The sequence below is a fragment of the Chloroflexota bacterium genome, assembly GCA_018648225.1.
In the GTDB taxonomy this organism is placed as follows: Bacteria; Chloroflexota; Anaerolineae; order Anaerolineales; family UBA11858; genus NIOZ-UU35.
The window spans coordinates 1-42,588 of sequence record JABGRQ010000087.1; the positions used below are offsets into that span (position 1 = coordinate 1).

The following is a 42,588-nucleotide window of genomic DNA, read 5'->3' on the forward strand; positions in this document are numbered from 1 at the left end:
CATCAATTTCGAGTACAATTGTTCTAATAGTCAGGTGAGAGTAATTTGGCACTGCACCGAGCGGCAAACGCCCGGAAACAAAAAGACAGGCCACTCACCCATATCGCAAAGGAGAAACTCATGTTCCAAAAAATCATTATCGTGGGCAATTTGGGCGGCGATCCCGAAATGCGCTACACCCCCAGTGGTCAGGCCGTGACCAATTTTTCCGTAGCCACAAATCGGAAATACACCGGTCAGGATGGACAGCGCGTCGACGAAACGGTTTGGTTCCGCGTATCGGCATGGGGTCGTCAGGCTGAAACCTGCAACCAGTATCTGAAACGCGGCAGCAAAGTGCTCATTGAGGGGCGCCTGACTGCTGACCGCCAAACCGGGGCGCCGCGCGTTTTCCAACGCAGTGACGGTTCTTATGGCGCATCTTTTGAAATTACAGCTCAATCGGTTCAGTTTATGTCAACCCGTGGAGAAGATGAAACCTTCCAATCGAGTGGGGTGTCAGCAGCGCCCGAAGCCGATGACGATATTCCATTCTAACGACCCAACGCTACCAGGGGCGTCTGCACAAGCAGATGCCCTTTTTCGAAACAGGAGTCTTTCCATGACAGTCAAATCTGAACAACCGGATAAGAGAATTCTCTCGCTAAAAATCGCCGAAAATGTAGAACCGGCTTATGTAAATTTAGCGCGCATCACGCACTCCCCCTCTGAAATCGTATTGGATTTTGCCCTGGTGGTGCCCGGCGGCCCACCGGCAGAGATTCAAACGCGTGTTTTAATGAGTCCCTTGAGTGCTAAACTTTTTCACAATGCTCTGGGCGAGAATCTAGCCAAATATGAGGCTAAATTCGGGCAGATCAACCTCCCCGGCGGAACTTCGCTGGCTGAGCATCTCTTTCGTCCGCCACAGAAATAGCCATGCACAATTTTGATTCCATCATCGAACAAGTTCACGAGTCTTTTGAAACACGCACCAAAGTGCGGGATGAAATGCTGAAACAAGCCCGTTTTCTGACGCGGCATTGCGCTAATGCCATCCGGGCTGTACACCGCATGGAACACGAAACCGCACAACAGCATATCGCTGAGGCGCGTGCACTAGCCACATCGCTTTCACAAAATCAAGATGAGCATCCTGATTTCTTCTATGCAGGCTATACACAAGATGCCCTCAAAGAGTATGCAGAAGCTCATCTCACCTATGCCTTTGTCAACCACCAACCTATTCCAACGCCCGAAGCGATCAACCTTCAGCCAGTAGCCTACTTAAAAGGTATGGCAGAAGCCGCGGGAGAATTGCGCCGACGCAGTCTGGATGTACTCCGCCAGGGCGATTCAGATGAAGCCATTTATCTATTGGACACGATGGATGAAATCTACACCGCGCTAGTGACGATGGATTACCCCGATGCGATCACCGGCGGGCTGCGCCGCATGACGGATATTCTGCGCAGTATCGTAGAGCGCACCCGCGGCGACCTGACCATGAGTCTGCGCCAGGAACGGCTCGAAGCGCGTTTGCGCGTCTTCGAGGAAAAACTGGCTGAACGAGAATAAATCATGCGAAAAATACGCGCTTCGGACATTAGTTCCTTTCTTTATTGTCAACGGGCCTGGTGGTACCGGCAGCAAGGTATCTCTTCTGAAAATGTGGAGCAACTTGCTGGAGGGCGCGATCTGCATGAACGTCACGGACGCGCTGTCCTCGCCAGCGGGATCATCCGTTCTCTGGCATATTTGTTATTGCTCGCCGGGTTGATTATGCTCGCAATCACCTTTACACTCAAGGCCATTTAACCGTCACTGGTATAGTTTTCCGGCCTCAATAAATTCTACCTATGTCTCTTCTTGCGATTCTTTTATTCATCTTTGGGTTGATATTGCTCTGGTGGGCAAATAGCCAGCGAAAAGTCAGCGGACTCCCTGGAGGGGAAGTCATCTACAGCGATACCCATAGCTGGGTTCCCGTTGAAGAAGCGCTCTATGATAACGCCCTGGGGCTGACTGGCCGGCCCGATTATTTAATTCAGCAAGGCAAGCAGATCATTCCTGTCGAAGTCAAATCTACCCGCGTGGCCGAAGCGCCTTATGATTCACATATCTTCCAATTGGCTGCGTACTGCTATCTGGTTGGGAAGCACTATCGCGTGCGTCCAGCCTATGGCGTTTTGCATTATCCTAACCGCACCTATCGCATTGATTACACCCCAGAGCTAGAAACCCAATTGATTGAACTGATTACTGAAATCCGCACCAAAGGCCATTTGCGTAAAATCAATCGCTCGCACCAATCCCCGCCGCGCTGCCAGCGTTGTGGCTATCGTTCAATGTGCGATCAAAGATTATAATCGGCTTCTCGGATACAGTTCACTGAATGCCAACTTACCGCTATAATTGACCTCATGAGCAGCCATACAGCACCTTTTCAACATATTGTCGTCGCCGCGCACCCGGATATTCCCACCGCATTTGAGGAAGCCGAGGAAATTTCATTATTTCTTCAAGCTCAAGGGCGGAGCGCCTGCCACGATTATCTGTATGATGAAAATTTACAGGCACAGGTCGCCGCTGGAGATGTTGATCTACTCATCGCTCTCGGCGGTGATGGCACCATGTTGCGCGCCGGGCGTTTGTGCGCCCCTTATGGCGTCCCTATTCTTGGTATTAATATGGGGAAATTCGGCTTCCTGATGGAAGTTAAACACCCCGAGTGGCAAAATATACTTTCCCAGGTATTGACAGGTGCATCCTGGCTGGAACGGCGTATGCTGCTCCGCGCTGAACAATGGCGCGGCAACGAAAATATTGCCCAATGGCAAGCGTTAAACGAAATCGTCGTCAGCCGGGGAGAAACCGTGCGCCCGGTACATCTGGATACCAGCGTTGATGAGCGGTTTTTAACCACCTACGTTGCCGATGGCCTGATTGCAGCCACATCCACCGGCTCCACTGCGTACGCGCTTGCGGCAGGCGGCCCGATTTTACCCCCGGAGTTGCGCAATATCCTCCTGGTTCCCGTCGCCCCACACCTTTCCATTGACCGGGCTATCGTCCTCGCTGAGGGATCAACCGTCGCAATTACTGTACATACCGATCATCAGGCAGTCATCAGCATTGATGGGCAAAAACCAATTCAACTGCAAGATGGCGACAGCATCCACGCCCGCGCCAGTGAACATAGTGTTCAATTTGTGCGCATTCAGGACCCTGGTTATTTCTACCGCAACCTGACTCCACACATGTACAATAATCCTGCCATCAAAAAAACACCATGACCGAAACTGCGACCGAAACTGCGCTTTACTGCGCTAACCACCCCAAGAAAGAAACCAGCCTGCGCTGCAATCGTTGCGAGAAGTTGATCTGCGGCAAGTGTGCCATACACACCCCCACCGGCTATCGCTGCCGAGATTGCATCCGCGGCCATCAAAAAATATTCGAGACCGCGCTCTGGTACGACTATCTCAGCGGATTCATCCTCACAGGCTTGCTATCCTTTCTGGGTAGCTGGATCATCCCCAATTTGGGATTTTTCGTCATCTTCCTGGCGCCACTGGCCGGAGCAGGAATCGCCGAAGCTGTGCGCCTTGTCACCCAGAAGCGTCGCTCGAAATATCTCTTCCGCACAATTACCGCCGCCGCCCTTTTGGGAAGCCTCCCAATTGCACTTTTTGAACTCGTATTGATACTCATCGCAATCCCTGAATACGGGCTGGATTTGAGCCTCTTATACAGCTTGATCTGGCAAGGCGCGTACGCCATTATGATTACCAGTACAATCTACTATCGGGTTAGCGGCCTGGTTTTTAATCGTTAAATCATCACCACGGAGACGGAAAGTGCTTTTTCGTGTCTTTGTGGTGAAATAGGCTATAAAACGCAAGTTATATATTATGCTAACAGAACTTCACATCGAAAATTTCGCCATTATCGACCAGCTACAACTGCGCTTTCAGGCCGGGCTGATCACCTTTACTGGAGAAACCGGCGCGGGCAAATCGATCATCATGGATGCGCTGAACACACTCCTGGGCAGCCGCGCCGACAGTTCGTTCATCCGCAGCGGCGCCGAAGGGGCACTGGTCGAAGCCACCTTTAAGATTCCCGAACGCACTCGTAGCAGCATTCACGCCACGTTGGACCGCGAAGCGCTGCTCGACCATCCCGATTTCGTCACCCTGGGGCGCGAAATCCGCCGCGACAGCCGCAATGTCGTGCGCATCAATGGACGCATGAGCAATGTAAGTGTGTTGCGCGAATTGGGCGAACAACTTGTGGATATTCATGGGCAGTCGGAACACCTTTCGTTGTTGCGCGTGCGCGAACACTTGCACCTGCTCGACCGCTATATCGATTTGCAGGCCGTCTTTGACCACTACAAAACCACCTATCGCGAGCTGACCAAAATCCGCCAGGAACTCAAAGAGTTGCAACAAAACGAGCGCCAGGCTGCGCAACGCGCCGATATGCTCACCTACCAGATCGACGAAATCGAAACTGCCAAACTTAAATCGGGCGAAGAAACTGACCTCATCGAAGAACGCAACCGCCTGGCAAATGCCGAAAAACTCTCCGCGCAAGGGCAAAAAGCCTTATTACTGCTTGATGAGAGCACCCCTGAAGACCCCTCCATCAGCGACCGTTTCGGGGAAGCCCTGCAAGCATTGGCTGCCCTGGCCCAGGCCGATGCCTCTCAAAGTACGCTTCACGAACAGGCCAGCGGCATCTTCGAAGAACTCACCGACCTCAGCCACACTCTGCGCGACTACCTGGAAAATATCGAATTTAATCCCCGCCGCCTCGATCAAGTTGAAGACCGACTCGATATGATCAACGCGCTCAAACGCAAATACGGCGACAGCATTGCAGAGATTATCGCCTTTGGTAAAAACGCGCAAATGGAGCTGGATGCCATCACCCATGCCAGCGAACGCATCAGCGAATTGCAGAGCGAAGAAACTGCCCAATTGACTGAACTTGGCAAACGCGCCGCGGCTTTATCTGAAAAACGCCATGCTGCAGCAGATTTATTGCAAAGTTCGATTGAAGGCGAATTGGTCGATCTGCGCATGTCTGGGGCGCGCTTCGCCGTGGATTTTCAGGTTGATCCGGACCCCAATGGCATTCCAATGCCCGATGGCAAGCGTGTGGTCTTCACCCCCGATGGACATGAGCGCGTCGAATTCCTGATCGAAACCAACCCCGGTGAGGGACTGAAACCCCTGGCAAAAGTAGCCTCCGGTGGTGAAACCTCGCGCTTGATGCTGGCGATGAAGAACGTCCTCGCACGCGCCGACCACATCCCCACCCTAATTTTCGACGAAATTGATCAGGGCATTGGCGGGCGCGTCGGCATGATTGTGGGCGAAAAACTCTGGCTGTTGGCCCAGGAGCATCAGGTTTTATGTATTACGCACCTGCCACAACTGGCTGCATTTGGTCATCAGCACTTTCGCGTACAGAAACATCTTGAAGAAGGTCGCACCACCACGCAGGCTGAAGCCATCGACGGGGACAAGCGCCTGCAAGAACTTGCCCAAATGCTTGGCGAAGTCAGCGAGAGTACCCTCCGCTCGGCATTCGAGATTTTGCAAATCGCGCAGCAAAAACAGGTAATAAGGGATTAGGTAATTGGGTATTCAGGGGGCGGGGGCACCTAACCCTCAAGTCCTAATCACCTGCATTCATTTCTGTTGTACAATGTTCCCATGTCGAACATCCCAGGGATATTACGCTCACGTCATCGCCGCAATAAAAAATACGATAACACGCCCCTGCGCCGCACCGGTTTAGGTGTTGCGATTCTGGTCAGTATGGCGATCGCGCTATTCGCCATTCTCGGCACGGCGCTTTACGCTTCGCTAACTCGCGACCTGCCCCCACTGGCAACCCTGCCTCTGTTGCTGGAACCCCCCAACGGCTTGCTCTTGCAGCCTACCCGTTTTTATGATCGCAGCGGCGAACACATCTTGCTCGAGATGGACAACCCCGCGCTCTCAGCGCGAAACTACACCCCCATCGACAAATTCCCCGAAGAACTCATCACAGCTACGCTTGCCACCCGCGACCCTGATTTCTGGCAACATCCTGGCTTCACCGTGCTGGACCCGCGTATCAAAGCAGAAAAAACCATCACCCAACAACTCGTTTCTGACTTATTGCTCTGGGACGAACCCGACAGCGTCTGGCGGGGCGCGCGCGAACGCCTGCTAGCTTCCCAAATCACCGCCAACTTTGGACGCACCAAAATACTCGAGTGGTATCTCAACAGCGCCTATTATGGCAATCGCATCTACGGCGCGGCTGCGGCCGCCGAAGTATACCTGGGCAAAGAGATCGCCGAACTCGAACTCAGCGATGCCGCCATCCTGGCCGCGATCGCGCAATCACCCAGCCTCAACCCCTTTAATGCACCCGATACGATTCTCGAAGCCGGGCATACGGTACTCGAAACCATGCAGGTACAGGGTTATCTCTCCGCGGCAGAAGTGACCGAGGCACAAACCATTTCGCCGCGATTTCAAACTGCACCGGCGCAAAAAACGCAACTCGCCCCGGCGTTCGTCAATCTGGTTTGGGAACAACTCACCCCCAACATCCCCGCGCAACGTCTGGAACGCGGTGGCTTTAATATCATCACCACCATCGATTACGACTTGCAGCAACAGGCCGTTTGCGCAACACAGAATCATTTACAGCAGCTGGCTGGCGCAGTTATCGCCACCGAAAATTGCGCCGCAGCCCGCCTGTTGCCTGCGCTGGCTTTGGAAAACACCTTCCCTGCCGGAGCGCTGGATGCCAATATCGTTGCGCTCGATCCGCTCACGGGGCAGGTGCTTGCGATGGTCGGTGAAACCACCCCCGGGCGCGACCCCGCCCACCTCCCCGGCCACGCGCCTGGCTCACTGCTAACGCCCTTTGTCTATCTCACTGCGTTCACGCGCGGCTTCACTCCCGCCAGTCTGCTGTGGGATATTCCTACCGTCTTCGGAAGCGAAATCAACCAGCTCGTCCAACCCGATAACGCCTATCAGGGGCCGGTGCGCCTGCGCCTGGCAATGGTCAACGACTATCTCACCCCCGCTCTGGCAACCATGAATCAGATCGGCGCCGAAAATGTATGGCGCACAATCGGTCAATTTGGAATTTCGGCTCAATTTGAAACCAGCGCCAACAACCTGCCCGAATGCCCGGGCTGCGCGTATCTGCTGGGCGAAGGCGAAGTAACCCTGCTCGAAATGACGCAAGCCTACGGTATCTTGGCGCACGAGGGCAATTTTGCGGGGCAGATTCAACCCGGCGATGACGGCCCTGAACTTTCCGCGCTCACTTTCACGCAGGTGACCGATACGCACGGGCAAATCTGGTTCAGCAATTCGCAGGCCGATACCCAGCCAGTGACCGGCGCGCAACTGGCCTACCTGATAAACCACATGCTCAGCGATGAAGCCGCGCGCTGGCCGAGCCTGGGGCATCCCAATTCGCTGGAAATCGGGCGACCCACGGCAACAAAAATGGGGATGACGGCGCAAGGAACCGATAGCTGGACCGTTGGCTATACACCACAATTGGTGGTGGGCGTCTGGTTGGGAACGGATGCAGCGGACTCCCCCCATGGTGGCGCGCCAACCCCGCAGATGAGCGCGGCTCTGTGGCGCGCCATCATGCAATATGCTACCCGCGACCTTCCCAGTGAAAGCTGGCAAGCGCCCCTGGGAATCAACACCCTGACGGTCTGCGACCCTTCGGGGATGCTGCCCACCGCGGAGTGTCCCAGCCTGGTTAGCGAAGTTTTTCTCAGCGGGCACGAACCCACCCAGGCCGACACCCTTTTTCGCGTCTACGAAGTCAATCGCGAAACCGGACGGCTGGCAACGGTGTTCACTCCCCCGGAGCTTATCGAAGCGCGTGTTTATATGCTGGTGCCGCCTGAGGCCAACAGTTGGGCCGCTCAAAGCGCAATCCTTGCCCCGCCCAGCGCTTATGATGTCATCCACATGCCTGACCCATCAACAGAGGCAGAAATTATTGCGCCGCAAATTTTCACCACCATCACCGGCAATGTGGAAATTCAGGGCAGCGCAACTGGAACAGATTTCACATCCTATCGTTTACAGGTTGGGCAGGGACTCAACCCCCAAAGCTGGCTGGCGATCACTGATGATATCACCACTCCGGTTCGCAACCAGTGGCTCGGCAGTTGGGATACCCGCGATTTAAACGGGCTATACGCCATCCAGCTAATCGTCCTGCGCAGCGGACAACGCGTGGATACGCACACCATCCAGGTTACGGTGGATAATTTACCGCCCGATGCGGCGATTATCTACCCTGAAGAAGGGCAGGTTTTCGAGTATCAGCCTGCCACGCCCATCACCTTCCAGGTACAGGCCAGCGATAATTTGGGCTTGCTGCAAATTGAATATCTGCTTGATGATCAGGCGCTCGATATACAAATTCAACCCCCCTTCGCACTACCCTGGCTCCCCCGGATTGGCGAACACACTCTGACCATCCGGGCCATTGATCTTGCCGGGAATGAATACAACCAAAGTGTTGCATTCAGCGTGCAGCGCTCCGGCGAATAAAATACTTTTACCCGTAAAGGAATCACGCAATGGCAAGCTATTCTGAAGCTATGCAAATGCTCGAACTCACCAGTCGCACGTTTTATCTACCCATTGTTAAATTACCCGCCGGGCTGCGTGATGCTGTCGCCGCGGGGTATCTTTGTTTGCGAGCAATTGATGAGATTGAAGACCATGCCACGCTGGATGGGCAGGTTAAGGCTGTACTGCTGCATGGCATTAGCCGTATCTTGCAGGCGCAAACATCGGTCGAAAGATTTGCCCATGCCGAGTTTGCCCAACTCTTCAGTGAATACCGCGACGAACTGCCCGAAGTCACACTGCGGATTGGCGAATGGGCCTGTTATGCGCCCACATTCATCGCCCCGCGCGTATGGGAAGCAACTGCCACCATGTCTGACCGCATGGCACAGTGGGCAGTGGATAACTGGCGGGTAGATAATCAATCGGACCTGGACCGCTACACCTATGGTGTGGCTGGCGCGGTTGGCCTGCTGCTGTGTGATATTTGGGCCTGGTTTGAAAAGGTACAAATCCACCGCACGCACGCCATCCAGTTTGGGCGCGGGCTGCAAACGGTGAATATTCTCCGCAACCGGGTTGATGACCTGGCCCGCGGCGTCGATTATTTTCCCGATGGCTGGAGTTTTGAGCAGATGTTTACCTATGCGCGCGAAAACCTGGATGGGTTCAGTAGCTACGCTAAAACATTGCCGCTCACAACTTTCATGCACTTCGTTGAGATTCCGCGCTCCCTTGCGTATGCCACCCTTGAAGCGTTAGAACGCGGCGAGGAAAAACTCTCGCGCCAGGCAGTACTCAATATTGTGGGCGCGTTTGAGCAAGGTTAGTGATTTGGCGGCTACCCTATCATCTCCAAAACACGACATCGCCATCATCGGCGCGGGTCCGGGCGGATCTTCCGCGGCTTATTTTTTGACAAAACAGGGCTATAATGTATTATTGCTCGATAAAGCTGAATTCCCACGGCATAAAACTTGCGGCGACGGACTTACTCCGCGCGCGCTGGATATACTCAGCGAAATGGGTCTTCTGGAGGATGTCCACCGGGAGGGTTTCCGGATTGATGGCATCCATCTCTTTGCACCGCGGCAGCAACACCTGCACATGCCCATCCCCCAAAAGGAGAACCTGCCCAATTATTTGGTGACCATCCCGCGGTTTAAACTGGATCAACTCATTTTTGAGCGAGCCATCCAGGCCGGGGCAATCTTCAAGGGGAAGACCAATATCCACAATATCGAGAAAACCGCCCGTGGAATTCTCATCTCAGGCAAGCATAATCAACAAAATATCGAAATTGAAGCCCGGATGGGGATTATCGCGACCGGCGCAAATTTAAAACTGCTCAAAAATACAAGAATTATCAAAAGACAGCCCACGATGATTATGGCGGCGCGCCAGTATCTGGATGGCGTCAGCGGGTTGAGCCGAAATGTGGCCGCCTATTTCGACGGGATTCCCTTACCGGGCTATGGCTGGGTATTTCCCATCTCGGATACTATGGCCAATATTGGCGTTGGCTACTGGCCGCACGGGATTGCTCGCCACTGGAAACCGAAAAACGCCAATCAGGTTTTCAATGATTTCATTGCGCAAGAAACAGTGCGCGAAATGTTGAAGAACGCGATTGCCCTGGAGCCGGTAAAAGGCTTCCCGATCCGGATGGATTTCCCCACCGCGGCAACATTTGGGCAGGGTTGCCTGCTCGTTGGCGAAGCTGCCGGATTAGTTAACCCCCTCACCGGAGAGGGAATTGACTTTGCCCTGGAAAGCGGGAGGCTGGCCGCCGAGCATATTCAAGGTATGTTCAGGCGTGGCGATTTCTCGTCGGATGATTTTGTGGCTTATAATGCCTTATTGCGCCGTCATTTTCAACGCCTTTTTGTGATGTTGGCGCGCATTCGCAAGCTCTATATCAACCCCTTGTTGATTTCTCGTTTTATTGAGTCGGCTCAGAATATTCCTGATTTACAATTGATGTTAGCCAACATTATCTTGGGCCATGAAGATGCCGCCGCCGGAGTTGCGCCAAAAACGATCCGGCAGGTGCTATTGGGCAAATAAGAACTGGTTTTACTTTTTAGGAGAAAAAGATGAATACTTTCCTACGCCCCAAGCGAATATATCCCCTGCTATTTTTCGCGTTACCCGTTCTCTTTGTCCTAGCGGTTGGCCTGGCCTGCAATACACCGACAACAGAAAGCAGCAACCAAACCCAGGTAGCGATCAATGTGCAAGCGACGCAATTTGCGCAAAATCAAACCCTGACGGCTCAAGCCGAAGATGACCAGGCGGCAGCAGACGAAGTCGATGAGGAACAGTCGGCGCGTCAAGTTCAAGAAACGCAAACTGCCCAAAATGCAACGCAAATGGCATTGGATGTGCAGGCAACGGTGAATGCACAGCCCTCGAACACGCCGCAACCCACAAACACCCTTTCACCCACAAATACACCACAAACGGTAGATACTCAAGACACGCAAAATCAACCGCCACAACAACCGCCGACGGGCGCACAACCAACGATCAATCAGGCTGATTTTGAAGCCTGGATGCGGACTGCCAATATTTTGCTTTTTGAAGATATGGCAATTTTCGGGTTTGTTCAACCTGCGTTGGACGCAATGAGCATGAGCTATGTGGATGTGAACGATGCAATGGGGCATTTTAAGACTCAGTTACTTTCGGGTGGTCCTGGAGGCCAGGGGTGGGATTTGATTATCTCAGCCAAGGAGGCCAGAGAAAATATCTCGGGGGAATTCTATGTTTATCTCAACGATTCGTTGAATGCCGGTAGTTCGATCATCATTGAAGAGTGGGATATTGATGATATTGCATCTGGAAAGATTGCCGTAATATTAGGACGGTGCGGGGTGAAATTCCAACAAGACTGGATCAATGTGCCCGTTGACAAACAACTACTCTTCCCGATCAACGGCGAACATCCCATTCATCACTTCCCCAACGAGGGGATTGCCCTGACCAACCCGTCGAATTTTTGGGTATGGGATATCTTTGACCTGGGCGATCTAATGAAATTGCAACCCGGAAGTGACGCCCAATTATTGTGGGGGGCGCGTTCAGCCATCAAGGATAGCTACGCAACGGCGGTAGTCTGCGTTGATGGACGGCTGATTATTCAAACGTATGGCAGTCACAGCTATGGGCAAAATCGAGTGATTATGATGTGGCAGAATTATATCTATAACGCGCTGCAAGCCCGCTATGTGTACCTGCAATCGCATTAACACCCCCACATAGGTGTAATAACAACCATCAAAGTAGAGAGCGTCAGCAAAAGAAAACTGGCGCTCTCTTTAAAACCACAGAGGGGACACAAACACTGAACTATGGGAGTGTATTCACGACATCAAAAGTTTCGCTAATGCGATCTTCGATTGTGCCATCCGAATCGCCCCAATCTTCACCCAACTGAATTTGAAGCAATACCAGATAGGCAAATTTATCGGCAATCGGGCGCGCACCCAAAACAATGACATCCGCATCAATCCCGCAATCCCAAACATCAAAGCGGCCTTCAAACTTCGGGTCTTCGTAAGAATAACGTCCGGTTTTCTCACACGAATCTACATACCAAGTATATCCTGCATCATCCAGTATCTGGACATAACCGCCAATTTTGCCCCAATCAGCCGAAGCAGAAAAGTTTACGCCCGGCGCGTTCCAGTAGGAATTGAAATCATCAAGGCTTGGTGCAGCAACAATACGCGCAGCCTGAAACGGAATATCACCCGAAGATGTACCCCAGTTGGCTTCCCATATGCCTCCATTAATTTCGCTCCACCAGGAAGGAATTTCGATATACAGAATATCCAGGTCGTCTACCACAGCCATGAAATCGCCAGAAACATTACTTGTATTACCGCTGGAAGTGGAACCCGATGATGTGCCACTCGATGTTCCGCTAGAACCCGTAGAAGTAACGGTTAAGGCGCTGCCATTAAGCTGGCCTGCCAGAGTTTCATCGGTACCATAACGATAAACTTCAATATCCATTACATCGCTGGCATTATGCGTGCGAATAATATCGCAATAATCTGCCATGACCGCATTTGCACCAACAGGATGACCTTCCAAACCCATAACGATATCGCCACCTGTAATGCCAGCGCGATCTGCCGGTGAACCTGAGGCAACCGATGAAACCCAAATACCTGAAATGGTGCCATCGTCCGAGACAATTGCCTGACCATTGATACCAAGAGAATCTACGTCGCGGCCAGCTTTCAATTCATCGATAATGGGAACCGCTTTCTCGCGGCCAATCGCAAAGTATTGATTCACATCAGCTGCAGCCGCGTAATTCACACCAACAATTTTGCCATCGCCGGTAACTAACGGGCCACCAGAGTTGCCCGGATTAATCGTGGCATCGTGCATAATAACGGAATCAACCGATGCCCAGTCTGATTCGCCGCTGGTATTCTCTTTAGAGACAATACCTTTGGTCAAGGTATATTCCGTTTCGCCGAGGGGGAAGCCTACGGAATAGACTTCAAGCCCAACAGCGATCGGATCGGAATACCACTCCAAATAAGGGAAACCATCGCCATCAATGTCAATCACGGCCAAGTCAGAACATTCGGAAACAGCTACGACGCGGGCATTATACGATTTCGTGGTGTCGCCACCAATCCATACTTTTAGTAACGCTGCACCGGTAACTACGTGGTTATTGGTTACAGCCAGACCAGACGGATCGATAATGAAACCAGACCCGCGACCCGCGCCAACATACGCGCCCTCAAAATCAACAAAAGTACCTTCTGCCTGAATTTGAATCGCGGCGTTACGCACGTCAGTCAGGCTGGAAATCGCGCCCGACGCAACAGCTTGGGCCGGTTGGGCGGGTTCTACTGGTTGGGCCGGTTCAACTGCTTTGGTTTGCACAGGTTCCGCTGGCGCTTGTACAGGAGCTTCTGTCGGGGCAGGGCTAGGAGTGCTGCAAGCCAGCGTAACCAACAAAAATAATGCGCCAATCAGCATCAGTGGTTTGATAAACGGGTATTTCATTTCATCCTCCTTGATTAGAACAACGGTAAGGTTACGTGTAGGTAAAGAACTTCCATAAGTTTTGAAATTCTATCACAAATGCATAACGACAAAATACAGTCCTATGGAGCTATTTGGGTAGTTTTTGCCGCCAAAGACACCCAAAGCGCGATGAGTTTTCGCGTAGCTTCAAAAGCCAACGGCGGTAAATCATCGCGAGCAAAAAACTCGGCCTGGTCAGCATCATCGCTAGCCTGCAAATGGCCTGAAACCACAGCAGCACGGTATGCAATCACCATATCGGCGCCACGGGCATGTTCTTGACCAGGAATCACATCGAGCAAAGCTGTTACGCTCACAACCAGGCCGGTCTCTTCCAGGCATTCGCGTTCAGCGGCGCGCGCCACGTCTTCACCGGCATCGACAAATCCAGCAGGCAGTGTCCATAAGCCGCGTTGGGGTTGATGCACGCGCCGCACCAGCAAGACCTTGCCATCCTGCTCAACCAAAACAGCCGCGGCGACTTTCGGGTCGGGAAAGAAAATCCAATTGCAGGCCGGGCACACCGGGCGCAAACGCCCGCGTCGATGGGCCTCGCCCAACGCAGTGCCACAACGTAGGCAAAATTTTACATCCACAGGGTTCATCGCCGCGACCGCCAGCGCAAATACAGCGCCACCACGCCAGTGGTCAGCGCCAGGGATGCCAAAATGATTTCAAGAAGCGCGAAACCGCTCAGATGTGTAGCAACTGTGCGGGGGATTTCAGAATCCGCGGCGAGCGAGTCGGGGATAACCTGTGCGGGGGCAGGTGTAGCTGTGGGGATAGCTGTCATCATCGGGGCGGATTCTTCTTCAGCCATGACTCCTGCGGGGGTGGTCGTCGCCAATAAAGCAGGTTCTGCTTCCGCGGCGGATTCAGCTTCCACAGACTCCGGCAGCGCTTCGCCTGTATTCTCCGCGACAGCCATATCGGCCGCGGCTTCTTCTGCGGGTGCAGCAGGGGCTTCAGCCATCATTTCGACTTCTTCGGCAGCTTTCTGAGCGGCAGGTGCGGCCAGTTCTTGCGCCGGAGCCATCGCCATGCGGCTGGATACGAAGAAATTCCCCAAAAATACGATAATGAAAAGTAAACTCGAAAGCACGGAGGCCAGCCTGAAAGTAGGATAAAGTCGTGCCGCGCGCGGCGAACGTAAAGCAACCATCTGCGGCGTGAGGGTGAAATTGCGCGGGGCGCGCATTTGCGGCAGGCTGTGCAGCGCGCCACGCAGCGCGGTTAAATCATCCAGGGCAGATTGAAGTGCCGGGTTTTGTTTCAGGCGAGCCGCGAGAAGGTCGCGCTCTTTTTCAGCAAGCTGCCCATCCAGGTAAGCGGATAAGCGTTCCCAATCGCGGCGAGAAATTTGGTCGGTCATAATGCGGCCTCCTCTCTCAGACGATGGGCGTGCGGCAGAAGTTCCCGAAATTTTTGGAGGCAATTTTGCATACGCTGGCGAGCACGCGCCAAACGGCTTTTGATCGTACCGAGCGGCTTTTCAATAACTGTGGCCGCTTCGCTATAGTCGAGGCCCTGAATATCGATCAGCACAATTGCCATGCGAAAATTGATAGGCAACTCGTTGAGGCAGCGCTGAATGGCAGCAGCTAACTCGCCGCGCTGCAGGGAAGTTTCCGGCGAATCGCCAGGATCAATCAGCCATTGGGGCGAATCGAAAATCTCGCCGTCATTGGTTTCGGGTTCCAGGGGTGTTGTGGGGCGGCGTTTTTGGCGGCGTAGTTCGTCGTAGCAAGCATTGGTGACAATGCGCAGCAGCCATGCGGTAAATGATCCGCCGCGGTAGGTATGAAGTTTGCGATAGGCCGAAATAAAGGCTTCCTGAGCAGCATCTTCAGCCGCACTGCGCTCGCCCATCACGCGGTAGGCCTGATTGTAGACGCGGTCTTGATAAGCCAAAACCAGTTGATTGAAAGCTTCTAAATCGCCCTTTTGAGCGGCCTGGATGAGTGCAGATTCATTCACGTTATAGTTTTCCTCGCCAAACCAACATCCAATACACAACTCGCCAGAACAAAATTCCCAGCGCGCTGAAGCCGCCCAAAACTACAACGAAAAGTGGCGCGATGCCGCGCCCAAGCCAAAATGCCCGGATGAGGGCGGCCATGGGACTGACGATAATCATGGCATAAAATGGACGCCATAATTGACGAAAGTTTTTCATCCGTTCGAGATCGTAAACACCCAAAAGGGGTGCGATCATCAACCAGGCCACCAATACCGGGACAAATGTCGTTAACATATACAAGCCAGCCGTATCCAGCGTGTCATGGCTAGCAAAGCCCCATAACGTTATGATAATCGCGATGATTACGTCACCGCTTATCAAAATCCATTGTTGTTGAGTCAATTTTTTTTGCATAATCTTTCAACTTTATTTAGAACAAAATCAGGGTTCTTTGGCAACGGCCGTGAGAAAACCCACGGTGATTCCCAAAAATCTAAAATCTATACAACATCCTTACGCTTTTGGAAGACGAGCATAATACCCATCAGCACCAGCATAATCACCGCGAGCACCATCCAGCGAGAGAAAATAGAACCTTCAAAGACATAGCCATAATCATCGTATATGGTACCAAGCAAAGACTCGGCGCTGTTGATCGCTTTCTCGCGGCTCTTGACCCAATCGGCGCGCTCATCGCCATAATCTTGCATGGCATCGGTGTACTCATCGGCCTGTTCCTGTCGCAGATCGGCGTATTCATCACCTTGGGCATCCATCTGATCGGCATATACCTGACCCTGATCCTGACTATCGAGGCGATATTGTTCAAATTGATCCATAGCCGCATCCTGCTGTTCTTTGCCCTGAGTACGCGAATCATCCATATAGGCTTCCATATTGCGCGGATCGGCGGGCGTGGGGTATGGCGTCGGGGAGGGTAACGGTGTAGGGGTAAACATCGGAGTCAGCGAAGGCAGCGCGGTGGGGTATAGATACGCAGTAGGCTGCGGAGGCTCTGCCGGTTCGAGCATCGCCAGTTTCTCCCTGGCAACATCATCATAGAAATCAGGCGATAAAATGCCCGGAAAATCCGCACAATCGGTAAAAATACTCTCGCCCATACAGGAGCAATTGGCCTTTACCTCATCCGGCAAATGCTGGCGATCGCTCTTTGGAAACCCGGTTAAGCAGGGGTCCTCCATAAGCTTATCGCCCATGTGCGAAGCCTGGATAAAGCCCTCCCAAACCCAGCGCGAGGACATCACCACACTGATCGGCCTCCCACCGGGGATGACATCAATGGGCAAAAGCGCGCCCGCAAAAAGAAATTGCGGAACAAGAATCGTGATTAACAAGAGCATGGCCGAATTTTGGTTCGGGGCAATCGCCGAAATTGCCAGGCCAATCAGGTAGCCTGATAAACTCCCCAAAAACAGGGTGATAAAGAAAGCCACATAATCCAAAGTGCTTGGGATCAGCGGTTTTACAAACGCTATTCGAAAGGCCATCAGCACGGCGGCCTGATAGATCGCCAACACCACGCCTACCCAAGCCTTCGACATCAGGTAAGGGAATATCTTCAAATTGACAGCCCGTTCGCGCTTGTAAATATCGGCTTCTTTAACAATTTCGCGCACACTGCTCAAGGATCCGGCCAAGATAGCCACAATCGCCAGCATATACCATTGTGAGATCACCAATTCTACATCGCCGGTAACAGGATTAAACAGATCATTACCCCAGATGAAATCCATCAGGCCCAGTATTGGCGCCAATGCCAGCATCATAATCAGTGAAATCTTGTCCTGTAGGATGATCTTCAAATTGCGCGCTGAGAGGATGGTAAACTGGCGCATCCCTGAAATTCGACGCTTGTTGGAAGGTGGACGCTGAGCCTCAGCTGCAACCTGAGAAACTGCGAGCGAACGGGCACCGGTATCCCAGCCCATTGCCTGGGCATAAATCGATGAGCCAAGATAACGTTCGCGCCATTCTTCGGGCTTGCCACGCGCATCATCGTTCAGGATGCGGTAAATATCATCGAATTCCATATCTTTTTCGCGGCGCTCGCGCTCGTTACGATATTTGTCAAAATACTCGAGCGCGTCTTCGGGAGCACCATAGAAAGCCAGATTTCCACCACGGGCCAAGAAAACCGCTTTATCGCAGAGCATCACGTTTTTGGTGGCATGGGTAATTAAAATCACCGTGCGCCCCTGATCGGCCAGACGGCGCATCAACTTCATCATGTCATATTCGGTGCCAGGGTCCAGCCCGCTGGTCGGTTCATCCAAAAAGAACAAGCGCGGCTTGGTCAGCAATTCCACACCAATCGAAACGCGTTTCAACTGCCCGCCTGAGAGCCGCGCAATGGGAATATCGCGGCGCTCGGTGAGATCGAGCACATCCAGCACTTCGCGCACCGTGGCCTGACGCTCCGCCGGGCTGGTATCCGGCGGCATGCGCAATTTCGCCACAAAATCCAGCGCCATCTCCGGGGTCAGTTCCTGATGCACAATATCTTTCTGCGGCACATAGCCAATATCGTTGCGGAAAAGATCGTAATGGGCATACAGATCGATTCCGTTCACGGTTACGCTGCCGTGGCTGGCAGGCCAATATCCGCTGATGGCGTTCATAAAGGTAGTTTTGCCCGCGCCGCTCATCCCCACCAGCGCCACAAATTCGTTCGGCTCGATGTTGAGATTAATATCTTTGAGTAGATTCAACGAGGGGGTAACTTGCTGATTAATATTGCGCACCTCGATGCGGATGCCCTGCTCAACTTGCCCCTGGAGTTGCTGGCCGGAAAGAACGAAAACATACGGCCCGATGCGAATCTGGTCCCAATCTTTCAGGTAGGCTTCGCGATCGATGCGCTCTTCATTAACATAAATTCCATTACTGCTGCGCAAGTCTTTGATACTAAACCGCTTCCCCATGCGCTCGATCACGGCGTGATAGCGGCTCACCAGGGGATGATTGAGCACCACCTGATTATCCACCGCCCGCCCTACCGTAACCTTTTCATGCGCAGACAAATTCATCGTGCGCACGGCAGTCGGCGCAGCAGAAAGATCAACATCCAACGCGGTATGCGAAGCGCCACTTCCAGCCAGCGCGCCAATTTGACCAGGCATCATCATCGTTCCACTGGCCGAAGGCGCAAAACCGCCCGGCTGTTCTATCTGTTCAAGATACAATGTAAACTGACCAATTGTGATAAATTGCCCCGCCTGAACAGGATACTTCCGTTGGGGTGTCAGCATAACACCCCCCACTTGCGTGCCATTGGTGGAGCCTAAATCTGTCAACCCGAGTTCATTCCCAACAACGCTGATGCGAGCATGTTGGCGCGAGGCTTCGTCATCGTTCAGCACAAGATCACTCTCTGCGCCACGCCCCAGAATCATATCACCGGTTCTCAGAAGGTGTGTTTGCCATTCTCCATTCCCATATCGGTAACGCAGCTGAAATGGCGAGTTTTCTTCAGACATACCACCAGCCACATAAGTTGCCGCGCCGCCGCTCAACGCCAACCCCAACTCAAAACCCCCGATTGTTAAAACCTGGCCTGCAGAAAGCTGTACGGGCGTACGCGCCGCAATGGGCTGGCCGTTGAGCAGGGTGCCATTGCTGGAACCTAAATCTGTCACCGTCCATTGCGTGCCCATACGCTCCAGGCGAACATGATGCCGCGAGACTTCACGATGTTCCAGTTGAAAATCGCAATCTTCGCCGCGTCCAATCAGGATCGTTTCGCTCGTAAAAATATTTTCTTGCCAATCCTGATCTCCCAGGCGATAACGCACAACCAAGCTTGTATCCATGAACACGCCTCCGTAAATATTCGGGAATATCAACAACTTCAATATAACAAACTTACCCCTCCCCCGCAATAGTTCTCCGGGCCATACTTGCTGACACTATCAAAGACGATTACAATCAAAGATAAATGACGAAAAAGTATGGCTCTTTGGGAATGTCTCGCCAGTTCCGAATGAACCAAACAAATACCAGGAGTTACTATGCCGTCAAAAGCTATCCAGGATCACTACCCTGAACAATGGAGCCACTGTTACGGATGTGGCAGCCTCAACGAACACGGCCACCCGATCAAGAGCTATTGGGATGAAAAAGTTGGCGAAGCTTACGCGACTTTTCAGCCGCAACCCTACCATACCGCCATCCCCGGTTATGTTTACGGCGGGCTCATTGCATCACTGATCGACTGCCACGGCACCGGATCTGCCGCAGCGGCAGCCTACCGCGCAGCCGGACGCGCTATGGATGATAACGGGAAGCCGCTGCGCTTTGTTACCGCGTCCTTGCATGTAGATTATTTAAAACCTACCCCCCTCGGCCCTCCCCTGGAACTGCGCGGCCAGATCAAAGCAGTCAAAGGGCGCAAAGTGATCGTCAGCATCACCCTGGCCGCCAACGGCACAATCACCGCCCGCGGCGAAGTTGTGGCCGTACAAGTTCCTGAACACTGGACCCCCATTGACGGTTAGTCCGTCTGAAAGGCATTCTCCATGACCCTCGATCTTTCCCGAATTCGCGCCTTGTGCTTCGATGTTGACGGCACCCTCAGCGACACCGATGACCAATTTGTACACAAAGTTGCCAAAAACTTACAACCCCTGAAATTTCTTTTCCCCAACAACGACCCGCTTTCCTTTGCACGGCGCTTTGTAATGACTGTTGAAAGCCCGGGGAATTTTCTCTTTGGGATTCCCGATCAATTGGGTTTCGACTCGGTCCTGGCAAAAATGGGCGACACGCTCTACTCTCTGGGGTTGGGCAAAGACCCTAAACCCTTTCTACTCATCCAGGGAGTCCAGCAAATGCTCGCTCAATTGGGGGAGGTATATCCCCTGGCCGTAGTCAGCGCCCGCGGGGAGCGCAGCACGGGCTGGTTCCTCGATCAATTTGAATTGCGAGATCATTTCCGCTGCATCGCCACCGCGCAAACCTGCCGCTACACCAAACCCCACCCCGACCCGATCGAATGGGCTGCTGAGCAAATCGGCGTAGCTCCGCATGAATGCCTGATGATCGGCGATACCACTGTGGATATTCTGGCCGCGAAAGCTGCCGGAGCGCAATCTGTAGGCGTGTTATGCGGCTTCGGCGAAAAAGATGAACTCCTTGAAGCAGGCGCAGATCTCATCTTGGAACAAACCGCTGAACTCGTTGGGAAATTGATCGCTCAATAATATTCCCAAGGAGAAACCCCAGTACTATTGTCCATCACATAGCGAATTTGTATAATCTGCTATGTGATTAAACGAGTATTTTTGCTTCCACTCAGCATCCTAATATTTACTTTTCTATCATCTGCGTGTACTGCGACTTCACAGGCACCTACTAAACCCAATTATACTCACCACGAACTTGCTCCACATTTTATAAGTCTATATGAAGCGTTAGGGGGTAACGATGTATTTGGCATCCCGATCTCACCGCCATTTTTTGATGGGGAAATTACCTATCAGTACACAGCTGCCGGTCTGTTTTCCTTTGACCCCACAGCCCCACTAATCGATCAAGTAAGGCTAGAACCTATTGGGAATGAACTGGATACTGTATTTTCACTCTCAACTAGCGTTTCCCCTTCTGAAATATTATCTGTTTATCCGGGTTTTGAAACTTTTTATCAGAGATTAGGTGGAGAAAGTATCGTAGGAAGACCAATCACCGCGATTCAACATAATGATAACCAGGGACGAATAGAACAACACTTCGAAAATCTGGGGATCTACCAATTAGATTCAGACCCTCAAGATAAAATTCAATTGCTTCATTATGGCGAATGGTTGTGCTCTGAAGTATGCGAGTTCACTTCACCCAATGACAGTATCGTCACAAATATATCTACCGTAGAACAACCTTTCAGCGATGCAATACTACAATTTACTCCGCAGTTATTAGGCCGCCCGCTCTCAAACCCATATGTCACATCCACTCAACAGCTTGAACAGATTTTCTTCAATGTAATTCTAACTGCACCCCTTGATGATCCAAAAACAGTCCGATTACTTCCGATTACAGAAGCGCTTGGAATTTCCGCCAACCTCAACATGGAAATTCAGATTGCTGAAGAATTAAGTTCTTATCTGATGAATCACGGCGGTACGGCAATTGCCGGAAACCCGATTACGCCATTTGTAGCGCTAAGCCCATCAATTTTTCGGCAGTGCTTTTCCAACTTGTGCCTTGAATATTTGCCAAACGCTGTTGGAGATCAACAAATACGGCCAACTCCTTTGGGCTATCTTTATCGTCAGTACATTTTGACAAATGAAATTATTCCTGGGGTAAATAAGCCGAAATCAAATCAGCAATCTATATTAATTTGGGAAGAATCTCCATTTGTTGCACCCAACCAACCACAAACCATTGGTGTAAATATTCTTGAAAATGGGGAGCCAGCACCAGGAGCAAAGCCTGTTTTAATCCTCAATTTACCTGGTGATATTCACATCACATATCATTTTTCAGACACTGATGATAAAGGTAGCGCTTCGCTCACGCTAAACCCGATTGATGCTCCGCTTGGAAGAGTGATTGGCTACCAGGTATGCACCACAAATCAAGGTGAAATAAGCACCAATTGTAAAAGTGAGAGTTTTATCATTTGGAGTAGTCCCTAACGTTACTCATCATTGCTGTAGATTATCCATATCCCTGCCCAAAAGCCTCTTTGAGAACTGCCGCGAGAAACCCCACGTTTAGGGATGTAGGGAACTACCACAGGGATTCCCAGAAACCCGCCCAAAAATCTGAATTAATATCAAATTTATTTGTTATAATGCATTGCGTGTAACTGCATACTGTTTGTAGTTCAAAAACTACTTTTAATATGGCTAAAAAAACCTTGGTCTCCAAAAATAGTGCTGTTTTTTTACTTGTCATTGTTTTTTCAATGATTGGTACGATTACTTACGCTCAAACTACCAATTCAAGTCGCTATTTTCCTGAAACCGGGCATTGGGTCAGCGGGGACTTTTTAATCAAATATGATAGTACTGCCAACGGACAAGAAATTTACGGTAATCCAATTACCAGCGCATTTACCGATATGGATAGCAATCGGCTCGTGCAATATTTTGAGAAGGTACGCTTTGAACTTCACCCCGAAGCCGTAAGTGATTTGCGCGTAGAAATAACCCCCCTGGGCAGTTTCTTATATACATCTGGCGAGGGGGAAGTAGTCACGATCCCTGAAAATTCATCATCCTGCCAGTTTTATCCCGAAAGCGGGTTTTCAGTTTGTCACGCATTTCTTGAATATTTCCAGGAAAATGGCGGGGTCAGTCAATTCGGGTATCCAATTTCGGGGGTTGAAATCCATGGCGGCTGGACCACGCAATATTTCCAGCGCGCCCGCTTCGAGCTACATCCTGAACTTCCTGTCGGTGAGCGAGTTGTGCTCACCAATTTAGGCACGCGGTATTTCTACTCCCACGGCGAGAATCCAATCTACTTGCAACCGCAATTAGTAGTAGTAGATGATACGATCCTTAAACAACCCGCTACAGCACTACGAGTGCATGCTTTTGTTAGCCGCCCTATACTGCCACAATATGAAACCGAGCAAAAACTATATGTGGTCGTCTACGATCAAAATTTCAAACCCGTTGAGGGTGTTTTTGTATCTTTCACTATTCTTCAGACCGGTCAAGATGATGAAGATATTTCTGGCAGAATGCAAAATACCAATCAGGATGGCGTGAGTGTGGGAATAATGGATTTGCCACTGCTGGCACCGGGAACCATTGAAGTTAAGATCTACGCCGTGCTCAATACAATTGGCCAACAAACGATCACATCGTTCCAGGTGTGGTAGTAAATAAGTAAGGGTTTCGCCGCGCCACAAGAAATTACCCAGAGAAAGTTCATAATCTTCAAAGCTTTGGTTAAAAAAAGAAGGCCACAGCAAAATTGCTGCGGCCTTCTTTTTGCATTTACAACGCGGCCAGTAATTTTTGGTATTTTTCCTTTTCTGGAGGGTCTAGTTTGATCAGTTTGCTGATCATTTCAGCCGCTCCGGCCTTATCACCGGCATCCAATAGCAGTTCGCCAGCCGTATCATAGTGCTGAATGGACAATTCGGTTTGATGCGATATTTGGTATTGCGCCGCCAAACGGTAATGCAACATGGCATGAGCAGGTTGTTCTTCCAAAACATGATTCAGGAAAGTAATCACATCATCGGCGTGTTCGGTGTTCGACATCGTTTCAATATATCGATCAATGGACACCAGCGCCTGTTCCGATTCTTGAAGTTTGAATAATAAGCTTACCAGGCCATAATATGCTTTACCGTCATCTGGGTGCAATTCACAGATCTGTTTGTACAGTTGAACAGCCTGACGCCAATTTAAACTCTGGGTTTCAAGATCAGCAATGCGATGCCAGATACGCACCCGCCACTGATCGGGATTGGAAGATTGTGTTGCGAGATGTAAGGCTTCAGCGTAAGCTTTTCGGGTCTCATTGATTTCGGCCAAACTATAACGTACATCGGCCAGATTCAAGTACTCTATAATCGCATCATCATGTTGCCCCCAGGCAACGAGATGCTCGATCAATTGCACCCGCGAACCTACATCCATCGGCAACATTTCGACAACTCGCCGTAACATGGCAATCGTACGCTGTGATTCGCCACGCACACTATATGCACGCGCAACCACCATAAATTTTTGCGCCGCTTCGGCTAATAAATCTCTGGAAAGCAATAAATCACCCAATACAACGTGCAACGGCAAATAGGTTGGCGCTTGCTCAAGCGCAAATAAAACTTCTTCTAACGCCGCACCAATATGTCCGGCGCGGGCCATACTGCGCACTGTGCTCATAGCAACCACCACATTACTGGAACTCGACTCCAGCAACATTTCTGCCAGGGGAATGGGCGGAGCGCTGCTATCCTGTTCACCGATTTGGCGGCGTGCGCTATTCAAATGCTCACGCCAATTTGGACGCACCAATAGTTCAGCTACATTTTCACATAGCTTTTTCTGGCGTTGTTCATCCTTTTCGCTGGCGAAAATCTCAACAATGGGTTCATAAAGCTCGTGGAGTTCATCGGCCTGTGCCGGAGCAACAACTTCCGCATCTGCATAGCGCAAGGCTTCTAGGTAGCGCATAGCAGCCCGTTTATATTTTTCGCGTTCATACCATATTCCACCCAAAATCAAGCGCGCACCTAACGAATAATCAATATTCGATACGGTTCTTTCCAAATAGCGCACGGCGCTCTCATGACGCCCCGTTTTGGCTAACATACTCCCTAAACCAAAAAAGGCTGCCGGCGCATCCAACCCCGCTGAAATCGCCCCCTTCAACTCTTCAATTGCCTGTTCCGTATCACCCTGAGATTGTAAATTAACCACCTGACCAAGATGCAGCATAATTTTAGACTGATCGGCATTGTTCGAGAAAAGCGGCCCGGTACCCTTCATGATCGCTTGCAATCCTTGCCGCTCAACTGGAGATGGGGCATCTTTTTTAGCCTGCTCAAAGAATAAACGCGCCAAATCGCTTAACGCCGTCTGGCGGGCTTCTTCGATGGGATCATCACTTTTTCGAATCGTATCAACTGGGGCGGACTCTTCGGCCCTGATCGGGGTGGGGAGTTTCCCAAAGAGGCCTGTTCCCCCCTTAGGGCGCGCCGGTTTAGGGAGCATAGTGCCCGCCCGTAACAACTCCAATGCCTGCTGTACCTCTTTACTCGCTGGATCCAGCTTCAAGGCACGATTTGCCGCGTCAAAGGCTTTTTCTCGCTGACCGGCATGTTGCAACAAACTGGCAACATGCAAAAACTCGCGGATAGCTTGCGGTTTTCGCCCCAATCGCTCATAAACCAACGCCAGGCGGGAATGAGCCTGCAAATTCTGGGGGAATAATGCCACCGCGCGCGACCAGTTCTCGATGGCTTTTTCAGGGTTTTTCTCTTTCAGGTATAACTCGGCCCCTCTCTCTGATAGCCGAGAAGCTTTTTCCAATTGCCCCAGACTTTCATACAGTGTCGCTGCTTTCTCCAAGGGCACTGGATCATCCTGCGCAATTTCGGCTGCCCGCAAGTAATATTTTAGCGCTTTGTCGTATTCCGACATATTCAGAAAGGCCAAAGCTAGATTCATTAGCGCTTTTGGATCTTCGTGTCTAGAATCCAACGCCTGGCTATAGAATGAAGCTGCGCGCTCCCATTCCTGATCCCAGGCTGCTGAGTGCCCTAAATTCATAGCTTGTTTATAGCGTTGATCGTCTGCGCTCATAAAATTCTCATTATTTGACTGCACAGGCTTGCGCCCGCAATAGGCTAAGGAGTTATCGAATTCGTTTCAAGAGGCTGCAACGTGCCCCAGTTCTTACCCACGCGTGCATCTGTTTTTAATGGAATATCGAGGGAGTAAGCGGCTTCCATGGCTTCACGCGCCATCGCGAAAACAACTTCAACATCATCTTGCGAACATTCTAACACTAATTCATCATGAACCTGAAGCAACATGCGTGCTGAAAGATTCGCTCGTTTTAAAACGGCTGCCATCCGCAGCATGGCAATTTTCATAATATCGGCAGCAGTTCCCTGAATGGGAGCGTTAACCGCTTCACGTTCCTCGCGGTTGCGCGTCTGCTGGTTACGCACATTTTGTAAGCCCGGAAAATAACGCCGCCGCCCCAGCAGGGTTTCAACATAACCAGTTTGCGCAGCGGATGTGCGAATCGTATCCAGATAGCGCTTTACTCCCGGGAATTTCTCAAAATAGGCGCTGACAAAATTCTCAGCTTCCGCCAGAGTCAAATCGGTGGTGCGCGTCAACCCGAAGGGACTCATCCCGTAGATCAGGCCAAAGTTTATCGCCTTGGCGTGGCGCCGCTGCGTAGAGGAAACTTCTGATAGGGGAACAGCATAGATCGCCGCGGCTGTAATCGCATGAATATCTTGCCCATTGCGGAACGCAGCCAGCATGGCTTCATCCTGGGCCATGTGCGCCGCAATACGCAATTCCACTTGCGAATAATCAATCGCCAGCAGCACATTCCCCGGCGCTGCAATAAAAGCCTCACGCACGCGGCGGCCCAACTCGGTACGAATGGGGATATTTTGCAAATTGGGGTCGGATGAGGCAATGCGTCCGGTGCGCGCGCCAGTCTGATTATAGGATGTATGCACGCGCCCGGTATGTGGATTCACCTGCTGAGGCAGGGCCTCCAAATAGGTTGAACGCAGCTTTGACAACTCGCGATATTCCAGGATCAAAGCCATCACCGGATGCCGATCGCGCAGGTATTCAAGCACCCCAGCCGCGGTGGAATAGTATCCGCTGGAAATGCGCCGCGAGCCTTCGGGAGGCGCAATACCCAATCGATCAAACAAAGCCTCCGAAAGTTGCTTGGGAGAATTCAAGTTAAACGGTTGTCCCACCATCTGATAAATCTGTTCTGAAATTGTACTCAGACGATTGTGCAACTCGCCAGACATAGCTTCTAAAAACGGAACATCCAACCCGATACCGGCCATCTCCATGCCTGCCAACACTTCTACCAGCGGCATTTCGATCTCTGCAAATAAGTTTTCGGCCTGCGCGGCTTGGAGTCCTTCCTGAAGTTGAGGCATCAAGCGCAACACAACCACTGCATCATCGGCGGCATATTGAGCAGCATCTACAATCGACACTTCAGCCATGCTGCGTTGATTCTTTCCCTTGCCAATCAGGGTTTCAATCTCGGTCATCTGGTGGCCAAGGCGCACCCAGGCCAGCCGTTTCAAACCCAAATTACGCGAATCCGGATTGATCAGCCATTCAGCGATCATGCTATCGAAACTGAGCGGAGTCACGCGCAAACCATAGCGGGCCAACATCACATAATCGTATTTGATATTGTGTCCAATTTTCGCAATCTGTGGATTCGTCAACGCAGGCGTTAGCGCCGCGATCACATCGCCCAGCGCGAGCTGCCGCCCCTGAAGATGCCCCACCGGAATATAGTAGCCGTGGTTTTCATCCACCGCCAAAGAGATGCCCACCAAATCAGCCTGCATCTGGTCGGTTGAAGTCGTCTCCGTATCAAAGGCAATCACGGCAGCTTTTTCAAGCGCAGCCGCCAGCGATTGCAATAATTCGGGCGTATCTACTATTGTCATTTGCGAGAGCGCAGGACCGCTCTGCTGTGCGGTTGTCGGATGAACAGCATCGCCAAACAACGTCATTTGCTGTCCGGCGACGGGTACCGCATCGCCATAGCGCGCTTGCAGCGCATCGACACGATTGAGCAATGAACGGAACTCCAACTCGCGAAAAGCAGCGTGTACGGCTTGGGGGTTAAAATTCGCCGGGCGTGCTTTCTCCAGATTCAGGGCAATATCCAGATCCAGCACAATCGCGGCCAGTTTCTGGCTCAGATAGGCGTTTTCACGATCCAGCTCGAGCTTATTCCGCACCCCGGCTTTAAGTTCATCGAGATGCGCGTAAATAGTATCGAGCGTATCATACTCGCTTAGGAGAACCGCGGCCGTTTTTGCGCCAATCCCTTTAACGCCAGGAATATTATCGGATGAATCGCCCATCAGGGCTTTCAAATCCATCACCTGGTCGGGGCGCACACCTAACTTTTCTACCACATCCGCGGCGAGATAATCTTTCGCGTCCGATAAAGAACGCCCAGGCAAGTTGACAATTATGCGTTCATCCACCAATTGCAATAAATCACGATCGCCGGTAAAAATCTTCACCCCCAAACCTTGCGCTACGGCAATTTGAGCAACGCTGCCCAACACATCATCGGCTTCGTAGCCGGGCATTTCCAGGCGCGGAATATTGAAAGCGTCGACCAATTGGCGGATGCGCTCGATCTGAATACGCAAATCATCGGGCATTTTCTCGCGCGTGGCTTTATAGTCGGGGTACAACTCATCACGGAAAGTTTTACCGGTGTCAAAAACCACCGCCAGATAATCGGGGTCTTCCTGCTCCAGAATGCGCAGCAGCACACTGGTAAATCCGTAAACGCCAGCCGTCGGCTCGCCAGAACTGGTGATCCAGCGGCTGTCGGCCTGTCCGCGCGTCAATGCAAAGTAGGCCCGATACGCCAGGGCATGACCATCAATGAGATATAAAATAGGGGGCATGGGGATTGTATAAGAAACTATTGCGCGCCCTGACGAGTGCGCACATTATTAATAAACTCTTGTACCATCTGGCGGGAAAATGGATCACGGCCATTGACGATCAAATAATCGGCCACCCAAAATTCGCCGGAGGGATTATCGCGTTCCAGACGCGGAATTTCTTTAAAGATACGTTGCGATATTTCCACGCGCAAATTATGCACCATCATCCCTGGGGATGCGTCCGGGGGCACAACCGCAATCCAATGCAAATAATCAGGTCGCACCGATAAATGCTCCAGCCGCCAGCCAAAGGCCATGCTCAATTGCCGCGTCCACTGGTTCAGATACTCGGCCAAATCGCCCACCAAATGATGCTGCGGCAAACGCGGCACCAAAACACAGGCATAGGTGAGGTTATGCAGCGTAGCCGTTGGCGATTCAGGCGTAAATAGTATTCGGGCTGCTTCTCTTTCCATGACATCCACGGCAACATGGGCATCAGCTTCTGTTTTTGTGGGACGTGTATCTGCCAGCGAGAGCGGCGGAGGCGTCTCCAACGCTGCTTCCAGGCCCGAGGCTGGCGCGCCAACCCCAGGAGGCGGCACAACGGATTCCCCTGAAGGCGGGGGGGGCGAACTCGGAAGATTGGCTTCGTTACCAGGCGTCCACTCATACGCCGCGCCGCTCGGGGGCGTAGCGCTCAGGCTTTGTGCCGCAGCACCCACAGGGGTTGCGCCATCGGCAATGGGAATATCCATGCTCTTGAGCAGGTCTTCAAAGAAATTATGCCGCCCTTCGGCAATGTGACTCTCATCGGGCCGCCAATCAGAGGGGATACGCGGGAAATCTTCGGCAGAATCAACCCCCGTGGTAAGAATATCTTCGAGGGCTGTATCCACTTCGGGCGCGTTCGCTTCATCCTGTGGGGGTTTAGATAATTGCCGGGCAAGGCTCCCCGCCTGAGTACGCATTTCCGTAAATGGAGTTTCAGCCTCGAAAACCAACGCCAGCACATAATCATCCCCCAGGCTGGTGGCATAGATCATATATTCGCTATTAGTGGCTTCGAGGCGCGTAAAACGAGCCAGATCGCTGCCGCCATCGTGCGCCCAATAATGACCCACAAGGCGAGCCAGTTCTTCGGCTGCCGGTTGTGGCAACTGACCGGCATAGGCCCATAACAGGTCGCCGCGTGTGATAAGCGCCGCCTGCGCCGCCGATTGCAACGACAAGCGGGTTAGGTGCTGGGCCACCCGGTTGACATCTTGCAGCCATTCGGGGGCCGGGGCAGGATTTTTCTCACGATGGATGATAGCCGAAGTAAAAATGGCTTGGGGTTTGCCCTGATGAGGTATATCGGTTGAGGCGCTATTCTCAACCAGGCTGGCCAGTGTGTCGAGTAAATTCGGCAAGTAAAACGGCATCGCCAGCCAGGCATCAACAACCGATTCGTGGAGATCGTTCTGCGGGTCATTCGGCCCGGCGGGCATTCCCAGAATACGGATTTGGTTGCTTTCACCGCGCATATTGGCAATAAAGTCTACTGGATCGGGCATGGCGCCAAAATCGACAATCGCCAGATGGTATTCTTCAGCGCGCGTATGCTCCATCCCTGCTTCGGCGCTCTCCACTAAATCAGCGCGATAGAGGCCTGTTTCACCCAGCGCCCGTTGCATTAACTCGCCGAGACTACGAATGGAGGTGACGATAAGAATTCGAACAGCCATAGTTAGAGTGTATCATAAAGGATATGCCGGGAATAGAGGGAGGGATTCCCTTCTCGGATGGCATTTATTTTTTCGATACCAGCCCGCGCACCAATTCGGTAAATTCTTGCCACTCTTCTTCAAAGAAGTGGATGGTAACATTATTCAGTTCAAGCTGATATGTGGTTTCGCCATCGGGTTCTTCGGCAGCCCAAACGCTATAATTTTGGGTTTCGGCCAGGGTTGTGATTTTGGGTTCAGGGGTTTCAGAGGTCATTTTTTTATCCTTTTTGATTGCACTGCTCAGGCGAATGCCTGCGCAGAAAATTCTTTAGGGTGCAGGAAGCACATACCAGGGATTGACAAAACCGCCATTAAGCCGAACTTCGAAATGAAGGTGCGGCCCGGTGGAATTGCCCGAACTGCCGCCAGAGCCAATGCGCTGGCCTTGTTGTACGCTCTGACCGCAGCTTACATCCACACTGTTCAGGTGAGCATACAAGGTTTGATAGCCATTGCCATGATCTACAGCGATGGTGTAGCCATAGCCCCCGGCGGCCCAGCCTGCAAACATAATCACTCCGGCATCGGAGGCCATAATGCGCTCACCAAGAATGGCGGCAATATCTATTGCCAGATGCCCAGACCAATAATCATTCCCGGTAAGTGTGTGGTTACTCGTCGGCCAGATGAATGCGCCGCTGCCATAGAGACCGTCGTATCCGCCGGAGCAAGTTCCGGCGCCATACATTCCGGTAGAAACGCCTGCCGCGCCGCGCGCCGGAACCGGTACAATCCATTGCTGAAATTCGCGCCTTCCGCCGGGGATCATAACCCACTGCTCCGAAGTGAGTTCCGGTGCGGTTAAATCCAGGCGATTCGCTGTCCAGGTGATGATCGCATCGGCGTAAACTTCAAATGTATTGGCAACCGATGCGAGGGTATCACCAGCTTGCACCTGATAAAACACCCCGTCGACGGGGGGGATTTTTAATACCATGCCTTCCGTAAGCGAGTGGGGGTCATCCTTAAGCACATCATAGTTAGACCATAAGATTGTTTCGGGGGTGAGGTCATTAGCGGCGGCAATTGCAAATACTGAATCGCCCGCGCTAACGACATACTCCACAATTTCGGTGCGCGATCGGTTGGGGATGGTGGTTTTTAATGCCGCAATGCGCCGTAAAACGGGCGGCGCAACCGATTCCTCGAACGCAGGCAACGCGGCAACCCCGCTTGATTTTGGCAGATCAACTATCGTTGGCTGTGGAAGCGCCCGCGCGCGGGGAACCGTAAAACGCTGCCAGCTCAGCAATATTGCAACGCCTACCACGGCGAAGGCAATAGCCCAAGTCAACCAATCGAGCCAGCCGCGCGGTTGTTTTTTCATCTTTTGTAAAAATAGGGAAATGTCAGCCCGAACTATTCGTTCAGCGACATCAGGAATTCTTGATTGTCGCTGGTATTCTTGAAGCGATCCAAAATAGCTTCTGTGGCTGTACCCGTATCCATCCCGGCTCCGTGCGGCGGCGAAGCAATCATCTGATCGTACATACGGCGCATCAGCCAGACGCGGGGGGTAATATCTGGCCCCAACAGCAGTTCTTCACGGCGAGTCGACGAGCGATTAATATCAATCGCCGGGAAAATACGCCGTTCTTGCAACTGCCGCGAGAGATGCAATTCCATATTGCCAGTGCCCTTGAATTCCTCATAGACCACATCGTCCATGCGAGAGCCAGTATCGATCAAACAAGTTGCCACAATCGTCAGCGAACCGCCTTCTTCAATATTACGCGCCGCCCCAAAGAATCGCTTGGGCGGATACAACGCCGAAGGATCAATACCACCCGAGAGCGTGCGTCCCGAAGGCTGCACCACCAGGTTATACGCCCGCGAAAGCCGCGTAATCGAATCCATGGCAATGAATACATCTCGCCCCACTTCAACCAGGCGTTTAGCGCGCTCAATCACCATCTCGGCCACGCGCACATGTGAAGAGACCGGCTCATCAAATGTAGACGAAATCACTTCGGCATCGACAGAACGATCCATATCGGTGACTTCTTCGGGGCGCTCACCGATCAGGGCAACAATCAAATAAACTTCGGGATATTGATTCGAAATCGCATTGATCACATTTTTCAGGATGGTAGTCTTCCCCGCTTTGGGTGGAGAGACGATCAAACCGCGCTGCCCGCGTCCCACAGGTGTAATCAGGTTAATCAAGCGCGTCGCCAAAAGGTTACGGTCGGTTTCAAGGTTGTAGCGTTGGTCGGGGAAAATCGGCGTCAGACGCTCAAAACGGGGTCGGCGCGCGGCTTCATCGGGATCCAGGCCGTTCACGCTTTCTACCTTGAGCAACCCGTAATGGCGCTCCGATTCACGCGGCGGGCGTACATGCCCCAAAATCATATCGCCGTTGCGTAATTTATAACGCCGAATCTGCGATTGGGAAACATAAACATCGTGCATACTGGGCTGATAATTATCCCAACGCAAAAAACCAATCCCCTCGCTCATAATCTCAAGGATACCGCCGCGCACTTCCAGACCTTCGCGCTCGGCTTCCGCCTGACGGATGAGCATAATCAGTTTTTCTTTTTTTAGTTGGGCAGCTCGGGGGATATCGAGTGAAATTGCAACTTTACGCAATTCGATAAGGGGTTGTTGTTCCAGTTCCTTTACATCCATGTATTTTTCTCAACTTATAGGGGGAATAATCCGCGCAATGGATAGCCATACACCACTGCGCAACGGGCAAAGCCAGATGCGCTTGCAACAAGGCAACGATTAACGCGGTTGAATTTCAATTGAATTCCATTTGGGGGGAAATCCGTATGAAAAATTATAGCATGTCCAAATTCAGGACGCAAGCATCTGTAAGGTCAAAGCCAGTGCTTTCTTGAAGACGAAACGCAAAAGCCATTTCCGTTGAGAACGCTAAAATCGCAGAGAAAATCGCTAAAAACTCGGCGAACTCCGCGCACTCTGCGGTAAGTTTTTAATCTCTCGCGATATATAGAAGACCCTGCAGACAAAGCAAAGGTTTCCAAGGCCATGTTGCATTTCCTGGAGAACCCGAATACAACGCCGGGTGGTATAATCTGCGCCATGTTACTCGAAAAATTATCTGGAATTACCGATCGTTACGAAGAAATTACCCAAGAATTTATGCAAGTTGGCAATGATTATGAACGCGCAGCCGAATTAGGTAAAGAACGTTCCGATCTAGAACCACTGATCAAAAAATCGGACGAATACCGTCAGGCGCTCATAAATCTGGATGAAGCCAGAGCATTGGTAGATAGCGATGACCCCGATTTAGCCGAATTGGCCGAGTTGGAAATCAGCGAACTGGAAGAAAGCATCCCCAAACTTGAGCTGCAAATCAAATCGATGCTACTGCCGAAAGACCCGCGCGATGCCCGTAGTGTGATCGTCGAAGTTCGCGCCGGTACTGGCGGCGATGAAGCTGGCTTGTTTGCTGCCGACCTTTACCGCATGTACAGCCGTTATGCCGACAAACGGAATTGGAAAGTAGAAATGCTCTCATCCAATGAAACCGGGGTTGGCGGTTTCAAGGAAATTTCTTTTCTTATTAAAGGCAAAGAAGTCTATTCGCGCCTCAAATTTGAGTCCGGCGTGCATCGCGTGCAGCGCGTGCCCACCACCGAATCGCAAGGCCGCATCCACACATCCACAGCAACTGTAGCCGTTTTAGCCGAAGTCGATGATGTTGAAATTGATATTCCTGCCAGCGATATAAAGATGGATGTTTATAAATCTGCGGGGGCGGGCGGACAGAGCGTGCAAAAAAACTCCACTGCCGTGCGGCTCACACACCTGCCCTCGGGTATGGTTGTCCAATGCCAGGACGAACGCTCGCAACTGCAAAACCGGCTGCGCGCCATGAGTATTCTCAAAGCCCGACTCTACGAACTCGAAGAAGCCAAACGCATGGCTGAAATTGACGAAAGTCGCCGTTCTCAAGTTGGCACCGGCGAGCGCTCTGAAAAAATTCGCACCTACAACTTTCCTCAATCGCGCGTCACCGACCACCGCATCAATATTTCTTCTTACCATTTAGCAGGCGTGCTGGATGGCAACATCGAAGAATTTATTGAAGAACTTATCATGCGTGATGAAGCCGACCGCCTTGCCGAAGCGGGGCTGGTAGAGTGAACAAGTGGGCAAGCAAACCATCCGCCAGGCGCTTCATCAACTAACACACAACGCGGCACATAGCAATACTCCCGTCCTCGACGCCCAGGTGCTGCTGGCTCATATCGTCCAAAAGCCGCGCGCTTGGGTGTTAGCTTATCCCGAAACCACACTCGCCCCCCAACAGCAAAAATCACTCCGCGAGGCCGCCGCGCGCCTGCAAACAGGCACGCCCCTGCCCTATATTCTTGGACATTGGGAATTCTACGGGCTGGATTTTACCCTCAGCCCCGATGTACTCATCCCGCGCCCCGAAACCGAATTGCTCATCGAAGAAGCCCTCCAATGGCTGCAAGCACACCCGCAAAAACGCCGCGCTGCCGATAGTGGCACCGGTTCTGGCTGCATTGCCATCACACTGGCAAAACACATCTCCGATTTGCACATCGCAGCCAGCGATATTTCCCCCGCGGCGCTAAAAATTGCCCGCGCCAACGCCGAAAAGCACCACGTCGCCGAGCGCATTGAATTTACCCATGCAAATCTTTTAGCCAATAACCTTCAATCGACAACCCTGGATTTAATCGCCGCCAATCTACCCTATATTCCCACCCAAACTTTGCACATGCTGGATGTGTACGAATGCGAACCAACCCTGGCATTGGATGGGGGGGAAAACGGCCTGAAGCTGATTGGCCGCGCCCTGGAGCAGGCCCAGCGGAACCTGGCTCGGGGTTGGCTCATGCTCTTCGAAATTGACTCATCCCACGGGGAGCGCGCCGCCGAACTCGCCCAACATTACTATCCCCACGCCAAAATTCGCATCCTGCCCGATTTGACGGGCCGAGACCGACTATTACGCATTGAAGATATCCTATGCAAACCCGACTAATTTCTACACAAGACTCCCAGGCATTTTCGCTTGCCATCAAAATTCTCGAACAAGGCGGGCTGGTTGCATTCCCAACCGATACGGTTTACGGCCTGGCCGCTCATATCCAGAACACAAGCGGCATTGAGTTGCTTTACGAAGCCAAACAACGCGCCCCCTCCAAAGCAATCGCCGTGCTGATGAGTTCGTCCGATGATCTCTCTCAAGTAGCCAGCGAAATACCCACGCAGGCACGACGGCTGGCCGAGCATTTTTGGCCTGGCCCGCTGACGCTGATCGTGCCGCGGCACCCGGCGTTGCCCGAAGCCCTCGGACCGCTGCCTACCATTGGGGTGCGCGTGCCCGATCACCCCGACGCGCTGGCGTTAATGGACATCACCGGGCCGCTGGCGGTTACTTCGGCAAATCTCTCCGGGGAGGCGAATGCCTGTTCGGCACAAGAAGTTTTGCAGCAGCTTGATGGATGCGTAGACCTGATTCTGGATGGCGGGATTACGCCCGGAGGCACACCCTCCACCGTGGTGGACTGTACCAGCCCCAAATTACAGATTTTGCGCAGCGGGCCAATCTCATCCAACGAACTATTCACAATCTGGAAATCGGCAAATATTTAATATCCCTTTATCTGGTTTTCATCTTCTACTTAACTGAAAGCGTGATAATTATCATCACATTCTCCTCATATCACCAAGCCGCCCCACCGGGAACCGGGAGCCTTCCCAACGGGGCGGTTGGGTTTTAAGAGAAAGTAAGATACGGGCGGGTGAACTCATCTTTTGTATATCGAACCCACTGGAGGCCATCATGCCTAATTTAACCATCGAACGTGCCGAAAAAGACGAATTTTTTGCAGACCATCCGCAAAGCCCGCTAACCCGCGAACAACAGGTAGATTTCAACGGCCTGGATTATTTTCCGGAAAATGCGGCGCTACGCTTTGAAGCGGATATTGAAATTTTTGATCCCCAGGAAGAAATTACGATTCAAACATCCACGGGCGATACGCAGCAATACACTCGCTATGGGAAGGTTCGGTTCAGCGTGGGAGGTGAGCAAGCTGCCCTGACGGTGTACGAGAGCGAACACGGATTTTTCATCCCCTTTGTGGACACACTGGCCGGAAGCGAAACCTACCCCGCGGGGCGTTATCTGGACCCTGAACGGCTACCCAATGGAAAATTAGCCGTGGATTTCAACCAAGCCTATAACCCCTACTGTGCTTATAATGCTCGCTGGTCGTGTCCGCTGACGCCGTTCGAAAATCGGCTCAAACTTCCCATTCGCGCGGGAGAGAAGATTTTTCAGGATCACGTGGTTCGTTGAAAAACCACCGCAGCATGGAACAAAAAATCTCCGCACCAAATTGATGCGGAGATTTTTTTATTGTGTGACCTACTCGCTGATCGCAGGCAGGTAGAGTTGCTCGGTATATTCCTTGACCATGCGCCGCATACTGAATTGCGGGGACAGAGTCCGGATGGCGATTTTCATGCGGGAGATCCACTCACGCGGCAGGTTATTTTCCGCGCGGTCATAATACAGTGGGATGATTTCTTTTTCGAGTACGTCATAGAGGTGGGCGATGTCCAATTGGTCTTGATAGTTATGATCTTCATAATCATTATCATCACCAATCGCCCAGCCATTTAGTCCGTTGTATCCTTCACGCCACCAACCATCGAGTACCGAGAAATTCAGCACGCCATTGATGGCGGCTTTTTCGCCGGAGGTGCCGGAGGCCTCATTGGGACGGCGCGGGGTATTCAGCCACACATCAACACCCTGAACGAGATAGCGGGCCACATTCATATCGTAATCTTCCAGGAAAACCAAACGGCCGCCGTTTTCGGCTTTTTTGACAGCCCGGTAAACTTCCTGAATGAGCATCTTGCCGGGGTGATCATCGGGGTGGGCTTTGCCTGCGAAGATGATCTGCACTGGACGATTAGGACGATTGATTAAATCTAGCAGGCGCTCAAGATCACTGAGGATCAGGCTGGCGCGCTTATAGGTGGCAAAACGCCGCGCAAAGCCAATCGTCAGGGCATAGGGGTCGAGTAACACGCCAGACGCGATCACCTGCACGGGGTGCACACTGGTGGAAAGCCATTGCTCACGGGCGCGGTCGCGCATGTAAAAAACCAGTTTGCGCTTGAGGTGGCGGCGCACAGCCCAAAGTTCTTCATCGGGAATATTGTCAATATCTTCCCACAGATCAGGATCATCCAAATGGCTCGCCCAATTGCGCCCCAAATAGCGGCGAAAGAGATGATCCAAGCGGCGGGCTAACCAGGTACCGGTGTGAATGCCATTGGTAACATACGAAATCGGCACATCTTCTTCGCGCAAATCGGGCCACAGGAAATTCCACATTTTACGCGCCACCTGTCCATGCAATTCCGAGACACCATTGCGCCGTTCAGCAAACCGAAATGCCAGCAACGGCATACTGAAGGTTTCACCCCACGACATTTTGCGCCGCGCCAGATTGATAAAACTTTCGCGGTCCAGGCCCAATTCGGGCCATAAATTGGCGAAATATTTGTCAATCAGCCATAATGGAAATTCATCGCTGCCTGCCGGAACAGGGGTGTGCGTGGTAAAAATCGTTGAGGCCTTTACAGTTGCCTGAGCCTCTTCAAAAGCATGGTCGGCAGCCACCATCTCGCGAATGCGCTCCAAACCCATAAAAGCAGAATGTCCTTCGTTCATATGCCACACCGATGGATTGTAGCCCAACCTGCGCAGGGCGCGTACGCCACCGATGCCCAGGATCAACTCCTGAGAGATGCGCGCTTCCAAATCGCTGTTATACAGGCGGGCTGTCAATTCTCGATCTGCCGCACTATTGCCGTCCACGTCGGTATCCAGCAAATACAGCGGCACGCGACCCACATGAATTTCCCAGATGCGCGCCAGTACATCCCGACCCGGTAGTTCCACCGTCACTGTCAGCAGATTATCATCTTGATCGAGTATGGGCATCACGGGCATATCTTCAAAATGTAAGCGCTTGAAGCGCGCCTCTTGCCAGCCATCCTCGGTGATATGCTGCGAGAAGTATCCGCGTGTATAAAGAAAACCCACGGCTACAAAGGGCAAACCCAAATCGCTGGCTTCTTTGACATGATCGCCGGACAGCACGCCCAGGCCACCCGCGTAAATGGGCAGGGTTTCATGCAGACCAAATTCGCTGGAGAAGTACGCAATCGGTCGATTGATTTGCTCGGGGTGATTCTGCATAAACCAGGTTTCTTTGGCATTGATGTATTGGTCAAAAATTCGGAACGTGCGGTCGTAAAAATCCAGATAGGCACGGTCTTGAGCAACAGCATTCAGGTGAGCACGTTCAATCTGGCGCAAAAACAATACCGGATTATGATAGGTTCGTTCCCAGAAATCGTGGTCTATGCGAGAAAAGAGACGCTGTGCATCGGGATTCCAGGTCCACCAGAGGTTATAGGCCAATTCACCCAATCGATGAATACGACGCGGCAGGCTAAAATGGTTAGCAGGTTGTGCACGAAAAGATTTCATAATTATTGCCTCATATTGGGTTTAGGGCTTACGCAGTTCGATGAGAAATATCTCGAAAATAAGATGTATGGGATACTCCGCACTCCAATTTTCGGGTTTTTCCAGCGTAAATCCTAAAGTTCAAAAAATCCGGTTAATCTTACCATTCTACAATAACCAGCGCAAACGGAACTGGAACCGGTTCCAGTAGCAACTTAATGCAGGGTCGGGACACGCGCTTTGAATATAAATCGCCGATTTTTACCGGATTTCAGCGTCAAATCAGCCAATACATTCAAAATTTCAGTGACGATCATGCATTAACAAAGTTTCTTGTCCATGCCCGGCACAAGCGTTACAATACGATCACCATTTAGCCTTGAATACTTTGACACTTCCACCCCCTAATTTCGGGCTTCTTTTTGATCACGATGTGGCAAGCTACCAAACGAAATATCCTTCATGATGCCAAAAAAAATCCAACTCTTCATCACCTGTTTGATCGACACGCTACGCCCAGAAACAGGTGAAGCTGTCGTCAACGTGCTGCGCCGAGCCGGGGTTAGTATCACCTTTCCACAGGGACAAACCTGTTGTGGGCAACCCGCCTTCAATGCAGGGATGCGCGCCGAGGCGCGCGAAATGGCGCGACATACCATTGCCACTTTTGAAACTGATCCAGCTCCCGTAGTGGTGCCGTCCGGCTCTTGCACAGCCATGCTCCGGCACGGCTATCCAGAGTTATTCGCCAATGATCCACAGTGGCTGCCACGCGCTCAGGCTTTGGCGGCACGCACCTTCGAGTTCACGGAATTTCTGGTGGATGAATTGGGCATTGTGGATGTAGGCGCCTATTTTCCCCACAAAATCACTTATCACGCCTCCTGCCACTTGCTGCGCGGCCTCGGCGTCGATCGCCAGCCGCGGGCTTTGCTGGCCCAAGTGTGCGGCGCCAAACTCGTGGAACTCCCCGCGGTTGAAGAATGTTGTGGTTTCGGCGGCGTATTCTCCGTGGAGCATCCTGAAATTTCCGCTGAAATGCTCAAACGCAAAATCAAAAATATCGAAAGCACGGAAGCCCTCACAATTGTGGTCTGCGATACCGGATGCTTGCTGCACATCAACGGCGGACTGCACCGTTCAGGGCTTCCACAACGCGTTGTGCATATTGCGGAAGTGCTAAGCTCAGTTGAAAGTTGAAGGTTGGCAGGTTACAAATTAGCGTTTAAGAAACAACCTGCAACTTTCAACCTTTAACCTACAATTCGCTCCCTGAAAAACCATAATGAAAAACACGCCCTTTCATGCCCATATAAAACAGGCGCTCGCCAACCCTGTTTTGCAAACCGCCCTGGATGCCAACGCCGAACGGCGCGTACAGGCGCGTAAAACGGCTTTTGCATCACTCGAAGAACCCCTCGGGGTATTGCGTCAGCGCGCCCAGCGTGTGCGTGCGGAAACTATTGCTCATCTCGACCGCTATCTGGAACAATTTATCACCAATGCCCAGACCAACGGTATCATCGTCCATCGCGCCGCCAATGCCGAAGAAGCGGTACAAGTTGTACTCGACATAGCTCAAAAGTTATCGCCAAAAGAAAAAAAATGCGTTCAACCGTGTTCATCTACGGATTCGATCCTGATTGCCAAATCGAAGACGATGGTCAGCGAGGAGATAGAACTCAATGCCGCGCTGGAAGCCGCGGGCATCCCGGCCGTTGAAACCGACCTGGGGGAATATATCGTGCAACTACGCGGCGAAAAGCCTTCGCATATTATTACCCCGGCAGTACACCTGCGCCGCGATGAAATCGGGGAAACTTTCCACGAAAAATTGGGTATTCCGCTGACAACTGACATTCCCACGCTCACAAACGCGGCGCGCGCCACCCTGCGTCAAACCTTCCTGGATGCCGACATCGGCCTTTCCGGAGTCAACTTTGGCGTGGCCGAAAGCGGGGCGCTGTGCATTGTCACCAACGAGGGTAACGGACGCATGGTTACGACACTGCCGCCGGTACATATCGCCCTGATGGGTATGGAGCGTCTCGTCCCCACTTTTGACAATCTGGCGTTGATGCTCAGTTTGTTACCGCGCTCGGCCACCGGACAAAAAATCAGCGTCTATACGCAAATTATTCACGCGCCGCGGGGAGCCAATGAAAGCGACGGCCCCGCGGAGCGCCATCTGATCCTCCTCGACAACGGGCGCGCCAGCCTGCGCGGCACACCGCTCAACGACGCCCTGCTGTGCATCCGCTGCGGGGCCTGCCTGAACGCCTGCCCCATCTTCCGCGAGATCGGCGGGCACGCTTATGTTGGCGTAAACAGCGAACACACACCCTATCCCGGCCCTATCGGATCAGTCATTTCGCCGGGGTTGTTCGGTGTAGCCAATTTTGGGCATCTGGCGCAGGCCTCCACGCTGTGCGGAGCTTGCCAAGAAGCCTGCCCGGTGAATATTGATCTGCCGGGGATGTTGTTAAAAGTGCGGTCAGGAGACGGGGAACAGGGGGCAGTAAAAACATCAGGGGTGGGATTGCCCTGGAGCGTGCGTCTGGGATTAAAGGTTTTCGCCTGGGCGGCGGTTTCACCGGGGCGTTTCGGACTCGCTCAAAAGTTGGCAGCCATTATCGGCGGGATTCTATCTCCGAGGGCTGAACAAATGAGATTGCCCACCTTTACGGGGTGGGGCTACTCGAAGGATATGGCACGCCCCGCGAGGATGCCATTCCGAAAACGGTTTGATTCAACGAGTCAACGAACGAGTGAAACAGCGAGTCAACGAGTTAACAAAGCGGTTATTCCATCAGTTGCAAACTCGTTGATGAGCCGATCCGTTGATCCACTCTCACAGCAATTTGAGCGCGAGCTAACCGCCCTGAGCGGAAATTTCATCCCCTGTACGGCAGATACGCTGGCCGAGGCGATTTTGATTTTACTTCACGACCGCGGCATTGATGAAATTATGGCCTGGGAAGCGCAACACTTGCCCGAGGGTTTGCTAGATTCGCTGCGAGGTGCAGGAATCTGCATTGGGCAGGCCGACCAGCCCCACATCCAGGCCGGGCTGAGCGGCGCTCTGGGCGCAGCCGCCAACACCGGGACGCTGGCGCTGGCGTCGGGGCCAGGCCGCCCACAGGGCGTATCCTTGCTCCCCCAAATCCATATCGCTATTCTACAAACTTCGACGATTAAAAAAAATCTCCAAGAGCTTTTACGGCTCCCGGAGATTCGCAAGGCAACTTCTACGGCGTTGATTAGCGGCCCCTCACGCACCGCCGATATCGAGATGACGCTGACGATTGGCGTACACGGGCCGGGCGAGTTGCATGTGTTGGCTATTCAATAATGCGGACTGCCGCCTGCTCGTGCAAGCGATTATAGCCAATATACTCATATTTCAAGCCAGTTTCAGCGATAAATTCCATAAATGCTTTGTACTCGTCTTCTTCCCAGCTCGGATGGTTAAAATATTCATCGAATACCAGCACACAGCCCGGTTTAATGCGTTCTTTTAGCAAATCAAAGATTGTTTTTGTGGATGAATAGAGATC

General features: G+C 52.0%; 36 protein-coding genes. 22 read left to right on the forward strand and 14 right to left on the reverse strand.

Annotated features, from left to right (window positions below; all coding sequences use genetic code 11):
- Positions 1-120: 120 nt before the first annotated feature.
- The 12 genes from ssb to HN413_07675 all read left to right on the forward strand — a co-directional run bounded on the left by ssb (position 121) and on the right by HN413_07675 (position 11,860).
- Positions 121-537, forward strand: a complete 417-nt coding sequence (gene ssb, locus HN413_07620; GenBank protein ID MBT3390264.1) for a single-stranded DNA-binding protein — start codon at positions 121-123, stop codon at positions 535-537.
- 64 nt (positions 538-601) lie between these two features.
- Positions 602-916 carry a DUF3467 domain-containing protein gene (locus HN413_07625; protein MBT3390265.1) on the forward strand — a complete coding sequence of 105 codons (315 nt, stop codon included), beginning with the start codon at positions 602-604 and terminating at the stop codon, positions 914-916.
- 20 nt (positions 917-936) lie between these two features.
- Positions 937-1,557, forward strand: a complete 621-nt coding sequence (locus HN413_07630; protein ID MBT3390266.1) for a haloacid dehalogenase — start codon at positions 937-939, stop codon at positions 1,555-1,557.
- Positions 1,558-1,560: 3 nt separating this feature from the next.
- Positions 1,561-1,797, forward strand: coding sequence for a hypothetical protein (locus HN413_07635; GenBank protein MBT3390267.1), 237 nt, complete (start codon positions 1,561-1,563; stop codon positions 1,795-1,797).
- Positions 1,798-1,838: 41 nt separating this feature from the next.
- A complete protein-coding gene (gene cas4, locus HN413_07640) occupies positions 1,839-2,348 on the forward strand; it encodes a CRISPR-associated protein Cas4 (GenBank protein ID MBT3390268.1) in 510 nt (169 codons plus the stop codon).
- Positions 2,349-2,402: 54 nt separating this feature from the next.
- Positions 2,403-3,275, forward strand: a complete 873-nt coding sequence (locus HN413_07645; protein ID MBT3390269.1) for an NAD(+)/NADH kinase — start codon at positions 2,403-2,405, stop codon at positions 3,273-3,275.
- Positions 3,272-3,817 carry a hypothetical protein gene (locus HN413_07650; GenBank protein ID MBT3390270.1) on the forward strand — a complete coding sequence of 182 codons (546 nt, stop codon included), beginning with the start codon at positions 3,272-3,274 and terminating at the stop codon, positions 3,815-3,817. Before HN413_07645 ends, HN413_07650 begins: the two co-directional genes overlap by 4 nt.
- 76 nt (positions 3,818-3,893) lie before the next feature.
- Positions 3,894-5,627, forward strand: a complete 1,734-nt coding sequence (gene recN / locus HN413_07655) for a DNA repair protein RecN (protein MBT3390271.1) — start codon at positions 3,894-3,896, stop codon at positions 5,625-5,627.
- Positions 5,628-5,708: 81 nt separating this feature from the next.
- Complete coding sequence (locus tag HN413_07660) at positions 5,709-8,588, forward strand: hypothetical protein (protein ID MBT3390272.1); 2,880 nt, start codon at positions 5,709-5,711, stop codon at positions 8,586-8,588.
- A 29-nt stretch (positions 8,589-8,617) separates the two neighbouring features.
- Positions 8,618-9,439 carry a phytoene/squalene synthase family protein gene (locus tag HN413_07665; protein MBT3390273.1) on the forward strand — a complete coding sequence of 274 codons (822 nt, stop codon included), beginning with the start codon at positions 8,618-8,620 and terminating at the stop codon, positions 9,437-9,439.
- Entirely contained in the window at positions 9,426-10,676 is a 1,251-nt protein-coding gene (locus HN413_07670) for a geranylgeranyl reductase family protein (GenBank protein ID MBT3390274.1), read from the forward strand. The genes HN413_07665 and HN413_07670 overlap by 14 nt, the downstream gene beginning before the upstream one ends.
- A 29-nt stretch (positions 10,677-10,705) precedes the next feature.
- On the forward strand, positions 10,706-11,860 hold the full coding sequence (locus tag HN413_07675) for a hypothetical protein (GenBank protein MBT3390275.1): 1,155 nt from the start codon (positions 10,706-10,708) through the stop codon (positions 11,858-11,860).
- Between the two features lie 100 nt (positions 11,861-11,960).
- Here HN413_07675 and HN413_07680 read toward each other — a convergent pair whose 3' ends face one another.
- From HN413_07680 to HN413_07705, 6 genes are all read right to left on the reverse strand, one after another.
- Complete coding sequence (locus tag HN413_07680; protein MBT3390276.1) at positions 11,961-13,646, reverse strand: trypsin-like serine protease; 1,686 nt, start codon at positions 13,644-13,646, stop codon at positions 11,961-11,963.
- 101 nt (positions 13,647-13,747) lie between these two features.
- On the reverse strand, positions 13,748-14,272 hold the full coding sequence (locus HN413_07685) for an NUDIX hydrolase (GenBank protein ID MBT3390277.1): 525 nt from the start codon (positions 14,270-14,272) through the stop codon (positions 13,748-13,750).
- Entirely contained in the window at positions 14,269-15,039 is a 771-nt protein-coding gene (locus HN413_07690; GenBank protein ID MBT3390278.1) for a hypothetical protein, read from the reverse strand. The genes HN413_07685 and HN413_07690 overlap by 4 nt, the downstream gene beginning before the upstream one ends.
- Positions 15,036-15,644: a sigma-70 family RNA polymerase sigma factor gene (locus HN413_07695; GenBank protein ID MBT3390279.1), complete on the reverse strand. Its 609-nt coding sequence runs from the start codon at positions 15,642-15,644 to the stop codon at positions 15,036-15,038. The genes HN413_07690 and HN413_07695 overlap by 4 nt, the downstream gene beginning before the upstream one ends.
- Before the next feature lies 1 nt (position 15,645).
- On the reverse strand, positions 15,646-16,041 hold the full coding sequence (locus HN413_07700; protein MBT3390280.1) for a DUF3054 domain-containing protein: 396 nt from the start codon (positions 16,039-16,041) through the stop codon (positions 15,646-15,648).
- Positions 16,042-16,127: 86 nt separating this feature from the next.
- Positions 16,128-19,457, reverse strand: a complete 3,330-nt coding sequence (locus HN413_07705) for an FHA domain-containing protein (protein MBT3390281.1) — start codon at positions 19,455-19,457, stop codon at positions 16,128-16,130.
- A 198-nt stretch (positions 19,458-19,655) separates the two neighbouring features.
- Between HN413_07705 and HN413_07710 the strand changes: the two genes are divergently transcribed.
- The 4 genes from HN413_07710 to HN413_07725 all read left to right on the forward strand — a co-directional run bounded on the left by HN413_07710 (position 19,656) and on the right by HN413_07725 (position 23,479).
- Positions 19,656-20,141, forward strand: coding sequence for a PaaI family thioesterase (locus tag HN413_07710; GenBank protein MBT3390282.1), 486 nt, complete (start codon positions 19,656-19,658; stop codon positions 20,139-20,141).
- Positions 20,142-20,162: 21 nt separating this feature from the next.
- A complete protein-coding gene (locus HN413_07715) occupies positions 20,163-20,846 on the forward strand; it encodes an HAD family hydrolase (GenBank protein MBT3390283.1) in 684 nt (227 codons plus the stop codon).
- Between the two features lie 63 nt (positions 20,847-20,909).
- On the forward strand, positions 20,910-22,283 hold the full coding sequence (locus HN413_07720; GenBank protein MBT3390284.1) for a hypothetical protein: 1,374 nt from the start codon (positions 20,910-20,912) through the stop codon (positions 22,281-22,283).
- Between the two features lie 272 nt (positions 22,284-22,555).
- Complete coding sequence (locus tag HN413_07725) at positions 22,556-23,479, forward strand: hypothetical protein (protein ID MBT3390285.1); 924 nt, start codon at positions 22,556-22,558, stop codon at positions 23,477-23,479.
- 118 nt (positions 23,480-23,597) lie between these two features.
- On the opposite strand, the gene HN413_07730 is transcribed toward HN413_07725, so the two are convergent.
- From HN413_07730 to rho, 6 genes are all read right to left on the reverse strand, one after another.
- Entirely contained in the window at positions 23,598-25,916 is a 2,319-nt protein-coding gene (locus HN413_07730) for a tetratricopeptide repeat protein (protein ID MBT3390286.1), read from the reverse strand.
- 44 nt (positions 25,917-25,960) lie between these two features.
- On the reverse strand, positions 25,961-28,771 hold the full coding sequence (gene polA, locus HN413_07735) for a DNA polymerase I (GenBank protein MBT3390287.1): 2,811 nt from the start codon (positions 28,769-28,771) through the stop codon (positions 25,961-25,963).
- 17 nt (positions 28,772-28,788) lie between these two features.
- Positions 28,789-30,480, reverse strand: a complete 1,692-nt coding sequence (locus HN413_07740) for a hypothetical protein (GenBank protein MBT3390288.1) — start codon at positions 30,478-30,480, stop codon at positions 28,789-28,791.
- A gap of 64 nt (positions 30,481-30,544) precedes the next feature.
- Complete coding sequence (locus HN413_07745) at positions 30,545-30,736, reverse strand: hypothetical protein (protein ID MBT3390289.1); 192 nt, start codon at positions 30,734-30,736, stop codon at positions 30,545-30,547.
- A gap of 54 nt (positions 30,737-30,790) precedes the next feature.
- Positions 30,791-31,849, reverse strand: coding sequence for a M23 family metallopeptidase (locus HN413_07750; protein ID MBT3390290.1), 1,059 nt, complete (start codon positions 31,847-31,849; stop codon positions 30,791-30,793).
- Positions 31,850-31,881: 32 nt separating this feature from the next.
- On the reverse strand, positions 31,882-33,153 hold the full coding sequence (rho, locus tag HN413_07755) for a transcription termination factor Rho (GenBank protein MBT3390291.1): 1,272 nt from the start codon (positions 33,151-33,153) through the stop codon (positions 31,882-31,884).
- A gap of 420 nt (positions 33,154-33,573) precedes the next feature.
- Here rho and prfA point away from each other — a divergent pair, with 420 nt between their 5' ends.
- From prfA to HN413_07775, 4 genes are all read left to right on the forward strand, one after another.
- Positions 33,574-34,644, forward strand: a complete 1,071-nt coding sequence (gene prfA / locus HN413_07760) for a peptide chain release factor 1 (GenBank protein MBT3390292.1) — start codon at positions 33,574-33,576, stop codon at positions 34,642-34,644.
- A gap of 4 nt (positions 34,645-34,648) precedes the next feature.
- The gene (gene prmC / locus HN413_07765; protein ID MBT3390293.1) at positions 34,649-35,515 is read left to right on the forward strand and encodes a peptide chain release factor N(5)-glutamine methyltransferase; all 867 of its coding nucleotides are present in this window, start codon (positions 34,649-34,651) and stop codon (positions 35,513-35,515) included.
- On the forward strand, positions 35,500-36,129 hold the full coding sequence (locus HN413_07770) for a threonylcarbamoyl-AMP synthase (GenBank protein ID MBT3390294.1): 630 nt from the start codon (positions 35,500-35,502) through the stop codon (positions 36,127-36,129). The genes prmC and HN413_07770 overlap by 16 nt, the downstream gene beginning before the upstream one ends.
- 190 nt (positions 36,130-36,319) lie before the next feature.
- Complete coding sequence (locus HN413_07775; GenBank protein MBT3390295.1) at positions 36,320-36,838, forward strand: DUF1684 domain-containing protein; 519 nt, start codon at positions 36,320-36,322, stop codon at positions 36,836-36,838.
- A 69-nt stretch (positions 36,839-36,907) separates the two neighbouring features.
- On the opposite strand, the gene glgP is transcribed toward HN413_07775, so the two are convergent.
- Entirely contained in the window at positions 36,908-39,052 is a 2,145-nt protein-coding gene (glgP, locus tag HN413_07780; protein ID MBT3390296.1) for an alpha-glucan family phosphorylase, read from the reverse strand.
- Positions 39,053-39,496: 444 nt separating this feature from the next.
- Here glgP and HN413_07785 point away from each other — a divergent pair, with 444 nt between their 5' ends.
- On the forward strand, positions 39,497-40,231 hold the full coding sequence (locus tag HN413_07785; protein MBT3390297.1) for a (Fe-S)-binding protein: 735 nt from the start codon (positions 39,497-39,499) through the stop codon (positions 40,229-40,231).
- Positions 40,232-40,316: 85 nt separating this feature from the next.
- Positions 40,317-42,383, forward strand: a complete 2,067-nt coding sequence (locus HN413_07790; GenBank protein ID MBT3390298.1) for an LUD domain-containing protein — start codon at positions 40,317-40,319, stop codon at positions 42,381-42,383.
- Here HN413_07790 and HN413_07795 read toward each other — a convergent pair.
- A partial coding sequence (locus tag HN413_07795; protein MBT3390299.1) for a class I SAM-dependent methyltransferase occupies positions 42,373-42,588 on the reverse strand: 216 nt, incomplete at its 5' end. The two genes, HN413_07790 and HN413_07795, sit on opposite strands and share 11 nt — an antisense overlap.

Coding starts and splice junctions, on each gene's coding strand:
- HN413_07700 (MBT3390280.1), bottom strand. CDS start 16,041: ATGCAAAAAAAATTGACTCAACAACAATGGATTTTGATAAGCGGTGAC.
- HN413_07725 (MBT3390285.1), top strand. CDS start 22,556: ATGATTGGTACGATTACTTACGCTCAAACTACCAATTCAAGTCGCTAT.
- HN413_07650 (MBT3390270.1), top strand. CDS start 3,272: ATGACCGAAACTGCGACCGAAACTGCGCTTTACTGCGCTAACCACCCC.
- HN413_07775 (MBT3390295.1), top strand. CDS start 36,320: ATGCCTAATTTAACCATCGAACGTGCCGAAAAAGACGAATTTTTTGCA.
- HN413_07715 (MBT3390283.1), top strand. CDS start 20,163: ATGACCCTCGATCTTTCCCGAATTCGCGCCTTGTGCTTCGATGTTGAC.
- HN413_07705 (MBT3390281.1), bottom strand. CDS start 19,457: ATGGATACAAGCTTGGTTGTGCGTTATCGCCTGGGAGATCAGGATTGG.
- HN413_07750 (MBT3390290.1), bottom strand. CDS start 31,849: ATGAAAAAACAACCGCGCGGCTGGCTCGATTGGTTGACTTGGGCTATT.
- HN413_07660 (MBT3390272.1), top strand. CDS start 5,709: ATGTCGAACATCCCAGGGATATTACGCTCACGTCATCGCCGCAATAAA.
- HN413_07710 (MBT3390282.1), top strand. CDS start 19,656: ATGCCGTCAAAAGCTATCCAGGATCACTACCCTGAACAATGGAGCCAC.
- HN413_07665 (MBT3390273.1), top strand. CDS start 8,618: ATGGCAAGCTATTCTGAAGCTATGCAAATGCTCGAACTCACCAGTCGC.
- HN413_07745 (MBT3390289.1), bottom strand. CDS start 30,736: ATGACCTCTGAAACCCCTGAACCCAAAATCACAACCCTGGCCGAAACC.
- HN413_07770 (MBT3390294.1), top strand. CDS start 35,500: ATGCAAACCCGACTAATTTCTACACAAGACTCCCAGGCATTTTCGCTT.
- HN413_07730 (MBT3390286.1), bottom strand. CDS start 25,916: ATGAGCGCAGACGATCAACGCTATAAACAAGCTATGAATTTAGGGCAC.
- prfA (MBT3390292.1), top strand. CDS start 33,574: ATGTTACTCGAAAAATTATCTGGAATTACCGATCGTTACGAAGAAATT.
- HN413_07680 (MBT3390276.1), bottom strand. CDS start 13,646: ATGAAATACCCGTTTATCAAACCACTGATGCTGATTGGCGCATTATTT.
- polA (MBT3390287.1), bottom strand. CDS start 28,771: ATGCCCCCTATTTTATATCTCATTGATGGTCATGCCCTGGCGTATCGG.
- ssb (MBT3390264.1), top strand. CDS start 121: ATGTTCCAAAAAATCATTATCGTGGGCAATTTGGGCGGCGATCCCGAA.
- HN413_07645 (MBT3390269.1), top strand. CDS start 2,403: ATGAGCAGCCATACAGCACCTTTTCAACATATTGTCGTCGCCGCGCAC.
- HN413_07690 (MBT3390278.1), bottom strand. CDS start 15,039: ATGACCGACCAAATTTCTCGCCGCGATTGGGAACGCTTATCCGCTTAC.
- rho (MBT3390291.1), bottom strand. CDS start 33,153: ATGGATGTAAAGGAACTGGAACAACAACCCCTTATCGAATTGCGTAAA.
- HN413_07790 (MBT3390298.1), top strand. CDS start 40,317: ATGAAAAACACGCCCTTTCATGCCCATATAAAACAGGCGCTCGCCAAC.
- HN413_07785 (MBT3390297.1), top strand. CDS start 39,497: ATGCCAAAAAAAATCCAACTCTTCATCACCTGTTTGATCGACACGCTA.
- HN413_07740 (MBT3390288.1), bottom strand. CDS start 30,480: ATGGCTGTTCGAATTCTTATCGTCACCTCCATTCGTAGTCTCGGCGAG.
- HN413_07675 (MBT3390275.1), top strand. CDS start 10,706: ATGAATACTTTCCTACGCCCCAAGCGAATATATCCCCTGCTATTTTTC.
- glgP (MBT3390296.1), bottom strand. CDS start 39,052: ATGAAATCTTTTCGTGCACAACCTGCTAACCATTTTAGCCTGCCGCGT.
- HN413_07635 (MBT3390267.1), top strand. CDS start 1,561: ATGCGAAAAATACGCGCTTCGGACATTAGTTCCTTTCTTTATTGTCAA.
- HN413_07625 (MBT3390265.1), top strand. CDS start 602: ATGACAGTCAAATCTGAACAACCGGATAAGAGAATTCTCTCGCTAAAA.
- recN (MBT3390271.1), top strand. CDS start 3,894: ATGCTAACAGAACTTCACATCGAAAATTTCGCCATTATCGACCAGCTA.
- cas4 (MBT3390268.1), top strand. CDS start 1,839: ATGTCTCTTCTTGCGATTCTTTTATTCATCTTTGGGTTGATATTGCTC.
- HN413_07685 (MBT3390277.1), bottom strand. CDS start 14,272: ATGAACCCTGTGGATGTAAAATTTTGCCTACGTTGTGGCACTGCGTTG.